Source organism: Streptomyces sp. NPDC033178 (genome assembly GCF_055577685.1).
In genome coordinates this window covers 675,130-732,180 of record NZ_JBVIPT010000002.1, presented here as the reverse complement: position 1 = coordinate 732,180, position 57,051 = coordinate 675,130, and the positions used below count along the sequence as shown (strand labels likewise).

Here is a 57,051-nt window from a genome sequence, read left to right as displayed (position 1 = left end):
CTCGGCCTCGTCGTACTCGCCGTCCTTGGCGGTGAGCATCAGGATCGGCACGTCGTGTCCCGCGGCGCGCAGGGCGCCGCACACGCGGTAGCCGTTCATGCCGGGCAGCATGATGTCGAGGATGACGAGGTCGTACGAGCCCTCGCCGGCCATGTGCAGCCCCTCCAGGCCGTCGTGGACCACGTCCACGGCGTATCCCTCGGCCGTCAGGCCCTTGGCGAGCGACAGGGCGAGCCGCTTTTCGTCCTCCACGATCAAGAATCGAAAGGGGCGACGCGAAGCGTCTCGGGTAGGGCGGTGGTGGGAGACGGGCGGGTGCATGCGTCCAGCTTGGCAAACCGAACCTGAAGACAGCTTCAGGAGGCTTCAGGTCGGCTTCAGCGTCGGTCGCCCACATTGGTTCCTGTCGAACAGCAGACGAGGCGGACAAGCCAGCTGCAACCGGCGACACCATCCGTTACTGGTTGCAACCAGTCGCATTCTGGAGGAACCCCATGAAGCGCAACATCGTCATCGCCACCATCGCGACCGCAGCCCTGATCGGCGGCGGCACCGCGACCGCCCTCGCGGTCTCGGGTGACGAAGAGGCGCCGACGAAGAAGTCCGACGTGCAGGTGTCGAACGACGACACCGGCCGTGACGACGACGCCAATGTGAACGACACGGACGACAACGACGCGGACGACAGGGCGGACGACAAGACCGACGCGGCCGAGGACAAGGCCGCGAAGGACAACGGCGAGGACGCCGAGGACAAGGCCGAGAACGCCGCCGACGCCAAGGTCGCGCGGGTCGATGCCGCCGACGCGATCAAGGCGGCGCTGAAGAACACGGACGGCACGGCCGTCTCGGCCGACCTGGACGACGAGGGCACGAAGCACGTGTGGGACGTGGACATCCTCACCAACGGCGGCGCCTGGCACAGCGTCCAGGTCGACCCCGCCACCGGCAAGGTCCTCGGCTCCCACGTCGACCGGGACGACGACGGTGACGACGCCGCCGAGACCGCGCAGATCCGTGCCGTCCTGAAGGGCAGCTCCGTCACCGCCGCCGAGGCCGCGGAGGCCGGCGCCGCCAAGGGCACGGTGACCTCCGTCGACCTCGACGAGGAGAGCACGGACAAGGCCTGGGAGGTCGACACCACCGCCGCGAACGGCACCGGGAGCGACTGGAGGGTCGACCCCGACTCCGGCAAGATCACGGCGGACCGCTCGAACGACTGACGTTTTCTCCTCCTCAGGGACCACAGGTAAGGGCACCCGGCAACGGGTGCCCTTACCGGCGTCAGCGGGCTTGTTCCGCCGCGCCGGCTTCCTGCTCCCGCTCCTGCCCCTGCTCCCGCTCCCGCTCTTGCCCCTGCTCCTGCTCCTGCTCCAGTGCGACGCGGGGGTAGCGGGTCCCCACTCCGACGGCGGCGGCCGCGAGCAGTGCCGCCCCTCCGGCCAGGGCGAACCCCGCTCCCACGGGCAGGCGGCCCACCAGCAGTCCCGCGGCCGCCGCGCCCGTCGAGATACCCGCGTTCACCGCGGTGTTGACCCAGGCACCGGCCTGGACCCGGGCTCCCGGCGCGGCGGACTCGTCGGCCACCAGATACGCGGTGGTCAGGGCCGGGGCGACGAAGAACCCGGCACACACGACGGCGGCGGTGAGCGTGACGAGGCCCGGGGCGAGCCCGGCGACGGCCAGGGTGAGGCCGACGCCCGCCGTCAGCGCCGGCAGTCGCGTCCGGGCTCCGGCGCGCCATTCGACCGCGCCGTACAGCAGCCCGCCCACGGCGCTCCCGGCCGACAGCGCGGCGAAGATCCACGCCACGGCGTCGTCCCCGTGGCCCTGCTGCTCGGCGAAGGCCAGCACCAGCAGGTCGACGGCGCCGAGCGAGAGCCCGACGCCCGCGGCCACGACGACGGGCTGGACGAGCCCGCCCCCGATGCGCATCCGCATCCGCATCCGCATCCGATTCCGCATCTGCGTCCGCGCCCGTACGCGTGAGGCTTGTACGTCGCTGCTCCTCACCACGGGTGAGGTGACGAACGCCAGGGTGCCGATACCCACCAGCAGGCCGCTGACGGCGACCCCGGCGGCAGGGGGCGCGAACTGCACGACCACTCCCACCAGCAGCGGCCCCGAGACGAACAGTAGTTCCTCGGCGACCCCGTCCAGGCTGTACGCGCGCTGCAACAGCCGCCGGTCGGTGACGAGTTCGCCCCATACGGCCCGCATGGTGGGGCCGAGGGGCGGGGTGCAGGCGCCCGCCGCGACGGCGACCGATCCGAGTACGGCTGCGGGTACGCCGGGGCGCCAGGTCGCCGCGGCGAGTGTGCCGAGCAGGCCCGCGTACAGCGCGGCCATCGGCAGCAGTGCGCGGTGCGGGCCGTGGCGGTCGACGAGGGCCGCCCTCAGGGGTGACAGAAACACGCTCGCGGCGCCGAAGAGCGCCATGACGGTTCCTGCGACGGCGTACGAGCCGGTGGCGCGGCTCACCGCGAGCAGCACCGCCAGCGAGACCATGCCGTACGACAGCCTGCCCAGCAGGGCGGCAGTGAAGGTTCGGGTGGCGTGGGGCATGCGCAGTACCGCGGCATACGAAGGCCGCGTTGAAGACGCAGACAATGCGAAGGGTTCCTCAGAAAGAGGGCGCCGCCTGTGGCGGGCGCCCGGGCGACGGGGACGCCTGTGCTCCGCGACGACGGCGCCTACCGCGCTGCCGATCGCGGGCCGGGACGGGCCCTATGCCAAGAGGAGGAACACGCACATGAAGCTACCAGCGCCCCTCGGCCACCAACAGGCCTTTTCTCGCCCCCGCCGCCCCTACCCATTCCCGTCCCTGACTCGGGGGCTCCGCCCCCGAACCCCCGCTCCTCAAACGCCGGAGGGGCTGAAGATTTCGCGGCCCGGGCCGACACCTTCAGCCCGTCCGGCGTTTGAGGACGAGGCCGTTCAGGCCGATCCCCCACCCACCCATCTCTTAGCCCGTCCGGCGTTTGAGGACGAGCGCGGCAGCGCGATGCGGGGGTCTGGGGGCGGAGCCCCCAGGGATGGGACGGGTAGGGGCGGCGGGGGCGGGGAAAAGCCCGGGGTCAGGCCTCTGTCAGGACTCTGTCAGGCCCTCCACCAGGGAGTCCGCCGCCCGGTAGGGGTCCAGGTCGCCCGCGACGATGCGTTCGGCGAGGGCGCTGAGGCGCCGGTCACCGTGGAGGTCGGCGATCCGTTCACGCAGAGCCGTGACGGCGATCGTCTCGACCTCGCGAGAGGCCCGAGCGAGACGCCGCTCCACGAGCACCCCCCGCTCCTCCATCCACGCCCGGTGCTTCTCAAGCGCCTCGACGACCTCGTCGATCCCTTCCTCCCGCGCCGCGACCGTCTTCACGATCGGCGGCCGCCAGTCCCCGGGCCCCCGGGACTCCCCGAGCCCCAGCATGTGGTTCAGCTCACGGGCGGTGGCGTCCGCCCCGTCCCGGTCGGCCTTGTTGACGACGTACACGTCACCGATCTCCAGGATCCCCGCCTTGGCGGCCTGGATGCCGTCGCCCATGCCGGGAGCCAGCAGCACCACACTCGTGTCGGCCTGCGAGGCGATCTCGACCTCGGACTGGCCGACCCCCACGGTCTCCACGAGGACCACGTCGCACCCCGCCGCGTCCAGCACCCGGATCGCCTGCGGGGCGGCCCAGGCGAGCCCGCCGAGGTGCCCCCGCGTCGCCATGGAGCGGATGTAGACACCGGGGTCGGACGCGTGGTCCGACATCCGCACCCGGTCCCCCAGGAGCGCGCCGCCCGAGAAGGGCGACGACGGGTCCACGGCCAGCACCCCGACCCGCCTGCCCAGTCGCCGGTAGGCCGTCACGAGCGCCGACGTGCACGTCGACTTGCCGACACCGGGCGAGCCCGTGAGCCCCACGACGTACGCGTTGCCCGCGAGCGGCGCCAGTGCGGCCATGACCTCGCGGAGCTGCGGGGACGCCCCCTCCACCAGGGAGATCAGCCGGGCCACGGCCCGTGGCCGGCCTTCCCTGGCCTGGGTCACCAGCGAGGCGACGTCCTGCATCACAGCTCCGTTCACGAAACGAGAAAACGCGTCAGGCCCTGGGTACCCGCACGATCAGTGCATCACCCTGCCCGCCGCCACCGCACAGCGCCGCCGCGCCCACTCCGCCGCCCCGCCGCTTCAGTTCGAGGGCGAGGTGCAGTACGAGCCGGGCGCCGGACATGCCGATCGGGTGACCGAGGGCGATGGCGCCGCCGTTGACGTTCACCTTTTCCGTGGACACCCCGAGGTCCTTCATTGACTGGACCGCGACGGCGGCGAAGGCTTCGTTGATCTCGATCAGGTCAAGATCCTCGACGCCGATGCCCTCCTTCTTGAGCGCGTGCTGGATCGCGTTCGACGGCTGCGACTGCAAAGAGTTGTCGGGTCCCGCGACGTTTCCGTGGGCGCCGATCTCCGCGATCCACTCCAGTCCGAGCTCCAGCGCCTTGGCCTTGCTCATGACGACGACGGCGGCCGCCCCGTCGGAGATCTGCGAGGCCGAGCCAGCCGTGATGGTGCCGTCCTTGGTGAACGCCGGCCGCAGCCTGCCCAGCGATTCGGCGGTCGTCTCGCCGCGGATGCCCTCGTCCTTGCTGAAGACGACGGGCTCGCCTTTGCGCTGCGGAATCTCCACCGGAGTGATCTCGGCCTCGAAGAGGCCGTTCTTCTGCGCGGCGGCGGCCCGCTGGTGCGAGAGAGCCGAGAAGTCGTCCTGCTCGGGCCGCAGGATGCCCAGGCGTGTGTTGTGCTTCTCGGTCGACTCGCCCATGGCGATGTTCTCGAAGGCGTCGGTCAGCCCGTCGTACGCCATGGCGTCGAGCATCTCGATCGCGCCGTACTTGTAGCCCTCCCGGGACTTCGGCAGCAGGTGGGGAGCGTTGGTCATCGACTCCTGGCCGCCCGCCACGATCACGTCGAACTCGCCGGCGCGGATCAGCTGGTCGGCGAGCGCGACGGCGTCGAGGCCCGAGAGACAGACCTTGTTGATCGTGAGCGCCGGGACGCTCATCGGGATGCCCGCCTTGACCGCGGCCTGGCGTGCCGGGATCTGCCCTGCCCCGGCCTGGAGCACCTGGCCCATGATCACGTACTGCACCTGGTCGCCGCCGATGCCCGCACGGTCGAGGGCGGCCTTGATCGCGAAACCACCGAGGTCGGCTCCGGAGAAGGACTTCAGAGAGCCCAGCAGCCGTCCCATCGGGGTGCGGGCACCCGCGACGATGACGGAGGTGGTGCTGTTCGTTCCAGACATGAGGAGCGATCCCCTTCCAGCTTGCACAGCTGAGGAGTGAACGAGGGTTTACTCAAAATGTACTGAGCGGTACGTCCCCCGTCATCCGGCGCGGTGTGTGATCGCGCGCACGTTGCGTAACCGCCTCAGGAGCGCTGCACTGACACCATGCTGACGCGAATCGACCACATCGGGATCGCCTGTTTCGACCTCGACAGGACTGTCGAGTTCTACCGTGCCACGTACGGCTTCGAGGTCTTCCACACCGAGGTCAACGAGGAGCAGGGCGTGCGCGAGGCCATGCTCAAGATCAATGAGACGTCCGACGGTGGCGCCTCCTATCTCCAGCTCCTGGAACCCACCCGCGAGGACTCCGCCGTCGGGAAGTGGCTGGCCAAGAACGGTGAGGGCGTGCACCACATCGCTTTCGGTACGGCGGATGTGGACGCGGACGCGGCCGCCATCGGCGACAAGGGCGTACGCGTGCTGTACGACGAGCCGCGCAGGGGTTCGATGGGGTCGCGCATCACCTTTCTGCACCCAAAGGATTGCCATGGCGTCCTGACAGAACTGGTCACATCGGCGCCTGTTGAGTCACCTGAGCACTGACCCGCGTACATAAGGGCCGGTAGGGTTGGGGACGGCCGCCGCTTCTACGGGGCGGTCCGGGTCCTCATCGTCAGGATCCGAGGGCCGGGGTCCAGGTTTCGGGGGCGAGTGGCGGAGCAGCAGCGTGTGCTCCGCCGTTGATCTGACACCATTCCCCGGGGGCCCCGTTCGGCGGATGGACGGTGCTCGTTTGGAGAGACTTGCGACCAGGGGACGGATGGGACCGCGCAGTGCGGGGCTACGAACGCCAGGAGCGAGAGCCGGCGGCTGACGTCGACCACCTCTCTCGGTTCGAGGCCGAGATGGAGCGGCTGAAGACCGAGCGGGAGAAGGCCGTCCAGCACGCCGAGGACCTCGGCTATCAGGTCGAGGTGCTGCGCGCCAAGCTGCACGAGGCGCGCCGCAGTCTGGCGACCCGGCCTGCCTACGACAGCGCCGACATCGGCTATCAGGCCGAGCAGATGCTCCGTAATGCGCAGATCCAGGCCGACCAGCTGCGCCAGGACGCCGAGCGGGAGCTGAGTCAGGCCCGCGCGCAGACGCAGCGGATCCTCCAGGAGCACGCCGAGCAGGCCGCCCGTCTCCAGGCGGAGCTGCACCAGGAGGCGGTCACCCGTCGCCAGCAGCTCGACCAGGAGCTCTCGGAGCGCCGGCAGAGCGTCGAGTCACACGTCAACGAGAACGTGGCGTGGGCCGAGCAGCTGCGCGCCCGCAGCGAGCAGCAGGCCCGCCGGCTGGTCGACGAGTCCCGTGGCGAGGCCGAGCAGGCCCTGGCCGCCGCCCGCGCGGAGGCCGAGCGGGTCACCGCGGAGGCCCGTCAGCGGCTGCAGAGCGACGCGGAGCAGGCGCGCGCGGAGGCCGAGGCGCTGCTGCGCCGGGCCCGCACCGACGCCGAGCGGCTGCTGAACGCGGCGTCGACGCAGGCCCAGGAGGCCACCGACCACGCCGAGCAGCTGCGCAGTTCGACCGCCACCGAGTCGGACAGCGCGCGCCGTCAGGCCGGCGAGCTGAGCCGGGCCGCCGAGCAGCGCATCAGCGAGGCCGAGGCGGCGCTGCGCGAGGCGCGGGCCGAGGCGGAGAAGGTCCTCGCCGAGGCGAAGGAGGCCGCGGCCAAGGCGCTCGCCGGCGCGGAGTCGGCGAACGAGCAGCGCACGCGTACGGCGAAGGAGCAGGTCGCCCGGCTGGTCAGCGAGGCCACCAAGGAGGCCGAGGCCACCAAGGCCGAGGCCGAGCAGGTCGTCGCGGACGCCAAGACCGCCGCCGAGAAGATCGTCGCGGAGGCCGAGGAGAACGCGCGCAGTCTCACCGCCGAGGAGACCGCCTCCCAGCTCGCCAAGGCGGCCCGTACGGCCGAGGACGTCCTGAACAAGGCGTCCGAGGAAGCCAAGTCGACCACCAAGGCCGCCTCCGAGGAGGCCGAGCGGATCCGCGCCGGTGCCGAGGCCGAGGCGGACCGGCTGCGTGCCGAGGCGCACGACATCGCCGAGCAGCTCAAGGGCACGGCGAAGGACGACACCAAGGAGTACCGCGCCAAGACGGTCGAGCTGCAGGAGGAGGCGCGCAGGCTGCGCGGCGACGCCGAGCAGCTGCGCGCGGACGCCAACGCCGAGGGCGAGCGGATCCGTTCCGAGGCCCGGCGCGAGGCCGTCCAGCAGATCGAGGAGGCGGCCAAGACCGCCGAGGAGCTGCTCGCCAAGGCGAAGGCCGACGCGGACGACCAGCGGTCGAACGCGACGACGGAGAGCCAGCGGGTCCGCACCGAGGCCATCGAGCGCGCCACGACGCTGCGCCGGCAGGCCGAGGAGACCCTGGAGCGCACCCGCGCGGAGGCCGAGCGGCACCGGGCGGAGGCCGTCGAGCGGGCCGAGGCCATCACCGCGGAGGCCGAGCGTGCCGCACGCGAACTGCACGAGGACACCGAGCGGGCCATAGCGGCCCGCCAGGCCGAGGCCGCCGAGGGGCTGACCCGGCTGCACACGGAGGCCGAGGAGCGCCTCGCCTCCGCCGAGCAGGCGCTGACCGACGCGCGCGCCGAGGGCGAGCGGATCCGCCGTGAGGCCGCCGAGGAGATCGACCGGCTGCGCGGCGAGGCCGCCGAGCGGATCCGTACGCTCCAGGCACAGGCCGAGGCGGAGGCCGAGCGGCTGCGCGACGAGGCCGCCTCCGACGCGTCCGCTTCGCGTGCCGAGGGCGAGACCATCGCCGTACGGCTGCGTTCGGAGGCCGCGGCGGAGGCCGAGCGGCTCAAGTCGGAGGCACAGGACACCGCGGACCGCGTACGGACGGAGGCGCAGGCCGCCGCCGAGCGGCTCGCCACGGAGGCCGCCGAGGCGCTGTCCGCCGCCCAGGAGGAGGCCGCCAGGCGCCGCCGCGAGGCCGAGGAGCTCCTCGGCGCCGCCCGGCAGGAGGCCGACCAGGAGCGGGAGCGGGCTCGCGAGCAGAGCGAGGAGCTGCTGGCCTCGGCGCGCAACCGCGTGGAGGAGGCCCAGACCGAGGCCGTACGGCTGGTCGAGGAGGCGGACCGCCGGGCGACCGAGATGGTGTCGGCCGCCGAGCAGACCGCGCAGCAGGTCCGGGACTCCGTCGCCGGGCTGCACGAGCAGGCCCAGGAGGAGATCACGGGCCTGCGCAGCGCCGCCGAGCACGCGGCGGAGCGCACCCGCACCGAAGCACAGCAGGAGGCCGACCGGGTCCGCGCCGACGCGTACGCGGAGCGGGAGCGGGCCGCCGAGGACGGCAACCGCGTCCGGCGCGAGGCCCACGAGGAGGCGGAGGCCGCCAAGTCCCTTGCGGAGCGCACGGTTTCGGAGGCGATCACCGAGTCCGAGCGGCTGCGCTCGGACGCCTCGGAGTTCGTCCAGCGGGCCCGTACGGAGGCGTCGGACACCGTCGCGTCGGCCGAGCAGGACGCCTCACGGGCCCGGGCCGAGGCCCGCGAGGACGCCAACCGCATCCGGTCGGACGCGGCGACGCAGGCCGACACCCTCATCACCGAGGTGACGTCGGAGGCGGAGCGGCTCACGGCGGAGACCAACGCGGAGGCGGAGCGGGTCCGTTCCGAGTCCGTGGCGAAGGCGGGGAAGCTGATCTCGGACGCGACGGGCGACGCGGAGCGGCTGCGCGCCGAGGCCGCCGAGACGGTCGGTTCCGCGCAGCAGCACGCAGAGCGGATCAGGTCGGAGGCGGAGCGCGTCAGGAACGAGGCGGCCGCCGAGGCCGACCGGCTCATGTCGAACGCACGCGACGAGGCCGACGACACCCTGGACAAGGCGCGCAAGGAGGCCAACAAGCGGCGCTCCGAGGCGGCCGAGCAGGTCGACACGCTGATCACGGAGACGGCCGCCGAGGCCGACAAGCTGATCACGGAGGCCCAGCAGACGGCGCACAAGACCACCGCGGACGCCGAGAGTCATGCCGACACGATGGTCGGCGCCGCCCGCAACGAGGCGGAGCGGCTGGTCTCCGAGGCGACCGTCGAGGGCAACTCGCTGGTGGAGCGGGCTCGGACGGACGCGGACGAGCTGCTGGTCGGTGCGCGCCGGGACGCGACCGCCATAAGAGAGCGGGCGGAGGAGCTTCGTGACCGGATCACCGGCGAGATCGAGGATCTGCACGACCGGGCGCGCCGGGAGTCCGCGGAGACGATGAAGGCGGCGGGCGACCGCTGCGACGCGCTCATCAAGGCCGCCGAGGACCAGCTGAGGGAAGCCGAGGCGAAGGCCAAGGACCTGGTGTCGGAGGCCAACTCCGAGGCGGGCAAGGTCCGGATCGCCGCCGTGAAGAAGGCGGAGGGGCTTCTCAAGGAGGCCGAGCAGAAGAAGGCCGCGCTCATCTCCGAGGCCGAGGCGATCAGATCCGAGGCGGTGCGCGAGGCGCGGGCCGCGGTCGAGGAGGGCAAGCGCGAGCTGGAGGTGCTGGTCCGGCGCCGCGAGGACATCAATGCCGAGATCTCCCGTGTCCAGGACGTCCTTGAGGCGTTGGAGTCGTTTGAGGCCCCGTCGAGTGGCAAGGACGGTGGCGTCAAGGCTGCCGCTGCGGCCGGTGCGACTCGTTCGGGTGGCAAGCCGTCGGAGGGCTAGCCAAATGGCCAACTTCCGTGCTTGCCAGAGGCCTTCGGCATCGTCTCTGGCAAGCGGTCCGGCAGTTAGCCACCAAAAAGGGTGTCATTCTCCATATCAATCGGGCTACTGCTCGATGACACACCGTCTTGACCCCTAGGATTCCACCTATCACCTCACCGGTCTCATTCGACAGGAACCCCATGAGCGACACTTCCCCCTACGGCTTCGAGCTTGTGCGGCGTGGGTACGACCGCGCTCAGGTGGACGAACGCATCTCGAAGCTCGTCTCCGACCGTGACAGCGCTCTGGCCCGTATCACTGCTCTGGAAAAGCGCATCGAGGAGCTCCATCTCGAAACGCAGAACGCCCAGGCCCAGGTCAGCGACGCAGAGCCGTCGTACGCGGGTCTCGGCGCGCGCGTCGAGAAGATCCTCCGCCTCGCCGAGGAGGAGGCGAAGGACCTGCGCGAAGAGGCCCGTCGCGCGGCGGAACAGCACCGTGAGCTCGCCGAGTCGGCGGCTCAGCAGGTGCGTAACGACGCAGAATCGTTCGCTGCGGACCGCAAGGCCAAGGCGGAGGACGAGGGCGTCCGGATCGTCGAGAAGGCCAAGTCCGACGCTTCTCAGCTGCGTACCGAGGCTCAGAAGGACGCGCAGTCCAAGCGTGAGGAGGCGGACGCCCTCTTCGAGGAGACCCGTGCGAAGGCTGCTCAGGCCGCCGCCGACTTCGAGACGAACCTCGCCAAGCGCCGCGAACAGTCCGAGCGTGACCTGGCCTCGCGTCAGGCCAAGGCGGAGAAGCGTCTCGCGGAGATCGAGCACCGCGCGGAGCAGCTCCGCCTGGAGGCCGAGAAGCTGCGTACGGACGCGGAGCGTCGCGCCCGTCAGACGGTGGAGACGGCTCAGCGCCAGGCCGAGGACATCGTGGCCGACGCGAACGCCAAGGCGGACCGGATCCGTTCGGAATCCGAGCGCGAGCTGGCGGCTCTCACGAACCGTCGCGACTCGATCAACGCTCAGCTGACGAACGTCCGCGAGATGCTCGCGACGCTGACCGGTGCGGCTGTGGCTGCCGCCGGTTCGCCGGCCGAGGACGAGCCGATCTCTCGTGGGGTTCCGGCGCAGCAGTCCCGGTAAGTACGGGTCGTCCACGTACGGGTCGTCGGGATCTGCGGGTCCGTTTGGACTGGTCGCGCAGTTCCCCGCGCCCCTTCGGGGCACACCTCGAAGCCCCCTGCCTTTGAGTGGCAGGGGGCTTTGTCGCGTTTTAGCGTGGGTCCATGATCGAGCTCGAAGGGCTTACCAAGCGGTACGGCGAAAAAATGGCGGTGAACCATCTGACGTTCACCGTGCGGCCTGGGATCGTGACCGGATTTCTGGGGCCGAACGGGGCCGGAAAGTCCACGACGATGCGAATGCTGCTCGGGCTCGACCGGCCGACCGCGGGTGATGTGCGGATCGACGGACAGCACTACGACCGTCTCAAGGATCCGCTGAAGTACATCGGGGCCCTGCTCGACGCCAAGGCGATGCACGGCGGCCGCAGCGCCTTCAACCACCTCCTGTGCCTCGCGCAGAGCAACGGGATTCCGAGGGCGCGGGTGCACGAGGTCCTCGACACGGTGGGCCTCACGGCGGTGGCGAAGAAGAAGGCGAAGGGCTTCTCGCTCGGTATGGGGCAGCGGCTCGGTATCGCGGGCGCGCTGCTCGGCGACCCGCGGATCCTGATGTTCGACGAGCCGGTCAACGGGCTCGACCCCGAGGGCATCCACTGGATCCGCAACCTGATGAAGTCCCTGGCCACCCAGGGCCGTACGGTCTTCGTCTCCTCGCATCTGATGAGCGAGATGGCGCTGACCGCCGACCACCTCGTCGTGATCGGCCAGGGCCGGCTGCTCGCCGACACCTCCATGGCCGACTTCATCCGGCAGAACTCACGGTCGTACGTGCGGATCAGGTCGCCCCAGCGGGAGCGGCTGCTCGACGTGCTGCACGGGGCCGGGATCACCGTCGTCGAGTCCGGCGGCGAGGCACTCGAAGTGGACGGCGCGAAGTCGGAGCACATCGGGGAGCTCGCGGCTCAGCACCAGCTCGTGCTGCATGAGCTGAGCCCCCAACAGGCATCGCTGGAAGAGGCGTTCATGCAGCTGACGGCTGAGTCGGTGGAGTACCACGCGCACGCGGACCCGGGACTCGCCGGCATCGTGCCCGACGTTCCGCCTGCCGGGCAGCAGCAGGCACCCCAGTGGGGCAACGACTGGAAGAAGGGCTGAACACATGGCCGCGACCCAGGTCGTCCGGTCCGAGTGGACCAAGATCCGGTCGGTGGCGTCCACGGTGTGGACGCTCAGTCTCGCCGCGGTGGTCACCGTCGCGCTCGGCGTGCTGATCTCGCTGCTGTCCAAGAACGAGTTCGACGACATGAGCACGAAGGACCAACTCTCCTTCGACCCGACGTTCATCAGCTTCGCGGGGATGAGCCTCGGTCAGCTGGCGATGATCGTGTTCGGCGTGCTGGTGGTCTCCAACGAGTACAGCACCGGCATGATCCGCACCTCGCTCGCCGCGGTACCGCAGCGCGGCACGTTCCTCTTCAGCAAGATCGCGGTGGCGACCGGACTCGCCTTCCTCGTCGCCCTCGCCACCAGTTTCGTCGCCTTCTTCCTCGGCCAGGCGATGCTGGGCTCGCACCGGGCGTCGATCGGCGACCCGGGTGTGCTGCGCGCGGTCATCGGCGGCGGCCTCTACATGACCCTCATCGCCCTCTTCTCGATGGGCGTCGCCACGATGCTGCGCAGCCCGATGCTCTCCCTCGGCATCCTGATGCCCTTCTTCTTCCTGATCTCCGCCATCCTCGGCAACGTCGACGCCACCAAGAAGGTCGGCCAGTACCTCCCGGACCAGGCGGGCAGCAAAATCATGCAGGTCGTCACCCCGGTCGACGACGACGTGCCGTACGGCCCCTGGGGCGGCCTGGGAATCATGGTCCTGTGGGTCGTGGTGGCGGTGGCGGGCGGATACGTGCTGCTGAAGAAGAGGGACGCCTAGGGTTCACGATTTTGCTCAGCTTTGGGGGGAACCGTCAGCGCCCGGCTATCCTCCTAAGCCTTACGGGGGCGTGCGCCCCGACGTCCTGAACCTTTCGATGGGTGCGGAGAATGATCGAGGCAGTCGGCCTGACGAAGCGCTACGGCGACAAGACAGCCGTGTACAACCTTTCCTTCCAGGTAAGGCCGGGTTCCGTCACCGGCTTCCTCGGGCCCAACGGGTCGGGCAAGTCGACGACCATGCGCATGATCCTCGGGCTCGACAACCCCAGCTCCGGTCAGGTCACGATCGGCGGCTACCCCTACCGCAAGCTGCCCAACGCCCCCCGCCAGGTCGGCGCGCTCCTCGACGCCAAGGCCGTGCACGGTGGCCGGCACGCCCGCAACCACCTCCTGTGCCTCGCCCAGCTGTCCGGCATCCCGGCCCGCCGCGTGGACGAGGTGCTGGGCGTCGTCGGCCTCCAGGACGTGGCGAAGAAGCGCTCCAAGGGCTTCTCGCTCGGCATGGGCCAGCGGCTCGGCATCGCCGCCGCGCTCCTCGGCGACCCCCAGGTGCTGCTCTTCGACGAGCCGGTCAACGGCCTCGACCCCGAGGGCATCCTCTGGGTGCGGAACCTGATGAAGTCGCTGGCCGCGGAGGGCCGGACCGTCTTCGTCTCCTCCCACCTCATGAGCGAGATGGCACTCACCGCCGACCACCTCATCGTGATCGGCCGCGGTCAGCTGCTCGCCGACATGAGCGTCCGCGACTTCATCTCGCACAACTCCGCCGACTTCGCGCGCGTACGCACGCCCGACACCGAGCCCCAGCAGCGCGAGAAGCTGACGGCGGCGCTGACCGAAGCGGGCGGCCAGGTGCTGCCCGAGCAGGACGGCGCTCTGCGTGTCATGGGCCTGCCGCTCCCCCGCATCAGCGAACTCGCGCACAGCTCCGACGTACGCCTGTGGGAGCTCTCCCCGCACCAGGCCTCGCTGGAGGAGGCGTACATGCGGATGACGCAGGGTTCCGTCGACTACCGCTCCACCGTCGACCAGCGCGCGGGCCTGCAGCAGGAGCTCCCGCCGGGCGCGATGCCGCCGCCGCAGATGCCGGTGCCGGGGCAGGGCCAGCCGGGCTGGTACGCCCCGCCGCCGCCCCAGCAGGGCGGTCAGCCGTTCGCGATGCCGCAGGCGCAGGCGCAGCCGCCCGTCGGGGTGCCCCCGGGCCCGTACGGCGCTCCGGCCGCGCCCGGAGCCGGAGAGCCCAACCCCTACGCCCAGCCCGCCGGCACCACGCCCGCGGCCGCCGCTCCCGCACAGCCCGCCCCCGCGCAGCCCTCCTCCGCCGCGCCCGACCTGACCAAGCCCGAGGACGCCCGATGAGCACGCCCCAGCACCAGATGCAGCAGCAGGCCGCCCCTGCCCCGAACTGGCAGGGCGCGCCCGGGACTTCGTACACCTCGCCGATTCCGATCACGCGCACGCACCTCGGTCACGCGCTCGCCTCAGAGTGGACGAAGATCAAGTCGGTGCGCTCCACGATGTGGACGCTCGGTGTCTTCGTGCTGCTGGTCGTCGGCATCGGCTTCCTGGTCGCCGCCCAGACCACCAACGAGGACTTCACTGACGTCCCGTACACGATCCCCGCCTTCTTCGGCCTGATCCTCGGCCAGATCTGCCTGATCACGCTGGGCGTGCTGGTGGTCTCGTCGGAGTACGGCACGGGCATGATCCGTACGACGTTCACGGCGTCGCCCCAGCGCTACCGGGTGCTCACGGCCAAGCTGATGATCTTCTTCGTCGTCGCGTTCGTCGTGTCGGCCCTCTCCATCGGCGTGGTCGGCCTGATCACGTCGGGCATGCACGGCGGGGCGTCGGACAACGAGTGGGGCGGGACCGTCCTGATGGGCGCGCTGTACGTGTCGCTGCTCGGCGTGCTCGCGCTCGCGGTGGGCTCGATGCTGCGGCACTCCGCCGGCGCGATCACCACGATGCTCGGCGTGGTGCTGGTGCCCGCGATCCTGCCCGCGTTCCTGCTGATGTCCGAGAGCATGCGCACGATCGGCGAGAAGATGATGGAGTACAACGCTCCGAACGCGCTCGCCCGGATCTTCCAGCTCGACTCCGAGAACGGGAACGGCAGTTCCCAGCTCGCCCTCCTCGCGGGTGTCACCGCGGCGGCGATCGCCGGTGCCTACGCGCTGCTGGAGAAGCGGGATGTCTAGGACATAGCCGACGTACGCAAAATCGTTCGAAGGTCTAGAACCTCGGGGCGTTCCGGGACCGCTGCACCCGCGTGGTGCGGCGGTCCTTCGCGTTCCAGCACGACCTGTGCCAGTGCCGCCGCTCGTCCACACCGGAGTGCTCGGGCCAGGCCACCACGTGCGGGACGCCGGAGGGAATCTGCTGGTCGCAGCCGGGACAGCGATACGTCTTGCCCTGGGCACTCGCGCCCGCCACGTGCCGCACGCTCCACGCCTCGCCCCGCCAGCTCTCCGTCGACTGCCAGCCGCCGTAACGGTCGGACGGGTCCGAACCGTCCGGGGACTGGCTCCGGCCGGAGTCACCGGCACCCTTGGGACGGTTGCGACGCGGGGACACAGGACACCTCACGGAGCTATACAGGGAGCACGGGCTGTGTCCAGCCTACGCGGAGCACCCAGGGGTACGCGTACGTCACCAACCCCCACAGATCCCCCGCACGGCCGGCTCATTCTGCAGACAATCCGCCAATCTCCCCGCCAAGCCGTGTCCTTGGCACGTGTCAGACGGTTATGCGAGGTGGGGGAGCCGCGTCGGCACAAGGAGGCAGGAGTGCGATGCGCGTAGGAAGTTTTGTACTGGCGGCCCAGTTCCCGGGCCAGGGCCAGGGGGAGGCACTGCACCGCGCGGTGCGGTCCGCCGAGGTCGCCGAGGAGGCGGGGCTCGACGCCGTATGGCTGGCCGAGCACCACTTCGTGCCGTACGGGACGTGCCCGTCGGCCATCACGCTCGCCGCGTTACTGCTCGGCCGCACCCGTCGGATCCGCGTCGGCACGGCGGTCAGCGTGCTGCCCACCGTGCACCCCGTGGCGCTCGGCGAGCAGGCCGCGCTGCTGCACGTGACGTCCGGCGGGCGCTTCTCGCTCGGGCTGGGGCGCGGCGGACCGTGGGTGGACCTGGAGGTCTTCGGGACGGGCCTCGACGCGTACGAGAAGGGGTTCCCGGAATCACTCGATCTGCTGGTGCGGTGGCTGCGTGAGCCGTCCGTCGCGGGCGGTTCGGAGCGTTTCGGTTTCCGTGAAGTCCCTGTCGTGCCAAGGCCGTCGGAGGCCCTGACGGGCGGCGAGAGCCCCGAGGTCGTCGTCGCCTGCACCTCACCGGCGAGCGTCCGGCTGGCCGCCGAGCGCGGGCTGCCGATGCTCCTCGGGATGCATGTCGGGGACGAGGAGAAGGCGGAGATGGTCGCGCTCTGGCGCACACACGCGCGCGACGCGGGGTACTCGCCGGACGAGATCGCGGACGCGGCCCATGTCTCGGCCGGTATCGCCCAGGTCGCGGACCGGCGCACGGACGCGGTCGAGATGCTCCTGAAGGCCATGCCGGGCTGGCTGAAGCAGGGTCTCGACGCGCATGTGACCGTGGACGGCCGGGCGCGCTCCATGCGGGATCCGGTGGCCTACACCGAACTGCTCTGCGGTCTGCACCCGGTGGGCACGCCCCGCCTGTGCGCCGACCGCCTCGCGGCGACGTCCGAGCGCACGGGGATCACGCGCTTCGCGCTTCTCACGGAGGGCTCGGGCGACCTGGCGGCGACCGAGGAGAACGTACGGCGGCTGGGGGACGAGGTGCTGCCGCGGCTGCGGTGAGCGGGGCCCCACCCGGGCCGAGCCGAAGAAAACCGCGTCCCGGCCGAGCCGGGATGCGACCGGGTCGAGCCTGGAGGCGTCCGAGCGGAACCGGGGCGCGACCGGGCCGAGCCGACGTGCGACCGGGCCGAACTGCGGTACGCCCGGACGGAATCGGAGCGGTTCCGGATCGAACCGGAGTGGGTCCGGGCCGAACCGGGGTGCGACCGCACGGAATCGGAGCGGTTCCGGATCGAACCGGAGTGGGTCCGGGCCGAACCGGGGTGCGACCGCACGGAATCGGAGCGGTTCCGGATCGAACCGGGGTGCGACCGCACGGAATCGGAGCGGTTCCGGGCCGAACCGGCGTGGGTCCGGGCCGAGCCCGAGTGCGTCCGGGCCGGACTGGCGTACGCCTGACGGGGGTTGGGCCGCGTTCGGTCGCAACGGGCCCGTATCCGACCGGAACAGATCCCTGTCCGGGCCGGACGGACGCCTGTCCGGGCCCAACCGGTGTGCGCCGCGGGGAGCTTGCCGCCCCAGTACAAAAGCACCTCCCGCGTACGGAGCGGCAAGCCGTGCGGCATCACCGCCTCAGCAGTCCCGGAACTCCGGCGACTGGTTCAGCAGCTGACTGCGCACCGAGGTGAAACGGGTCAAGGTGTCGTCCACCGAGCCGTCCAGCGGGAACACCGCCACACGGTGGCAGTTCTGGAAGGCCAGGCGCACCCCGAAGTGCCGCTGCAGCGCACCGCGTATCGCGTCACTCGCGAGCGCACGCAGCAGCTGGCCGCGCGCCTGCTCGTCCGGCGGAGGCGTCTGGTTGTCGGCGAAGTTGCCGCCGTCCACCTTCAGCTGAGCCACCAGGGAGCTGATCATCTCCCATGCGTAGGGCAGGGAAATCCGGACGCAGTCGACGAATTCCGCTTCGTCGACCTCGCCTCGCTCGGCCTTTTCGAGTAGGGCCGGTGAGACGTCCAGCGACATGGGTTCTCCTCTCGCACCCCCTCGGCAGAGGGGGTTGACGGACAGGGAAGGAGACCGCGACGCCGAACACGCTGAGTACACGCGTCGCGACCTCCCGTTTACACGGTAGGCAACTGTTCGTGGCCGCACCAGGACATTGAGAAACCGAGGGAGACTCAACCTGCTCACAACCGGCCACTTTCGAACAGGGCTTATCCGGGGAAACAGGGGCGACAGGAATGGCTCCGGTCAAGCGGGCCCATGGGCGGATCGCGCCGACCCGTGCCGGTCGAGTAGCGTTGCGGACCATGCGTCTCGTCATTGCCCGCTGCTCCGTCGACTACGCGGGCCGGCTCACCGCCCATCTCCCGTCGGCCCCCCGTCTGATCCTTGTGAAGGCCGACGGCAGTGTCTCGATCCATGCGGACGACCGGGCCTACAAGCCCCTCAACTGGATGTCGCCGCCCTGCACTCTGAAGGAGGGTTCGGGGGACGACGAGGGTGTCTGGACCGTCATCAACAAGGCGGGCGAGAAGCTCATCATCACGATGGAGGAGATCCTCCACGACTCCTCGCACGAACTCGGCGTGGACCCCGGCCTGATCAAGGACGGCGTGGAGGCGCACCTCCAGGAACTCCTCGCCGACCGCATCGACACCCTCGGCGAGGGCTACTCGCTGATCCGCCGCGAGTACATGACGGCCATCGGCCCGGTCGACATCCTGTGCCGTGACGGCGAGGGCCGGACCGTCGCCGTGGAGATCAAGCGGCGCGGCGAGATCGACGGCGTGGAGCAACTCACGCGCTATCTGGAGCTGTTGAACCGCGACCCGCACCTCGCGCCGGTCCGCGGCATCTTCGCGGCCCAGGAGATCAAGCCCCAGGCCCGCGTCCTCGCCACCGACCGGGGCATCGGCTGCGCGGTCCTCGACTACAACGCGCTGCGCGGCATCGAGGACGACAAGCTGCGGCTGTTCTGACGGCCACGGGGTTCTCTCATACGCCGTGTTCGTACGGCATGACGGTGGGCCGGGTCCTGTGTGGAGGACCCGGCCCACTGTCATGCGGTGCCCGTATGCGGGTGTCGTACCCCGGGTGTCAGATCGTCGGCGAGCCGCTGTCCGCCGGGCTGCTCGCGGCGCTGCTGCTCTCGGCCGGGCTGGAGGCCGGGCCGCTGGCCGAGTCGGAGGTCTCCGGTGTGGTCGGCGGAGTCTCGCTCGGCTCACCGGTCGGATCGGTCGGTGTCGGGGTCGGAGTCGGCGTGGGTGTCGGCGTCGGGCTGGTCGGCTTCGGCGAAGTCGGCGGCCTGGTCGAGGACGGCGGCTTCGTCGTGGGCTTGTTCGTGCTCGGGTCCTTCGTCCCGGTCGGATCGTCCGAGGGCTCCGTGCTCGAAGAGGGCGCCGGGTCGTCCGAGGTCCCGATGATCCCGTCGTCACCCGGGTCGGTGGGGCGGCTCGTCGAGTCCGCGGCGCCGCTGTCCTTCTGCGGCCGGTCCGCGCCGAGTCCGTCGCCCTCGTCGCCGGCGCTGGCCGACGGGTTGGGGCCGACCCGCTCCGAGGGGATGTTGTCGTCGGGGTTGGAGGTCGCGCCGAGCGTCACCACCGTGCCGAGCACGGCCGCGAGGAGCGCGCCCGCGCCCGCCGCCGCGAGGTTGCGCCGGGTGCCGTTGACCAGGCCCTTGACGCGGCCCGGCTTCGCCGCGGAGGCGGCACCGCCGCGGGTGATCACCGTCGCGGGCTCGCCCGGCTGCTGGAGCGAGGGGACCGGAGTGAATCCGGACGGTACGCCACCGGGCGGCGACGCCGACTCCTCGTACCGTGCGTCGGGCACCTCCTCGCCCGCCGTCGAACCGATGCCGGCCGGCGGTGTGGTGCCGGTGCGGTCCGCGACCAGCGCCAGTGCGCGGCGGCCGGCGACGGTGCCGCGCTTCTCGGCGAGGGCGCCGCGCAGCCCGATGGACGCCTCCAACTCGGCGCGGGCCCGGTCGAACTGCCCGGCGCAGAGCGCAAGGATGCCCAGCTCGTGGTGGAAATAGGCCTGATCCGAGACCTCGCCGGACAGCCGGGCCGCCTCGGCGCCCGAGCGCAACGCACGCTCCCAGGCGCTCCAGTGCAGCCCCGCGGCGAACGCGGGCGCGGCCGTGCGCGCCAGCCGTACGGCGGTGGCGCTCTCCTCGTCCTCGGCCGGGCGCTCCGTGACGGGCGCCAGGACGGTCAGCGCGGCGAGCACGGCGTCCGCCTCGGCGGCGACCCGCTCCGGGGTGACCGACGGATGCCCCGCCCACCAGGCGTAGTGCTCGGCGGCGGCGCGCGCCTTCTCCTCGGCGTCGGAGGCGTACCCGACGGCCTCCAGCTGGGTCTGTACGCCGGCCGCGAGCCGGTAGTGCGAGCCGACCGGTGTGACGAGCGCGCAGCCGACGAGCTCGGCGAGCGCGGCGTCCGCGTGCGTGTCCCCCACCAGGGCGGGCAGATGCGCCTGGTGCGGCACCTCGCCGCCCAGCGCGACGGCGAAGCGCAGCGTGGCGCGCGCCGACTCGCTGAGCCGGGTGGCGAGCAGCGCGGCCGGGGCGGCGCCCTCGGCGAGCGACGGCAGCGGTACGTCGTGGCCGTCCTCGGCGTCGAAGGGCGCGTCCACGGGCGCGTCCTCGTAGTAGCCGAACTCGTCGAAGGCGTTCGGGTCGGCGCGCAGCTGGTCGCGCTGCCGCAGCAGCGCACCGGCCTGCACGAAGCGCAGCGGCAGCCCCTCGGACTCGAACCAGAGGTCGCCCGCCCAGTTCGCCTCGTCCTCGGTCAGGACGCGGCCGACGGCACGCTCCAGCAGTTCGAGACCGCCGCCGCGGCCGAGGCCGCCGAGGAAGACCTCTTCGAGGAGCGAGTCGGTCGACGGCGCGGGCACGTCGGGTGTCGCGGAGATCAGGAAGGCGCACTCGGGGGTCGCGTCGAGCAGTTCGTCGAGCGCGGTACCGCCGAACTCCACGTCGTCCAGAACGACGACCGCGCCGATCTCGTGGACGAGTGCGAGCAGTTCCTCCCGCTCCGGCCGGTGCAGCGGAGCGTCGAAGACGGCGGCGAAGAGGTCGTGCAGCAGATCGTCCGGGGTACGGCGGTGGCCGCTGAGGCGCACCACTCCGTCCGGAGCGAGGTCCGCGCAGTCGTCCGCGACGGCGTCCAGGAGCACGGTGCGGCCCGAACCGGAGGGCCCGGTGAGCCGCACGGAGCGCCCGCGCGCGAGCAGGCGCACAAGCCGCTCACGCTCCTCCTGCCGCTCCAGGAGCGGCAGTCTGGGCAGCGAGGCCCCGGGCGGTACGGGAGGTCGTGCCGAGCGGGCCAGCTCGGCCCGGTCGGCTGCGCTGAACTTCGTGGGCCGCGGCGGTCGCTCGCCCGGTGGGCAGAGCTCGATCTCGCTGCCGTCGACGGGATTGACGGTGAGCAGATGGTCGCCCGACACGAGTTGGACGGTGCGGGCCAGTGCTGGCGTGTGCTGACCGAAGTCGGACGTCAGAGGATCGCGCGGCGGGCGCTGTCGTGGCGCCGAGCCGTCGTCGTCGTGGCCGTACTCTTCGGGTCCCCGGTTCATCGGGTCCATAGGTCCAAGCCCCCCAAAAGCGTGGTGTGCCGAGCCCCTCCCGGCCTTGCTGCACACTGCGCTGTCGCTTCTGGTCCGGTGCCCGCTCACGGGTTCGTCAAGACGCGGGCAGCCGAACCCTAAACCTTCGCACAGTATCTACGAACACACGGGGTACCGCGCCGTCCGAGACGTCACAGCTTCGTGAGGATTGTTCGCGACATACGTTTCGTACGATCGCTTCCTACCCGATCTTCGCCGTTTGCGACAGTGACGCCGAGTCACATCCAGGAGCGGCACCGGGTCACGTCCAGGGGCGGCGGAGGGTCACGTCCGGGAGTGGCGCGGGGTCACACCCGGGGCAGCGACTCGACGCCGATGCCGCCCTCGATCGCCAGGATCCGGTGGAGCCGGGTGGCCACCAGCAGTCGCTGCATCTGCGGCGGGACGCCGCGCAGCACAAGCCTCCGGCCGCACCGCCCCGCCCGCCGGTGGGCCCCCATGATGACACCGAGTCCGGTGGCGTCCCAGGAGTCCAGCTCTGACAGGTCGAGCACCAGGTCGCCGACGCCGTCGTCGACTGCCGAGTGCAGGACCGTACGGGCGTCCGCCGCGCTGCGGACGTCGAGGCGGCCCCCGACGACCAGCTCGGCGTGGTCGCCCCTGATGTACATATGCGCTCCCCGAGAGTGCGTTTCGTACGCTGCGTCTTCGTCGTGTCCTGTGTTGCCAGGACTGACTGCCGTACCGGGGCAGAAGTTGCCCTCTGTAAGCGAACCGATACCGAATTCACTCCGAGGAGTGACCGGTCGAAGATCGCCGCAGAGTCAGTACGTGTATCAGTACGTGTAGAAGCCTTGCCCGCTCTTACGGCCGATGTCACCGGCGTCAACCATCCGGCGCATCAGCTCCGGCGGGGCGAACTTCTCGTCCTGGGACTCGGTGTAGATGTTGCTGGTCGCGTGCAGAAGGATGTCGACGCCCGTGAGGTCGGCGGTGGCGAGAGGACCCATCGCGTGACCGAAGCCCAGCTTGCAGGCGAGGTCGATGTCCTCGGCGGTCGCCACGCCCGACTCGTACAGCTTGGCCGCCTCGACGACGAGCGCCGAGATGAGCCGGGTGGTCACGAAGCCGGCCACGTCACGGTTGACGACGATGCAGGTCTTGCCGACCGACTCGGCGAACTCCCGCGCGGCGGCGAGCGTTTCGTCGCTCGTCTTGTAGCCGCGGACGAGCTCGCAGAGCTGCATCATCGGGACCGGCGAGAAGAAGTGGACGCCGACGACCCGCTCCGGGCGCTCGGTGGCCGCCGCGATCTTGGTGATCGGGATGGCGGAGGTGTTGGAGGCGAGTACGGTCTCGTCCTTCACCAGCTTGTCGAGCGTACGGAAGATCTCGTGCTTGACTTCCAGCTTCTCGAAGACGGCCTCGACGACGATGTCGGCGTCGGCGACCGCGTCCAGATCAGTGGTCGTGGTGATGCGCCCCAGCGCCGCCCCGGCCGCGTCGGCGTCCAGCTTCCCCTTGCTCACGAACCTGTCGTACGAGGCCTTGATGCCGTCGGTGCCACGGGTCAACGCCTCGTCGGTGACATCGCGCAGGACGACGTCCCAGCCGGCCTGTGCGGAGACCTGGGCGATACCTGAACCCATGAGTCCGGCCCCGATGACGGCGAGCTTGCGTGCCACTGTCCGACTCCCCTGCTGCGTTTTCCCGGCGGCGTTGACCATCGCGAGACAACCCGGGGTAACACGCTGTCGGGTTGCCTCTTCGGCGGACCCTAGCGGTCGTGAGGCGCTGTGTGACCGGTAAGTAACGCGCGTCACGTCTCATAGGACGGACATCACACCGAGCGGCTCATTCCGCCGCCCGTACGGCGTAGTTGAGGACCTTCTCGCTCAAAAGGTCCTCCATGCCGTCGAGCAGTGCCAGCACTTCGCGGGACACCTCGGACGGATCGCGGCACGCCATCATCTCGCGGCCGACCGTGCTCATCACCGTCTGGTGGAGCCAGCCGATCTGCCCGGCCATCAGACCCGGCGTCGGATCGTCCGGGTCCGCGCCCGTCTCCTCGCGCAGGGTCGCCTCCAGGTCGTCGTGGACCTCCTGCTGAAGGCTCCACAGCCGGGACCGGAGGGCGGGCGCGTCATGGATGACGCGCATGAAGCGGTCGTACCCCGCCATCAGTCCGACCCGGGGCGAGACCGCCTCGACCTCCTCGCGCAGCTCGCGCAGGACGGCGACGGCGGCCGACTCGCCGACGCGGCGGGCGCGCACCCAGCGCGAGAGCCGGTCGACGACGCCCTTGCTGCGGTCGAAGAAGAGGTCTTCCTTGGCCGGGAAGTAGTTGTAGACGGTGTTCACGGAGACGTCGGCCGCGTCCGCGACCTCGGCCATGGTCACCGTCACGAAGCCGTGCTCCAGGAACAGTCCGGTGGCGATGTCCGAGATGCGCTGCCTGGTCTCGCGCTTCTTCCGCTCCCTGAGCCCCTCTGCCATGGCTTCATCGTAGGCCGGACCGATGATTTCTGGACTCTCTGAAATTTTGGTGGCATTGCAAAATTTAAGTCGCTCTGTTTTTCTTGGCGCATGCCCATCATCAGCACGGCCGGCCTCGCCCGGACCTTCCAGACCAAACGCGGCCCCGTCGAGGCGGTCCGCGGCATCGATCTCACCGTCCGGGCGGGCGAGATCCTCGGCTTCCTCGGCCCGAACGGAGCGGGCAAGACGACCACGCTCCGGATGCTCACGACCCTGCTGGCCCCGACGGGCGGCGCCGCCACCGTCGCCGGCCACGACCTGGCCACCGACCCGGAGGGCGTCCGCCGCGCGTGCGGATACGTGGCGCAGTCGGGCGGGGTCGACCCCCAGATCTCCGTACGCGAGGAACTGGTCACCCAGGGACGGCTCTACCGCCTGACCAAGGATCAGGCGGTGGAGCGGGCCGAGGAGTTGGCCCGCGACCTGGACCTGACCGACCTCCTCGACCGGAAGACCTCGGCGCTCTCCGGCGGCCAGCGCCGACGTCTCGACATCGCCCTCGGCCTCACCCACCGCCCGAAGGTGCTGTTCCTCGACGAACCGACCACCGGCCTCGACCCGGCGAGCCGCGCGGACCTCTGGGACCTGGTCCGACGCCTGCGCGACGACCACGGCACGACCGTCTTCCTCACCACGCACTACCTCGACGAGGCGGACGCGCTCGCCGACCGGCTCGTGATCGTCGACCAGGGCGTCGTGGTGGCGGAGGGCACGCCGAGCGCGCTGAAGCTCCGGTACGGCGGGTCGATCGACGCGACGCTCCAGGACACGTTCCTCGCCATCACGGGCCGCGGCCCCGCACCGGCGGACGCCACCCCCGTAGCCGTCTAGTCATCAACAGTCGAGGAAGTGACCGACATGCTTGTCCAGGACACCGCGCTGATCTTCGGGCGCTACATGCGCCAGACCCTGCGCTCCAGGTTCGCGATGCTCTTCGGCGTGCTGATGCCGCTGCTGTACCTGCTCTTCTTCGGCCCGCTGCTCACCGATCTGCCGCTGGGCGGCGGTGGGAGTTCCTGGCAGGTCCTGGTCCCCGGACTGCTGCTCCAACTCGGTCTGTTCGGAGCCGCGTTCGCCGGGTTCATGATCATCGTCGAGAAGAGCCACGGGGTCGTGGAGCGGATGCGCGTCACCCCGGTCAGCCGGCTCGCGCTCCTGCTCGGCCGGGTGCTGCGCGACGCGGCGGTCTTCGTCTTCCAGGCGGTCCTGCTGGTCCTTGCCGCCCTGGTGATGGGCCTGCGCGCACCGGTCGCGGGCATCCTGATCGGCTTCGCGTTCGTCGCACTCCTGACCGTCTCGCTGGCCTCGTTGTCGTACGCGCTGGCCATGCGCCTCAGCTCGGCCCACACGTTCGGCCCGACGATCAACGCGCTGACCATGCCGTCCATGCTCCTGTCCGGCCTGATGCTCCCCATGTCACTGGCGCCCGGCTGGCTGGACGCCCTCTCGCACGTCATGCCGTTCCGCTATCTGGTGGACGCCATGCGGGACGCGTACGTCGGCTCGTACGCGACCGCCTCCATGGCGTACGGCGTCCTGGTGGCCGTCGGCCTCACGGGAATCGCCGTGACGGTGGGCACACGAGTGTTCCGGGAGGCCGGAGCGTAACTACGCTGGCCGCATGGTCAATCTGACGCGCATCTACACCAGGACCGGCGACCGGGGCACGACGAACCTGGGCGACATGAGCCGGGTCGCCAAGACCGACCCGCGGATCTCCGCGTACGCCGACGCCAACGAGGCGAACGCGGCCATCGGCACGGCGATCGCCCTCGGTGCCCTCGACGAGGAGATCGTCAAGGTCCTCACCCGCGTCCAGAACGACCTCTTCGACGTGGGCGCGGACCTCTCCACGCCGGTCGCCGAGAACCCCGAGTTTCCTCCCCTGCGGGTCGAACAGTTCTACATCGACAAGCTGGAGGCGGACTGCGACCACTTCAACGAACAACTGGAGAAGCTCCGCTCCTTCATCCTCCCCGGCGGCACCCCGGGCGCGGCCCTCCTCCACCAGGCGTGCACGGTGGTCCGGAGGGCGGAACGCTCGACATGGGCGGCCCTGGAGGTGCACGAAGAGGTGATGAACCCCCTCACGGCGACCTACCTGAACCGCCTCTCCGACCTCCTCTTCATCCTGGCAAGGGCGGCGAACAAGGAGACGGGCGACGTTCTCTGGGTTCCGGGCGGCGAACGCTGAGGACGCCTCCGGGGGCAGGGCAGCACGCCCCACCCTCACCCCCGGCGGAGCCTCACCTCTTGGTGAGGCTCCGCGGTACCTCCTCGTCCACCCCGGCCGGGGCCTTCTTGGGCCAGATCAGATACGTCAACGCGATCACCCCGTGAATCCCGGCCGCCCGCCAGGCCACATACCGCCAGCTCTCCAACGACCCCGTACGGCCCGAATCCCCGACGTACCAGATGGCGACCTGCAACAGCACGGTCGCGACCCCCGCCGCCACCACGGACCCGAGCCACACCCTGCCCTCGTGCCGGGCCCGGGCCATCCCGTACCGCGGCGGCCCGACGGGCCGGTCCGCACCCGCGAGACGATGGGCCGCATGCCCGTCGAGCCACTTCACCGTCCGGTGGCCGTGCCCCACGGTGTACCCGATGTACAGCGCGGCCAGCCCGTGCTTCCAGCTCGGCTCCGCCCCGTCCTTGAGGTCCAGCGCGGTGACGACCAGCAGCACGACCTCCAGCAGCGGCTCGCACAACAGCAGGGCCAGGCCCGTACGAGGCATCTTGAGCAGGTAGCGGAAGGCGAGGCCCGCAGCCAGCAGCACCCAGAAGCCGACCTCGCATACGACGATCAGCGTGACGATCACGACTCGCTCCTCTCGGTCACCCTTCCAGGCTCCCGGCGCCCCGCGCCCCGATCGTCGTCACCAGTGACGAAACGGCACTGCATCCTTCGATGTAGCCAAGGACCGTCCCCGGGGGATCAGGCGTCGGCAGCGCACTCCGTGTTGGATGGAGTCATGGCCGCACGACTCCCCCGCCCCCACCGAGACGACGTGCGGATCGCGGCCGCGGGACTGCTCGGCGGGCTGTTCCTGTACGCGGTCGGTCTTGGCACCCGGCCGGCCGGCGAGCCGATCGTCCTGTGGTCCGACAGCCGGGCACTGCTGATCCCGCTGGTCGTGATGACGGGCTGCGAGCTGCTGCGCCGGACCATGCCGCGCACGGCCCTGCTCGTCGGCACGGTCGCGGTGGTCGCGGACCTGTTCACGCGGGGCAGCCTGGCCACCCTCGTGATGTTCACCGACCTCGTGTACGCGGCGGTGCTGTACGGGCCGCCCGCCTCCGCCCGGCGCATCCCGTGGATCACCGGGCTGCTCACGGTGGCCGGAACGATCGCGCCCGTCGCGATCTGGCGTCAGCCGGAGGCCCTGCTCATCGGCGTCGGCGTCGGCGTGGTGGCGCTGGCGCCCGCCGCCACCGGCTGGATCGTCCGCGACCACCGCGACGCAGCCGAAGCCGCAAGACTCCGCGCCGAACAGACCGCCCTGCTCGCCGAGATGGACCGCACTCAGGCCGTCACCGCCGAACGCGCCCGCATGGCACGGGAGTTGCACGACATGGTCGCCAACCACCTCTCCGCGATCGCCATCCACTCCACGGCCGCGCTCTCGCTCGACGACCCCGACACCTCGAAGCAGGCCCTCGGCGTCATCCGCGAGAACAGCGTCGAGGGCCTCGCCGAGATGCGCCGTCTCATCGGCATCCTGCGCGACAGCAGCGGCGACACGGAGGCGGTCGCCGCGCCCACCCTCGACGGACTCGGCGCACTGGTGGACCAGGCCCGCGCCAACGGCCTCGACGTGGACCTGGACTGCACACACACGGCGCTCCCCGCCCCGGTCGAACTGGCCGCCTACCGCATCGTGCAGGAGTGCCTGACCAACGCCCTCAAGCACGCCTCCCCCGGCCGCGTCACCGTCACCCTCGCCCAGCGCGACCACTCCCTCGACGTGCGGGTGACCAGCCCGTACGGCGGCGCCCGGGACGACGGTCCGCGCGCCCCCGGCTCGGGCGCCGGCCTGATAGGGATGCGCGAGCGGGCCGCCCTGCTGCACGGCACGTTCGAGGCGGGACCCGTCGGGGACCCTGCCTCCGCCGACGGCAAGACCTGGACCGTACGCTCCACCCTCCCGATCACCGAAGGAGAATCCGAATGATCCGTGTGCTCGTCGCCGAGGACCAGTCCGCCGTACGCGCCGGTCTCGTCCTCATCCTGCGCAGCGCCCCCGACATCGAGGTGGTCGGCGAGGCGGCGGACGGCGAGCAGGCGGTGGCCCTGGCCCGGGAACTGAGGCCCGACCTCGTCCTGATGGACATTCAGATGCCCCGTCTCGACGGCGTTTCCGCCACCCGCCAGGTCGTCGCCGAGCGCCTCGCCGACGTGCTCGTACTGACCACGTTCGACCTGGACGAGTACGTCTTCGGCGCGCTGCGCGCGGGCGCCGCCGGCTTTCTGCTGAAGAACACCGAGGCACGTCAACTGCTGGACGCGGTACGGACGGTGGCGCGCGGTGAGGGTCTGATCGCGCCCGCGGTGACCCGCCGGCTGATCTCCGAGTTCGCGGCGAGGCCCGTACGCGAACCGTCGGCCGATCCGTCCGTCCTCGACTCGCTGACGCGTCGGGAGCGGGAGGTGCTGTCCTGCCTCGGGGAGGGACTGTCCAACGCGGAGATCGGCGTACGTCTCGACATGGCGGAGGCGACCGTGAAGACGCACGTCAGCCGCCTGCTGGGCAAGCTCGAACTGCGCAGCCGGGTCCAAGCGGCGGTGCTGGCACAGGAGTTGGGCGTGTAGCGGGCGGAGCATTACGAGTGGCGGCGTACGTCGGCCGGCGCTTGTAACAAGTAGCCGCCCGGCACCCCCGCAGTGGTCTGGACCTATTGACCTATGGTCCAGACCTTTCTATTGTCCTGCGCACCTCATCAAACTCCCCATAGGAGACGCGGATGCGCCTCAGACACAGACTCGGACAGAGAGCCGTGGCAGGGCTCACCACCCTGTTGTTGCCGTTCGCCGCCCTGGTCGGGCTCGCGAGCCCCGCCTCCGCCGCCACGTCGGCGACCGCCACCTACGCCAAGACCCAGGACTGGGGATCCGGCTTCGAAGGCAAGTGGACCGTCAAGAACACCGGCACCACGACCATCAGTTCCTGGAACGTCGAGTGGGACTTCCCCTCGGGCACCTCGGTCACCTCCGCCTGGGACGCCGACGTCACGAACTCCGGCACCCACTGGACCGCCAAGAACAAGTCCTGGAACGGCAGCCTCGCCCCCGGCGCCTCCGTCTCCTTCGGCTTCAACGGCTCCGGCACCGGCTCCCCCGCCAACTGCAAACTGAACGGCGGCAGTTGTGACGGCGGCAGTGTGCCAGGCGACTCCGCCCCCTCGGCGCCCGGCACCCCCACCGCCTCCGACATCACCAACACCTCGGTGAAGCTGTCCTGGAGCGCGGCCACGGACGACAAGGGCATCAAGAACTACGACGTCCTGCGCGACGGTGCGAAGGTCGCCACCGTTACGACCACCTCGTACACGAACACCGGTCTGACCGCCGGCACCGACTACTCGTACACCGTCCAGGCCCGTGACACCGCCGACCAGACCGGCCCGGCCAGCGGAGCGGTCGCCGTGCGCACCACCGGCGGCACCACCGAGCCGCCCACCGGCGACAAGGTCAAGCTCGGCTACTTCACCGAGTGGGGCGTCTACGGCCGCAACTACCACGTCAAGAACCTGGTGACCTCCGGCTCCGCGTCGAAGATCACCCACATCAACTACGCGTTCGGCAACGTCAAGGACGGCAAGTGCGTCGTCGACGACACCTACGCCGCCTACGACAAGGCGTACACCGCCGACCAGTCCGTCAGCGGCACCGCCGACACCTGGGACCAGCCGCTGCGCGGCAACTTCAACCAGCTCCGCCAGCTGAAGGCCAAGTACCCGCACATCAAGGTGCTGTACTCCTTCGGCGGCTGGACCTACTCCGGCGGCTTCACGCAGGCCGCCGCCAACCCGGCCGCCTTCGCCGCCTCCTGCAAGGCGGTTGTCGAGGACCCGCGCTGGGCCGACGTCTTCGACGGCATCGACATCGACTGGGAGTACCCGAACGCCTGTGGCCTGACCTGCGACACGTCCGGCTTCAGCTCGTTCAAGACACTCAGCCAGGCGCTGCGCACCGAGTTCGGCTCCAACTACCTGGTCACAGCGGCCATCACCGCCGACGGCTCCTCCGGCGGCAAGATCGACGCGGCCGACTACGGCGGCGCCTCGGCGTCGCTCGACTGGTACAACGTGATGACGTACGACTACTTCGGCGCCTTCGACGCGGACGGCCCGACCGCTCCGCACTCCCCGCTGACCTCGTACCCGGGCATCCCGGCGGCCGGCTTCAACTCGGCCGACGCGATCGCCAAGCTCAAGGCCAAGGGCGTACCCGCGAAGAAGCTGCTGCTCGGCATTGGGTTCTACGGGCGCGGCTGGACCGGCGTGACGCAGTCCACTCCCGGCGGCTCGGCGACCGGCGCGGCACCCGGCACGTACGAGGCGGGCATCGAGGACTACAAGGTCCTCAAGAACTCCTGCCCGGCCACCGGCACCATCGCCGGCACGGCCTACGCCTACTGCGGCAACAACTGGTGGAGCTACGACACCCCGGCCACCATCGGCTCGAAGATGACCTGGGCCAAGAACCAGGGCCTGGGCGGCGCGTTCTTCTGGGAGTTCAGCGGCGACACCAGCAACGGTGAGCTGGTGAGCGCGATCAACGGCGGCCTGAACTAGGGACCGTCAGCACCAACAGATAGCTCAGGCGACATTGACGCGCTGGCCGGGCGGGGCTGCTTCAAGCCACGCGAGAAACCCGGTCAGCGCGTCCTCGCTCATGGCCAGCTCAAGGCGCGTACCGCGATGGACGCAGGCGAGGATGATCTGGTCGGCGAGCAGCGCAAGCTCCTCCTCGCCGTCCGGGGTGCGGCGGCCGGCCACCTCGATCGCCGAGCGCTCAAGGACACGGCGGGGGCGGGGAGCGTACGAGAAGATGCGGAACCACTCGATGCGGTCGCCGTTGTAGCGGGCGATGCCGTAGCCCCAGCCTTTTCCGCTGGTGTCGCTCTTCTCCGGGGCGTCCCAGCGGAGGCTGCAGTCGAACGTACCGCCGGAGCGCTGGATCAGTCGGCGGCGCAGATGGAACACGAAGAGTGCCACCGCCACCAGCACGACTACCAACCCGCACACAGTCAGAGCGAGGACCATCGACACCGACCTCCTCGTCTCCTAGGTAACGGAAAGGAAAAAAGCACCCGCATCGCCTCAGCCGCGACCCGGTCCGGAGCAAGCTCCGGTCCTGGCCGCGGCTGAGTCACATCTCGTCGCGCGCTGGTTTCAGTGCGTCGACGCCGCTCGCAGACGGACGTCCGCGCGACGCTCGGCGGAGGCATCGCCCTCCGCCTTCGCGCGCTCGAGCTCCCGCTCCGCGCGCTGGACATCGATCTCGTCCGACAGCTCGGCGATCTCGGCCAGCAGCGACAGCTTGTTGTCCGCGAACGAGATGAAACCGCCGTGCACCGCGGCGACGACAGTTCCACCATCACTCGTACGGATGGTCACCGGGCCCGACTCCAGCACACCGAGCAGCGGCTGGTGGCCGGGCATGACGCCGATGTCGCCGGACGCGGTACGCGCGACGACCAGGGTGGCCTCGCCGGACCAGACACTGCGGTCCGCGGCGACGAGCTCGACGTGCAGCTCAGCAGCCAAGGTGGGCTCCTCGGGTCACCACCCGGCTTTCGCTGCCGGGTGTTGGGTCAAAGTCTAGTGGGCGTAGTGAGGGGGACGGGACGCACCCCGCGAGGCACGACCCCGCCCCCCCCTCACCGAGAACACGAGGTTCAGGAGACGCCGAGCTCCTTGGCCTTGGCCTTGAGGTCCTCCAGGCCACCGCACATGAAGAACGCCTGCTCCGGGAAGTGGTCGTACTCGCCGTCGCAGATCGAGTTGAAGGCCGCGATCGACTCCTCCAGCGGAACGTCCGAACCGTCCACGCCGGTGAACTGCTTGGCGGCGTGGGTGTTCTGGGACAGGAAGCGCTCCACGCGACGGGCACGGTGGACGACGAGCTTGTCCTCCTCGCCCAGCTCGTCGATACCGAGGATCGCGATGATGTCCTGGAGGTCCTTGTTCTTCTGCAGGATCGTCTTGACGCGCATGGCGGCGTCGTAGTGGTCCTGCGCGATGTACCGCGGGTCCAGGATGCGGGACGTGGAGTCCAGCGGGTCCACGGCCGGGTAGATGCCCTTCTCGGAGATCGGACGGGACAGAACCGTCGTCGCGTCGAGGTGGGCGAACGTGGTGGCCGGGGCCGGGTCGGTCAGGTCGTCCGCGGGGACGTAGATCGCCTGCATCGAGGTGATCGAGTGACCACGGGTCGAGGTGATGCGCTCCTGGAGGAGACCCATCTCGTCGGCCAGGGTCGGCTGGTAACCCACCGCGGAGGGCATACGGCCGAGCAGGGTCGAGACCTCGGAACCGGCCTGGGTGAAGCGGAAGATGTTGTCGATGAAGAACAGCACGTCCTGCTTCTGCACATCGCGGAAGTACTCCGCCATGGTCAGACCGGCGAGGGCCACGCGCAGACGGGTGCCCGGGGGCTCGTCCATCTGACCGAAGACAAGGGCGGTCTTGTCGAGAACGCCGCTCTCTTCCATCTCCGCGATGAGGTCGTTGCCCTCACGGGTGCGCTCACCGACGCCCGCGAAGACGGAGACGCCCTCGTGGAGGTTGGCGACACGCATGATCATTTCCTGGATCAGCACGGTCTTGCCGACACCGGCACCACCGAACAGACCGATCTTGCCGCCCTTGACGTACGGGGTGAGAAGGTCGACGACCTTCAGGCCCGTCTCGAACATCTCGGTCTTCGACTCGAGCTGGTCGAACGCGGGGGCCTTGCGGTGGATGGTCCAGCGCTCGCCCTCGTACTGCTCGTCGGTGTTCAGTACCTCACCGAGGGTGTTGAACACCTTGCCCTTGGTGAAGTCACCGACCGGGACGCTGATGCCCGAGCCCGTGTCGGTCACCGCGGCCTGGCGGACCAGACCGTCGGTGGGCTGCATCGAGATGGTGCGGACCAGGCCGTCACCCAGGTGCTGGGCGACCTCCAGGGTCAGAATCTTCTTCTCGCCGGCGTTGGCCGGGTCGGCCACCTCGACGTGAAGGGCGTTGTAGATCTCCGGCATGGCGTCGACGGGGAATTCCACGTCGACGACCGGGCCGATGACCCGGGCGACGCGGCCCGTGGCAACGGCCGTCTCAACTGTCGTCGTCATTTACCTGTCACTCCCCGCGGTCGCGTCGGCCAGGGCTGCGGTGCCACCGACGATCTCGCTGATTTCCTGGGTGATTTCGGCCTGGCGGGCCGCGTTGGCAAGTCGGGAGAGTGAAGTGATCAGGTCTCCCGCGTTGTCGGTCGCCGACTTCATCGCGCGGCGGGTGGCCGCGTGCTTGGAGGCGGCCGACTGGAGCAGCGCGTTGTAGATACGGCTCTCGACGTACCGGGGCAGAAGGGCGTCGAGGACGTCCTCCGCCGACGGCTCGAAGTCGTACAGCGGAAGGATCTCGCCCTTGGACGTGGACTCCTCCGCGACCTCTTCGAGGCTGAGCGGCAGCAGTCGGCTGTCGACCGCCGTCTGCGTCATCATCGAGACGAACTCGGTGTAGACGATGTGGAGTTCGTCCACGCCGCCGTCCGCCGTCTCCTTCTCGATGGCCTCGATGAGCGGAACGGCAACCTTCTTGGCGTCCGCGTACGTGGGCTCGTCGGTGAAGCCCGACCACGACTCCGAGACCTTGCGCTCACGGAAGTTGTAGTGGGCCAGACCGCGGCGGCCGACGATGTACGTGTCGACCTCCTTGCCCTCCGCCTCAAGACGCGCGGTCAGCTGCTCCGCCGCTTTGATGGCGTTCGAGTTGAACGCGCCGGCGAGGCCGCGGTCGCTCGACAGGAGCAGCACGGCGGAACGCGTCGGCGCCTCGGCCTCGGTGGTCAGCGGGTGCTGCGTGTTCGAGCCCGTGCCGACCGCCGTGACCGCCCGGGTGAGCTCGGTCGCGTACGGCGTGGAGGCCGCCACCTTGCGCTGCGCCTTGACGACACGCGAGGCGGCGATCATCTCCATCGCCTTGGTGATCTTCTTGGTCGCGGTGACGGATTTGATGCGACGCTTGTAGACCCGGAGCTGGGCTCCCATGAGTCAGGTCCCTTCCGTCGTCACTTGCCCGCAGCGGCAGGGGTGTCCTCGCCGAGCAGCTTGCCGTCCGACGTCTCGAACTGCTTCTTGAAGTCCGCGATCGCGTCGGCGATGGCCTGCAGGGTGTCGTCCGACATCTTGCCGCCCTCCTTGATGGAGGTCATGAGGCCCTGCTCCTTGCGGTGCAGGTACTCCAGGAGCTCCTTCTCGAAGCGGCGGACGTCGTTCACCGGCACCTCGTCCATCTTGCCGGTGGTGCCGGCCCAGATGGAGACGACCTGGTCCTCGGTGGCCATCGGCTGGTACTGAGCCTGCTTGAGCAGCTCGACCATCCGCTGACCGCGCTCCAGCTGCGACTTCGACGCGGCGTCCAGGTCGGAACCGAAGGCGGCGAACGCCTCCAGCTCACGGAACTGGGCGAGGTCCACGCGCAGTCGGCCGGACACCTGGCGCATCGCCTTGTGCTGTGCGGAACCACCGACTCGGGAGACGGAGATACCGACGTTCAGCGCGGGGCGCTGACCGGCGTTGAACAGGTCCGACTCCAGGAAGCACTGGCCGTCGGTGATGGAGATGACGTTGGTCGGGATGAACGCCGAGACGTCGTTGGCCTTCGTCTCGACGATCGGCAGACCGGTCATCGAGCCCGCGCCCATCTCGTCGGAGAGCTTCGCGCAGCGCTCCAGCAGACGGGAGTGCAGGTAGAAGACGTCACCGGGGTAGGCCTCACGCCCCGGCGGACGACGGAGCAGCAGGGACACGGCGCGGTAGGCGTCGGCCTGCTTCGAGAGGTCGTCGAAGATGATGAGGACGTGCTTGCCCTCGTACATCCACTGCTGGCCGATGGCCGAACCGGTGTACGGCGCAAGGTACTTGAAGCCGGCCGGGTCGGACGCCGGGGCGGCGACGATGGTCGTGTACTCCAGCGCGCCGGCCTCTTCGAGGGCGCCACGCACGGAGGCGATGGTCGAGCCCTTCTGGCCGATGGCGACGTACACGCAGCGGACCTGCTTGTTCGGGTCGCCGGTGCGCCAGTTGTCGCGCTGGTTGATGATCGTGTCGACGGCCAGGGCGGTCTTGCCCGTCTGGCGGTCACCGATGATCAGCTGACGCTGGCCACGGCCGATCGGGGTCATCGCGTCGACGGCCTTGTAGCCGGTCTCCATCGGCTCGTGCACCGACTTACGGGCCATGACGCCCGGGGCCTGCAGCTCGAGGGCGCGGCGGCCGGACGTCTCGATCTCGCCGAGACCGTCGATCGGGGTGCCGAGCGGGTCGACAACGCGGCCGAGGTAGCCCTCGCCGACGGCCACGGACAGGACCTCGCCGGTACGGGTGACCGGCTGCCCCTCCTCGATGCCGCTGAACTCACCGAGGACGATGGCGCCGATCTCGCGCTCTTCCAGGTTGAGCGCGAGGCCGAGGGTGCCGTCCTCGAACTTCAGCAGTTCGTTGGCCATGGCCGAGGGAAGGCCCTCGACCTTCGCGATGCCGTCGCCGGCAAGGGTGACCGTACCGACCTCCTCGCGCGAGGCCGCGTCCGGCTTGTACGACTGGACAAAGTTCTCCAGCGCATCCCGGATCTCCTCCGGCCGGATCGTGAGCTCCGCCATCTGGGTTCCCTGCTCTCCTTGTTGGGCCCGAAGTTTTCTTGGGGGGTCTGGGGTCAGCCCCCAGGAATCCTCTGCACGGCCCAACCAGGGCCGTATTACTGCGTGTAACTGTTTATGTACGTGTATTGAGTTGCTGTCGCTAGCTCGCCATGCGGCGGCCGACGTCCTCCAGCCGGTCCGCGATGGAACCGTTGATGACCTCGTCGCCGACCTGCACCCGGATCCCGCCGAGGACCTCGGGGTCCACGTCGAGGTTGAGGTGCATCTGGCGGCCGTAGAGCTTCGCGAGGGCGGCACCCAGGCGCTGCTTCTGCGGGTCGCTCAGCGGAACCGCCGAGGTGACGACGGCGACCATGCGGCTACGACGCTCGGCGGCGAGCTTGGACAGGGACTCGAGTCCCGACTCCAGGCTACGTCCCCGGGGCGCGGTCACAAGGCGCGTGACCAGACGCTCGGTCGTCGCCTTCGCCCGGCCGCCGAGCAGGCTGCGCAGCAGCTCGCTCTTGGCCGCGGTCGAGGCGCCGCGGTCGGTCAGTGCGGCACGCAGCCCGGTGTTCGAAGAGACGATCCGGCCGAACCGGAACAGCTCGTCCTCGACCTCGTCGAGCGTGCCCGCCTGCTGTGCCGCCGTGAGGTCGGCGGTGTCGGCCAGCTCCTCGATGGAGTCGACCAGGTCACGCGACCGCGACCAGCGGGAGCGCACCAGACCGGCCACCAGATCGGCGGTCGTGCCGCCGACCTGGCCGCCGAGCAGACGCCCGGCCAGTTCGGCCTTCGCCTCTCCGGCCTGCGCCGGGTCGGTGAGGACCCGACGCAGTGACACCTCGCGGTCGAGCAGCGCGGTGACGGCGGCCAGCTCGTCGGCGAGCAGCGTCGCGTCCACGGACGTGTTGTCCGTCAGCGCGTCGAGACGCTCTCGTGCGGCGGCCAGGGCCTCGCGGCTCGCTCCGTTCATCGCGACGCCTCGGCCTTCGAAGCGGACTCGTCGAGACCGTCGAGGAACCGGTCGATCGTGCGGCTCTGCCGGGCGTGGTCCTCAAGGGACTCGCCGACGAGCTTGCCGGCCAGTTCGGTGGCCAGCTGGCCCACGTCCTGGCGCAGCGCCGACGACGCGGCCTTGCGGTCGGCCGCGATCTGCGAGTGACCGGCGGCGATGATTTCCTCGCGCTGCCGCTGGCCTTCCGCACGCATCTCGGCGATGAGCGTGGCGCCCTGCTCCTGCGCCTCCTGGCGCAGACGCGCGGCCTCGTGCCGGGCCTCGGCGAGCTGAGCCTTGTACTGCTCCAGCACGCTCTGGGCCTCGACCTTCATGGCGTCGGCCTCTTCGATACCGCCTTCGATCGCCGCGCGGCGCTCTTCCAGAACCTTGTTGATGTTCGGGAGGAGCTTCTTCCAGAAGAAGAAGAACACGATGGCGAAGGCGATGGTGCCGACGAGCAGCTCGGGGCCCGGCGGGACAAGCGGGTTCTGCTTCTCCTCGGCCGCCAGCTGTACCAGGTTGGCGATCACATCAGTGCCTTTCCTTGAAAGGTTTCGATCGTCGATGCGTTGGTCTAGTAGACGAACGGCATGACGATGCCGATGAGGGCGAGCGCCTCACAGAACGCGAAACCGAGGATCTGGTTGGCACGGATCAGGCCGGCCGCTTCGGGCTGGCGGGCCAGCGCCTGGGTGCCGTTGCCGAAGATGATGCCGACGCCGACGCCGGGGCCGATGGCGGCGAGGCCGTAACCGATGGAACCGATGTTGCCTTCGACAGCGGCGAGGGTCTCAAGGGCAGCCATGCTGATTCTTCCTTCTCTTTCATGGACCGGCGGGGGTTGGCCACCGGACGTTCTGGGGCTGAGGGGAGGGGCGGCTCAGTGGTGCTCTGCGAGAGCGCCCTGAACGTAAGTGCAGGCCAGCAGCACGAACACGTACGCCTGAACGGCCTGGACGAAGAGCTCGAAGCCGACCATGGCCACGGCCATCACGAAGGACACACCGGCGGCCGGAACCATCCAGCTGTTGAGCAGGTACCAGGAGGCGACCGTGAACATGACCAGCATCAGGTGACCGGCGAACATGTTGGCGAACAGTCGCACCGCGTGCGTGAACGGGCGGACCAGCAGGTTCGAGAAGAACTCGATGACCATGACCAGCGGCAGGACCGGGCCGAGCGACTTGTCGTAGCCGGTGACGTTCTTGAAGAAGCCCACGAAACCGTGCTTCTTGAAGGTCAGCGAGACCCACACCACGTAGACGATGGCGGCCAGCACCATCGGGTAGGCGATGACCGAGGACACCGGGAACTGTGCCAGCGGGATCACGGACCAGATGTTCATGATCCAGATGAAGAAGAACAGCGAGACCATGAAGGGGACGAACTTCTCCCCCTCCTTCTTGCCGATGGTCTCGTAGACGATTCCGCGGCGTACGAAGTCGTAGCCCGCCTCGCCGATCATCTGCAGCTTGCCCGGGACCACCTTCGCCTTGCCGAAGGCAAGCGTGAAGAAGGTGACGACCAGGAGCGTGGTGATGAGCGCGAGCAGCATCACCTTGTTGAACTCGAACCCACCGACCGTGACGATCGGCTTGAACAGGAACGAGTGCAGGCCCGGTGCCGGGAAGCCGCAGCCGTTGTCGGACATGATCCGACAGTTCCACTCAAAGGCGAGCTGGGTCTGGTCAGCACTCACCACGGGCTCCTTCGGCGTGACGCATGGGTACGGCAACCTCGTTGTGTCGGCGCGGCGCGCAGCCGCGGTTCGGCACTGGACTGGTGTTACGGATGTGGGGGCGGCTGGAGGGCATCGAGCCTCGCGCTGGGGCAGGCGTCAGCTCACATGCCCGCGCCCGCGATGCCGCAGTTGGCACCGGACGATAGCAGGATCTCCCACCCGCACTTATCCCGGCCCTACCCCTCACGACGAGTGCCCCGTCTTTTCGGGCTTGTCGCCCTTCGAGGAGTCGGGTTCGACATAGAGGATCTTGGCCTTCATATGGGCACGCGCCTGGGCGCCGATCCACGCGAGAGTGGCGGCGACCAGCGTGATCGCGAAAGCCTTGGGGTTGAACAGCGTCGTGTTCTTGAAGGCGGCGACGAAGATGAACAGCAGCAGAATCTGTGCCGTATAGAGCATCAGACCCATCGCCTGGAAAAGGTGCGGAAGCGATTTGGCGGTGCGCTGCAGGACGTACAGCCCGATGCCCATGAAGAGGATCACGACCAGCGTCGCGAAGCCCGCCCCGATCGCTCCCTTGCCACCGGCGACCACACCACTGACGACGGCGGCGATCGCGCCGACGGCAGCTGTGGGCACAGCGGCCTGGAGAAGGATCCGGACGTCATTGGACGGCATGGCGGCAACTCCGCTTGCTCAAGGGGGCAGGTGTCGTCATGGACGAGCGTAGTCCCGGACAGAGAGAGAACCTCACCGCCAATGGACCGTCGCACTGCGGTCCTTCGGCTCTGTCCCGGGTTCTCGTGAACCGTATCACAAACTATTTGATGAGGTCTTTACCTGGTTGGTGTGCTCGGCGTCACACATGAGAGTGAAACTGCACGTCTGTGCACTCAGGCGACCAACTTGTCTGGTATTGGGGCAGTTTACGGGCGCCGTCGTCTCGGTGGTTCTTGCACGATTCTTACCTCGCGTCAGCGCGACGTTCCGGCCTCGCGCCCGTCCAGGAGGCGCGAACGGGGCCAACAGCCGTCGCCCCGTTGACTCCTGAGACGCCGGCGACAACCGGAGTGCGGCGTTCCTCACGCTCGTCGTCGCCCTCGACGTCGTCGTCAGCGCCGTCGCCGACACCGGTGCCGTCGCCGCCGGCTCCGACGGGCGTCCCGTCGTGCGTGCCGTCGTGCGTCCCGTCACCCTCGGCGTACGCGACCGCGGTCGCGGCCTCCGCCGACACCTTCGCGGCCCTGCGCCTGCGGTAGCGCGGCGGCAGGAAGTTCTCGGCCCAGCGCGGGGCGCGGGGCGTGAAGCGCGGCAGCAGGAGCAGGACCAGGCCCACCGCGCTGAGCGCCATGATGCCGAGCACGATCCACATGGCCCCGGAGTTCACCGAGTAGGCCAGGGCCCCGAAGGCGATCAGCGCCGACCAGAAGTACATGATGAGCACGGCCCGGCTGTGCGAGTGCCCGATCTCAAGGAGACGGTGGTGCAGGTGGCCGCGGTCGGCGGCGAACGGGGACTGGCCGCGCCAGGTGCGCCGCACGATGGCGAGCACCAGGTCGGCCGCCGGGACGGCGATGATCGTCAGCGGCAGCAGAAGCGGGATGTAGACCGGCACCGTCTGGTGCACGGCCTCCTTCTCGGACCCGGCGAAGAGGTTCATCGCGTCCGGGTCGACCTGCCCGGTGATGGAGATGGCACCGGCCGCCAGCACCAGGCCGATGAGCATCGAGCCCGAGTCGCCCATGAAGATCCGCGCAGGGTGCATGTTGTGCGGCAGGAAGCCGAGGCACATGCCCATGAGGAGCGCGGAGAAGAGGGTGGCGGGGGCGGCGGACTCCAGCCCGTAGCCGTACCAGATGCGGTAGCCGTACATGAAGAACGCGGCGGACGCGATGCACACCATGCCGGCCGCGAGGCCGTCGAGGCCGTCGGCGAAGTTCACGGCGTTGATGGTGATCACGACGAGCGCGACGGTCAGCAGCGTGCCCTGCCACTGGGTCAGGGAGACCGAGCCGACACCGGGGATCGGCAGCCACAGGATCGTCAGACCCTGCATGACCATGACGCCCGCGGCGATCATCTGGCCGCCGAGCTTGATGAGGGCGTCGATCTCGAACTTGTCGTCCAGGACGCCGATCAGCCAGATCAGGGCCGCGCCGGAGAGCAGGGCCCGCGGCTCGTTGGAGTTCTCGAAGACCACGCTGAGGTTCGTCAGGTGGTCGGCGACCAGCAGGCCGGCACACAGTCCGAAGAACATCGCGATCCCGCCGAGGCGCGGTGTGGGTTCCCGGTGCACGTCACGTGCCCGGATCTCCGGCATCGCTCCGGCCACGATCGCGAACTTCCGCACCGGCCCGGTCAGCAGGTACGTCACCGCGGCCGTGATGCAGAGCGTCAGGAGGTATTCACGCACAGGCTTCCCCACAGATCTCGCTGGCCATCTCAGCCCCACACCCTAGCTTCGTGCGCATACGGTTGGGGACTTCCGGGTAGAGCCGATGGTTGCACGAGTGGCTGTGCACGATTGATCGTCCACCCCTCACTGGGCGGGATAGGGCGGAAATCTTCCGGTCAGATCCCGCACTTCTTCACGCACCCCACGCCCGGCGGACTCGTCCCGCAGGGCCGTCGCGAACAGCACCGCGATACGTGCGGTCTCGGCCTCGCCCATTCCCTGGGTGGTGAGGGCGGCCGTGCCCAGACGCAGTCCTCGCACGTCGGGATGGGGCAGGGCACAGGTGTCGAGGACCATTCCGGCGGCGGCGAGACGCCCGCGGGCGGTGCGGCCGTCCACCCCGAGCAGTGCCGGGTCGACGGTGAGCAGGTGGGTGTCGGTGCCGCCTGTGGTGACCGCGAGCCCCTCGGCGGCCAGGCCCTGCGCGAGCACCCGCGCATTCGCCACCACCTGATGGGCGTACGCGGTGAACGCCGGTGTTGCCGCCTCGCCGAACGCGACGGCCTTGGCGGCGATGGTGTGCATCTGCGCGCCGCCCTGTGTGAAGGGGAACACAGCCCGGTCCACCCGCTCGGCCAGTTCGCTCCCGCACAGCAGCATGCCGCCGCGCGGGCCCCGCAGCACCTTGTGCGTGGTGGCGCACACCACATCGGCGTACGGGACCGGACTGGGCGCCGCTCCCCCGGCGACGAGCCCGATGGGATGGGCGGCGTCCGCGATGAGATAGGCGCCGACCTCGTCCGCGACCTCGCGGAAGGCGGCGTAGTCGATGTGGCGGGGATACGAGATCGACCCGCACACGATGGCCTTCGGCCGGTGCGTACGGGCCAGGGTGCGCACCTGCTCGTGGTCGATGAGCCCGCTCTCGGGGTCCACGCCGTACCCGACGAAGTCGAACCACCGGCCGGAGAAGTTCGCCGGCGACCCGTGCGTGAGGTGGCCGCCGTGCGGCAGACCCATCGCGAGGACGGTGTCTCCCGGACGCAGCAGGGCGGCGTACGCGGCCAGCACGGCCGAACTCCCGGAGTGTGACTGCACGTTGGCGTGATCGGCGCCGAACAGGGCCTTGGCGCGCTCCACGGCGATGCGCTCGGCCACGTCGACGATCTCGCAGCCGCCGTGGTGCCGGGCGCCGGGATATCCCTCGGCGTACTTGTTCGCGAGCGGCGAGCCCAGCGCCGCCAGCACGGCCGGCGAGGTGAAGTTCTCGGCGGCGATGAGCTGCAGCGTCGTCGACTGCCGCGTCAGCTCCCCGAGCAGGATCTCGGCCAGCTCCGGATCCTGCCGGCCGAGCACGTCGACCGACAGCGGGCCTTCAAGCGTGTGTGCGACCGGCATGGCTGACTCCGGACCTCGACAGGGGAACGCTAAGTCCAATGTAGAACCGTGACCCCTGCTGCGCCCGGTGTTACGCCCGAGCGGGGCACACCTGTACGCGCCCCAAAGGGGCGCGGGGAACTGCGCGACCAGCCACGACGCACCCGCAGACGAAGTACCGGACTTCCTGCGGAGCGGTCAGGTGCGCGCGGGCACACCGGTCAGCGCCGTGACCACAGGATCCAGTGCCTGGTTGATCTCGTCGCCCACCGAGCGGAAGAACGGCAGCGGGGCGCCGTACGGGTCGTACACCTCGTCAGCCTCTGCTGTCGGGGCCAGGAGCCACCCGCGTAGAGCTGCCGCGGCGCGGACCAGGGCCCGTGCGCGTTCGACCATGCCGTCTTCCAGGGGAGGGAGGGTGGCGGGGTCTATGGCGCGGACCAGGCGGGTGAACTCCTTCAGGGTGAAGGTGCGCAGGCCCGCCGAGTGGCCCATGGAGATGACCTGGGCGCGGTGGTCGCGGGTGGCCGTGAGGACGAGGTCGGCCCTGATGACGTGCTCGTCCAGGAGTTCACGGCCGACGAAGCCGGAGGCGTCCGCGCCGAAGTCCGCGAGGACCGCCTCCGCGTTGGCCTCCATGGGCGCGCCCTCGTGGCCCCAGGTACCGGCGCTCTCCACGATCAGACCGCCCCACAGGGGGTCGCCGAGCCGGTCCGCCAGGGCATGACGGGTCAGCCGCTCGGTGATCGGCGAGCGGCACACATTGCCGGTGCTGACGTGGAGGATGCGAAAAGAGGAGTCCCCCGAGGCCCCGTCGCCGTAAGCCCCCGTGTACCCCGTCCCCGTACCTATGCCACGCCCCGCGTCAGGGGCTGTCAATTCGCCACCTCGAGGTCGGGGACGACCTTTCGCAGCTCCTCCGCGGACAGGGCCCCCGCCCGCAGGAGCACCGGCACCTTGCCCGTGACGTCGACGATCGACGACGGGACGTTGCCGGGGGTCGGCCCGCCGTCCAGGTACACGGAGACGGAGTCGCCGAGCATCTCCTGCGCGGCGTCACAGTCCTCGGGGGACGGGTGGCCGGTCAGGTTCGCGGAGGAGACCGCCATCGGGCCGACCTCGGTCAGCAGCTCGATGGCGACCGGGTGCAGCGGCATACGCACGGCGACGGTCCCGCGGGTGTCCCCCAGGTCCCACTGGAGGGACGGCTGGTGCTTGGCGACCAGCGTGAGCGCGCCCGGCCAGAACGCGTCGACGAGCTCCCACGCCATCTCGGAGAAGTCGGTGACCAGGCCGTGCAGCGTGTTCGGGGAGCCGATGAGGACGGGCGTGGGCATGTTCCGGCCGCGGCCCTTGGCCTCCAGCAGGTCGGTCACGGCCTCCGAGCTGAACGCGTCGGCGCCGATCCCGTACACGGTGTCGGTCGGCAGCACCACGAGCTCGCCGCGGCGGACGGCGGACGCGGCCTCGCGCAGACCCGTCGAGCGGTCGGTCGCGTCGTTGGTGTCGTATCGCCGTGCCATATCAGCAAGCCTCCTCGAACACGCGGGCCCCGTTGGCCGCGCATCTAACGATTTCCACGTCGTCCACGCAAGAAGTCGCCGCTGTCATGGCGTCGCCCTGCGGGCGGTCGCGAACCGCGGCCGGTTGTTGAGGTCGGGGTGGTCCGCGGCATCGGCCCAGCCCCGCTCCTCGGTGAAGATCCACGGCACCTGCCCGCCCTGGGTGTCGGCGTGCTCGATGACGACGACACCGCCGGGCCGCAGCAGCCGGTGCGCGGTGCGCTCCAGACCGCGGATGAGGTCGAGGCCGTCCTCCCCCGAGAACAGGGCGAGTTCGGGGTCGTGGTCCCGGGCCTCCGGAGCGACGTACTCCCATTCGGTCAGCGGGATGTACGGCGGGTTGGAGATGACGAGGTCGACCTGGCCGTCGAGGTCGCGGAACGCGTCCAGGGCGTTGCCCTGGCGCAGGTCGACCCTGGATCCCTCGACGTTCTTACGGGTCCACCGCAGGGCGTCCTCGGACAGTTCGACGGCGTGGACGCGCGAGCGCGGCACCTCCTGCGCGAGGGCGAGCGCGATCGCGCCCGAGCCGGTGCACAGGTCGACGATCAGCGGCTCGACGACGTCCATCGCGCGTACGGCGTCTATGGCCCAGCCGACCACGGACTCCGTCTCGGGCCGGGGCACGAACACGCCCGGCCCGACCTGGAGTTCCAGATAGCGGAAGTAGGCCCGCCCGGTGATGTGCTGGAGCGGCTCGCGGGCCTCGCGGCGCGCGATCACCTCCCAGTACCGGGCGTCGAAGTCCGCGTCCTTGACGGTGTGCAGCTCGCCCCGCTTCACGCCGTGCACGAACGCGGCGAGTTCCTCGGCGTCGTTGCGCGGCGAGGGCACGCCGGCGTCGGCCAGCCGCTGGGTGGCCTGGGCCACTTCCGCGAGCAGCACGCCGCGGGGGTTTGGGGGTCGCCCCCCAAGATGTTGCTGCACGCTGGTCCTCCGGGAGCTGTGCTGTTGTCCGTCGAGCGGATGTGTACTGCGCTGTGTACTTGTACGTGCCTTACGCCGCGGCGAGCTTGGCGGCCGAGTCGGCGTCGACGCACGCCTGGATCACCGCGTCGAGATCGCCGTCGAGCACCTGGTCCAAGTTGTACGCCTTGAAGCCGACGCGGTGGTCCGAGATGCGGTTCTCCGGGAAGTTGTACGTACGGATCTTCTCGGAGCGGTCGACGGTACGGACCTGGCTGCGGCGGGCGTCCGCGGCCTTGCTCTCCGCTTCCTCCTGCGCCGCGGCGAGCAGCCTGGAGCGCAGGATACGCATCGCCTGCTCCTTGTTCTGCAGCTGGCTCTTCTCGTTCTGGCAGGAAGCGACGACTCCGGTGGGAATGTGCGTGATGCGCACGGCGGAGTCGGTCGTGTTGACGGACTGGCCGCCGGGCCCGGAGGAGCGGTAGACGTCGATCCGCAGGTCGTTCGCGAGGATCTCGACGTCGACCTCCTCGGCCTCGGGCGTGACGAGGACACCGGCTGCGGAGGTGTGGATCCGGCCCTGCGACTCGGTCGAGGGCACCCGCTGCACACGGTGCACCCCGCCCTCGTACTTCATCCGGGCCCAGACGCCCTGGCCGGGCTCGGTGGCACCCTGGCCGCCCTTGGTCTTCACGGCGACCTGGACGTCCTTGTAGCCGCCCAGCTCGGACTCGGTGGAGTCGATGATCTCGGTCTTCCAGCCGACGCGCTCGGCGTACCGGAGATACATGCGCAGCAGGTCACCGGCGAACAGGGCCGACTCGTCGCCGCCCGCTCCCGCCTTGATCTCCAGGATGACGTCCTTGTCGTCGCTGGGGTCGCGCGGAACGAGGAGCAGCCGCAGCTTCTCCGTCAGTTCCTCGCGCTGCTTCTCCAGCTCCTTGACCTCGGCCGCGAAGTCCGGGTCGTCGGCGACGAACTCCTTCGCCGTCTCGATGTCGTCCCCGGTCTGCTTCCAGGAGCGGTACGTCGCGACGATCGGGGTGAGCTCGGCGTAGCGCTTGTTGAGCTTGCGCGCGTTGGCCTGGTCGGCGTGGACCGACGGGTCAGCGAGCTTCTTCTCCAGATCGGCGTGCTCGCCGATCAGTTCCTCGACCGCCTCGAACATCTCCGGCTCCAATGGGCTGTCCCCCGCTCCATTACGGGCGCGGGGACGTAGGTACTACGACGAATAGGGGCTGCACCGCAAAGCGCCGGTCCCAGCGCCCCCTGGACGGAGGCACCGAAGACCGGCGCTGTGGGCTCGCTACTTGTTGTCAGCGGCAGCCTTGGCCTTGCCGAAGCGGGCCTCGAAGCGGGCCACGCGGCCACCGGTGTCGAGGATCTTCTGCTTGCCCGTGTAGAACGGGTGGCACTCGGAGCAGACCTCGGCGCGGACGGTGCCGCTGGAGATCGTGCTGCGGGTGGTGAACGACGCGCCACAGGTGCAGCTGACCTGCGTCTCGACGTACTCGGGGTGGATGTCGCGCTTCAAGGTGTCTCCTAGTTTCGGGAGGGCGCCGGGTCGCTGCCGCGGGATGCGGAGCGTGAACCGGGGCCGACGTACCAGTCTGCCAGGACTGGGGCCATCCCCCAAAACCGGGGGTTCGCGTCAGGTATTCCCTGCGGGTCGTCCGGGGCTTGTCGCGCAGTTCCCACCGGGCCCGCAGACAACGAACCGCCCCCGGCGGAGCGCCTAGCTCACGACACCCTTCGCCGCACCCGTAGCCGCACCCTTGGTCGCCGACTTCGGGATCGGGCGGTCGTTCTTCAGGGCGTCCCAGACCAGCTGGGACTTGGCCTTGAGAACGAGGACGCGGTTGCCGTCGGCAGGGTCGTACTGGACCGGCATCGTCACCATGTTCATGTTGGACGGGCTGATGCCCTTGAGGCCGTTGGCGAACGAGGCCAGGTCCTTGACCGAGTCGAGGTCGGTGTCGGTGGTGACGGTCTTCGTCGCGGTGTCCGCGAGGTCGAACAGCTTCTTCGGGCTGGTCAGTACGCCGATGTCCTTGACCTGCTCGACCAGGGCCTTGATGAACGCCTGCTGGAGCTGGATCCGGCCGAGGTCGGAGCCGTCGCCGACGCCGTGCCGGGTGCGGACCAGACCGAGTGCCTGCTTGCCGGTGAGCTGGTGCGTGCCGGCCTTCAGATTGAGGTGGCTCTCCTCGTCCCGGATGCTCTTGGTCGTGGTGACCTTGACGCCGCCGAGTTCGTCGATGAGCTTCTGGAAGCCGCTGAAGTCGACCTCGACGTAGTGGTCCATGCGGATGCCGGTCATCGACTCGACGGTCTTCACGGCGCAGGCGGCGCCGCCGGTCGAGTACGCGGAGTTGAACATCACCTGGGACCCGGCGTCGTGCTCGACGCCCTTGCTGTCGGTGCACTCGGGCCGGTCCACGAGGGTGTCGCGGGGTATGGAGACCACGCTGGCCTTCTTGTGGCCCTCGTAGACGTGCACGATCATCGCGGTGTCCGAGCGGGCACTGCCGTCGTCGACGCCGCCGCCGAGCTTCTTGTTGCCGCCGGAGCGGGTGTCGGAGCCGAGTACGAGGATGTCCTGCGAGCCATTGTCAACGTCCAGGGGCCGGTCGGTGCCGAGTGCCTGGTTGATGTCGACGCTCTTGATGTTGTCGTTGAGCTTGAAGTACATGAACCCGAGGCCGGTACCGCCCAGCACGACGACGCCCGCGGCGGCCCAGGCCGTGATGACCAGCGCCTTGTGGCGCGTGCTCCGCGGCTTGCGGCGGCGGCCCTTGGCGCGGTTGCGCGGGGCGCTGGAACCGGAATCCTCCGGTGTACCGGGTTCCGGCATGCTCTCGGCAGACATGTGCTCCTCAGTCCTCGTACGTTCGGTTACCCCCTGCAGTCAGGGTCAGGCCTGGTCATCTGCCCGCGACGTCTCTGTCAGGACCCGTCAGGTCAGACGTTGAAACCGAAAAAAGGGTTGCACGACGCGCTGTGACCGCACTGTGGATCAACGGACACACTGTGTGAGGGGCGAGGCGGACTGTCGAGCGCTCACCTGGGCTTTCGATGGCGGACGGCGTGCTTCCGCGAGCACGTGGCGCTCTTCACATCTGTGGCGAAGGTCTCTCCACCACCCATTTCACCGGGGCTCCGGCAACGCGAAGGGCCACCCCGTTGCGTACGGAGGTGGCCCTTCGCGTAACCGGCCCGGCCGGCTGTGGATCCGTCAGTCGTTGCCGTTGCCCGGCATCGGCGTCGTCTTCTGGATCTGCAGCAGGAACTCGGCGTTCGACTTCGTCTGCTTCATCTTGTCGAGCAGCAGCTCGATCGCCTGCTGCTGGTCGAGCGCGTGCAGCACGCGACGCAGCTTCCAGGTGATGGCGAGCTCGTCGCTGCCGAGCAGGAGCTCTTCCTTACGGGTACCGGACGCGTCCACGTCCACCGCCGGGAAGACGCGCTTGTCGGCGAGCTTGCGGTCGAGCTTGAGCTCCGCGTTGCCGGTGCCCTTGAACTCCTCGAAGATGACCTCGTCCATGCGCGAGCCGGTGTCGACCAGCGCGGTGGCCAGGATCGTCAGCGAGCCGCCGTCCTCGATGTTGCGCGCGGCACCGAAGAAGCGCTTCGGCGGGTACAGCGCGGTCGAGTCGACACCACCGGACAGGATGCGGCCGGAGGCCGGGGCTGCCAGGTTGTACGCACGGCCCAGACGCGTGATCGAGTCGAGCAGCACGACGACGTCGTGACCCAGCTCTACCAGGCGCTTGGCGCGCTCGATGGCGAGCTCGGCGACCGTGGTGTGGTCCTCGGCCGGACGGTCGAAGGTCGAGGAGATGACCTCGCCCTTCACCGACCGCTGCATGTCGGTGACCTCTTCCGGACGCTCGTCGACCAGGACGACCATCAGGTGGCACTCGGGGTTGTTGTGCGTGATCGCGTTGGCGATCGCCTGCATGATCATGGTCTTGCCGGTCTTCGGCGGGGCCACGATCAGACCGCGCTGGCCCTTACCGATCGGCGCGACGAGGTCGATGATGCGGGTGGTCAGCACGCCCGGGTCGGTCTCCAGACGGAGCCGGTCCTGCGGGTAAAGAGGCGTCAGCTTGTTGAACTCCGGGCGGCCGCGGCCGGATTCGGCAGCCATGCCGTTCGCGGAGTCGAGGCGGACCAGCGCGTTGAACTTCTCGCGGCGCTCGCCGTCCTTGGGCTGACGGACCGCGCCGGTGACGTGGTCACCCTTGCGCAGACCGTTCTTGCGGACCTGGGCGAGGGAGACGTACACGTCGTTCGGGCCGGGCAGGTAGCCCGACGTACGAATGAACGCGTAGTTGTCGAGGATGTCCAGGATGCCCGCGACGGGAATCAGGACGTCGTCGTCGGCGACCTGCGGCTCGTTGGGGCCGAACTCGTCGCGGCCGCGCCGGCCACGGCGGTCCCGGTAACGACCGCGGCGGCCGCGGCGGCCACCCTCGAAGTCGTCGTCGTCCTGGGGCCCGTTGTCACGCTGGCGGTCCTGGCGGTCCTGACGACCGCCGCCCTGCTGCTGGCCGCCCTGACGGTCCTGGCGCTGCTGGTTGCCACCGCCCTGACCGCCCTGACCACCCTGGCCGCCCTGCTGCTCGTCGCCCTTGCCACGGCGGTCGCGGTCGCCGCGGCCTCCGCGGTCACGGTCGCCGCGCTCGCCACGGTCACGGCGGTCGCGGCGGCCCTGACGGCCCTCGCCACCGTCACCGGCGTCGCCCTTGGCCTCGCCCTGGGACTGGGCGGGCGTCTCGGCCTTCGGCTCGCTCTTCGCCTCGGCGGTGACCGTCTCGGGGCTGCCGGCCTCGGAGGTCGCGCGGCGCCGGCGGCGCTCGGCCGGGGCGTCGTCTCCCCCACGCTCGGCTTCGCTCGCGCGGGAGGGGCCCCCGTCGGGCTGGCCGGGGATCTCGATCTGCTGCTGTGCCACGGCCTTCTCGGCCTTGGCCTCCGCCTTCTTGTCGGCGGGAGCGGCGTCGTCGCCCGTACGGGCCTTCGAGGTGGCCCGGCGCTTCGGCTTGGTCTCAGTGGCGTCCGCGGCGGCGGAGGACGCGGCCTTGGCCGGGGCTCCCCCGCCCGCCTGCGCCTCCTTGATGACCTCGATCAGCTGGCTCTTGCGCATCCGCGCGGTGCCCCTGATGCCGAGGCCGGATGCGACCTGCTGCAGCTCGGCCAGCACCATGCCCTCAAGGCCGGTACCGCGGCGCCGACGGGAGCCGGCACCGGTGGCAGGCGCGGAGGCGTCCGTGGCGGGCGCGGCAGCGGTCTCCTCGACACGTGCGCCCATCAGATCGGTGGTGTCGCTCACGAAGGGTCCTTCCCTGGAGCGGACGTCGGCCTGTCTGGCTCGGCGACCGGTTGTGCTGTCCGACAGTGGTCCTTGCTGTGTGGACCGTGCCGGGGCGGTGGTCCGCCAAAAGGCGGAGGGAATTTCTGGGATGGCGATTCCCGGGGCCGGGGCACTGAGGTTCCGTGTCCATCGGCTCGGTCACGCCGGTTCCGGAGCGTGCTCAGCACCGCTCAGCGCGTAGCACCCAATGCATGGCACAAAGCGATTTGGGGGGCTCCCGGAAGAATGGTTGTCCCGGACGGGGACGTGAAGCACCTCGCCATGGTGGGGTCGGGTGCAGACTTGAGGTTAACACTACCGGATCCAACAAACATTCCCCCTCTCGAAATCCGGCGACCGTGTGTCACGGAGCAAGCGGCAGCACGCTCGCCCCCGTGGCGTCGAGGCCCAGCCGGTTGGCCGCCCAGCCCTCTCCCGCCAGTCGTGCGACCTTGTCGGCCGCGGTGTCGGCGGCGAGCGCGAGCACGGTGGGCCCGGCGCCGGAGATCACCGCGGGAATCCCGTCGGCCCGCAGCCGCTCCACCAGCGCCGCGCTCTCCGGCATCGCCGGGGCGCGGTACTCCTGGTGCAGTCGGTCCTCGGTGGCGGGCAGCAGCAGCTCGGGGCGCCTGGTCAGGGCCTCGACAAGCAGTGCGGCGCGGCCCGCGTTGGCGGCGGCGTCGACGTGTGGAACGGAGCGCGGGAGCAGTCCTCGGGCGGTCTCCGTCAGGACCGGCTTCGCCGGTACGAAAACCACCGGAACGATGGAATCGGCGGGTTCCATCCTGATGGCGCGCGCTGATCCGCCCTCCATCCAGGACAGCGTGAAACCGCCGAGCAGACACGCCGCGACGTTGTCGGGGTGGCCCTCGATCTCCGTCGCGAGCTCAAGGAGCGCCTCGTCGTCGAGCTTGCTGTCGCCACCTATGGTCACAGCGCGTGCGGCCACGATGCCGGCACAGATGGCCGCCGACGAGGAGCCGAGGCCCCGGCCGTGCGGGATGCGGTTGGCGCAGACGATCTCAAGACCGCGCGGCTGTCCGCCGAGCAGATCGAAGGCGGTGCGCAGGGAACGTACGAGCAGGTGGCTCTCGTCGCGTGGGAGCGTCTCGCTGCCCTCGCCTGCGATGTCGATGTTCAGTCCGGAGTCGGCCACCCGGACGACCACGTCGTCGTACAGCCCCAGTGACAGACCGAAGGCGTCGAAGCCCGGGCCGAGGTTGGCACTGGTGGCGGGGACGCGCACCCGGACGGCGGCGGCGCGGAACGCTGGACCGGCCATCGCTCGATGACTCTCCTTGAGCTTGAGCTGCGAGATTGTCGAAATCCTGCGAGACATACGGAAAATGCGGAAGACCCGGAGGCCGCAGGGACGGCGCGGCACCGCGGCATATGCGGCGGGCGGGTTCGGTACAGCCTATCGAAGGAAGGTTCTGTGGCGACATAGGGCGCACAGGAGGCGCACGATGCGTGTCGTAAGCCCCTTGTGCACCCCCTGTCGGGCGGTACTGGGTGTACGCCGGATTCGCCACGGTTTCACGGCGGGTCCGGGGGCGGAACCGCCGCGGGGCGCCCCGGCGTTCGTGTCGGATTACGCCAGGCCGAGGCGCTCGGCGGCCGTTGCCGCGTCGACCGGGACCGTGACCGGCTGCGGTGCGCCCGCGACGGCCCAGTCGGGGTCCTTGAGGCCGTTTCCGGTCACCGTGCAGACGATGCGCTGGCCCGGGTCGACCTTGCCCTGCTCGGCGGCCTTGAGCAGACCGGCGACCGAGGCCGCGGAGGCGGGCTCGACGAAGACGCCCTCCTGAGCGGCCAACAGGCGGTAGGCGCGCAGGATCTCACGGTCCGTCACCTCGTCGATGAAGCCGCCCGACTCGTCTCGCGCGGCCAGCGCGAACTTCCACGAGGCCGGGTTGCCGATGCGGATCGCGGTGGCGATCGTCGAGGGGTCCTTGACGACCTCGCCGCGCACGATGGGCGCGGAACCGGACGCCTGGAAGCCCCACATGCGCGGGGTCTGCCCGGCGATCCCGTCGGCGGCGTACTCGGTGTACCCCTTCCAGTACGCGGTGATGTTGCCCGCGTTGCCCACCGGAAGGACGTGGATGTCGGGGGCGTCGCCCAGCATGTCCACGATCTCGAAGGCGGCGGTCTTCTGTCCCTCGATACGCACCGGGTTCACCGAATTGACCAGCGCCACCGGGTAGTTGTCGGAGAGGCTGCGCGCCAGCGTGAGGCAGTCGTCGAAGTTGCCGTCGACCTGGAGGATCTTCGCGCCGTGCACGAGCGCCTGACCCATCTTGCCGAGCGCGATCTTGCCCTGCGGGACAAGAACGGCACAGACCATTCCGGCCCGTACGGCATACGCGGCGGCGGAGGCAGACGTGTTGCCCGTCGAGGCGCAGATGACGGCCTTCGCGCCCTCCTCCTTGGCCCGTGTGATGGCCATGGTCATGCCGCGGTCCTTGAAGGACCCGGTGGGGTTGGCACCCTCGACCTTGAGGTGGACCTCGCAGCCCGTGCCCTCGGAGAGCACCTGCGCCGGCACGAGCGGCGTACCGCCCTCGCGCAGCGTCACGACCGGCGTGGTGTCGGATACCGGCAGCCGGTCCCGGTACTCCTCGATGATTCCGCGCCACTGGTGGGTCATTGCTCGTTACTCTCCTTCAACCCGCATGATGCTGGCGACACCCCGCACGGTGTCGAGGTTGCGCAACGCCTCGACGGTCCCGTTGAGGGACGCGTCGGACGCGCGGTGCGTGACGACGACGAGAGAGGCCTCGCCGCCTCCGTCCTGTCGGCCTTGCTGCCGAACGGTATCGATCGAGACACCGTGCTCGGCGAAAACGGTCGCAACCTGGGCGAGAACACCCGGTTTGTCCGCCACATCGAGGCTGATGTGATAGCGGGTCACGACCTCGCCCATGGGACTCACGGGCAGCTGGGTGTACGCCGAGTCGCCGGGCCCGGTCGCACCGCTGAGCTTGTTGCGGCAGACGGCGACGAGGTCGCCGAGGACGGCGGAGGCCGTCGGTGCGCCACCGGCGCCCGGCCCGTAGAACATGAGCTGCCCGGCGGCGTCCGACTCGACGAACACGGCGTTGTACGCGCCGCGCACGGAGGCGAGGGGGTGGCTCAGCGGAATCATGGCGGGGTGCACGCGCGCGGTGACCGATCCCCCGTCGGCGGCCCGCTCACAGATGGCGAGCAGCTTGATGGTGCAGCCCATCCGCGTCGCCGAGGCGAAGTCGGCGGCGGTGACCTCGGTCATGCCCTCGCGGTAGACGTCGTCGAGACGCACGCGCGTGTGGAAGGCGATCCCGGCGAGGATGGCTGCCTTGGCGGCGGCGTCGAACCCCTCGACGTCGGCGGTCGGGTCGGCTTCGGCGTACCCCAGGGCGGTGGCCTCGTCGAGGGCCTCCTGGTAGCCGGCCCCCGTGGAGTCCATCTTGTCGAGGATGAAGTTGGTGGTGCCGTTGACGATGCCCAGTACCCGGTTGACCTTGTCGCCGGCGAGGGACTCGCGCAGCGGGCGGATCAGCGGGATGGCACCGGCGACGGCGGCCTCGTAGTAGAGGTCCCTGCCCTGCTCCTCGGCGAGGGCGTGCAGCGCGGCACCGTCCTGGGCGAGGAGCGCCTTGTTCGCGGAGACGACGGACGCGCCGTGCTCGAAGGCGGTGGTGATGAGCGTACGGGCGGGCTCGATACCGCCGATGACCTCGACGACGACGTCGATGTCCCCGCCCTTGACGAGCGCGGTGGCGTCGGTGGTGACGAGGGCGGGGTCGATACCTTCGCGCACCTTGGAGGGCCGGCGCACGGCCACACCCGCCAGCTCGACGGGGGCACCGATGCGCGCGGCGAGATCGTCGGCGTGCGTCGTCATGATGCGCGCCACCTCTGAGCCGACAACCCCACAGCCCAGCAGCGCCACCTTCAGCGGACGCGTACGCATCATCCGACCTCGTTTCCTCATACCGTCACGGTGGGACCAGTCTCACTCACCGGACGGGGGTTTCTATCCCTCGTCCGGATCGTGAGATGTCTATTTCATTTGCGCGAGGGCGACAGACAGGAGATCTTCCGCCCCGCTCAGCATTGTGCCGTCATTCCTGTCAGCCGACGTCGAGACGCAGGAGGTCCTCCTCCGTCTCACGGCGGACGATCACGCGCGCCTCGCCGTCGCGGACCGCGACGACCGGCGGGCGCAGGGCGTGGTTGTAGTTGCTCGCCATCGAGCGGCAGTACGCACCGGTGGCCGGCACCGCGATGAGGTCGCCGGGCGCGAGGTCGGAGGGCAGGAAGGCGTCCTTCACGACGATGTCGCCGCTCTCGCAGTGCTTGCCGACGACGCGTACGAGCATGGGTTCGGCGTCGCTCGCACGGGAGACGAGCGCGACGCTGTACTCGGCGTCGTACAGCGCGGTGCGGATGTTGTCGGACATGCCGCCGTCGACGGACACGTACGTACGCAGTCCTTCGAGGGGCTTGATGGTGCCGACCTCGTAGAGGGTGAAGGCGGTGGGCCCGACGATGGCGCGCCCGGGCTCGACCGAGATGCGAGGCGTCCTCAACTTCGCGGCCTCGCACTCGCGCGTGACGATCTCGCCGAGCGCCTTGGCGATCTCGTGCGGCTCACGCGGGTCGTCGTCGCTGGTGTAGGCGATGCCGAGGCCGCCACCGAGGTCGATCTCGGGAAGCTCGACGCCGTGCTCGTCACGGACGGCGGCGAGGAGTGCCACGACACGACGGGCGGCCACCTCGAACCCCGCCATGTCGAAGATCTGCGACCCGATGTGGGAGTGGATGCCGATCAGTTCGAGCCCGTCGAGGGTCAGCGCGCGCCGTACGGCCTCGGCGGCCTGCCCGTCCGCGAGCGCGATGCCGAACTTCTGGTCCTCGTGCGCGGTGGCGATGAACTCGTGGGTGTGGGCCTCGACGCCGACGGTGACGCGGATCTGCACACGCTGCCGCGTGCCGAGCGACTGCGCGATGTGGGCAACGCGCACAATCTCCTGGAAGGAGTCGAGAACGATCCGCCCGACACCGGCCTCTATGGCCTGAGTGATCTCGTCCGTCGACTTGTTGTTGCCGTGGAAGGCGATCCGGTCGGCGGGCATCCCGGCAGAGAGGGCGGTGGTCAGCTCGCCGCCGGAGCAGACGTCGAGGTTGAGCCCCTCCTCGTGCAGCCAGCGCACGATGGCGCGGGAGAGGAACGCCTTCCCCGCGTAGAAGACGTCGGCGTCGTGCCCGAAGGCGGTACGCCAGGCACGCGCCCGCGCCCGGAAGTCGGTCTCGTCGACGAAGTAGGCGGGCGTGCCGAACTCCTCGGCGAGCGCGGCGACGCCGATCCCCCCGACGCCGACCTCACCGGTGTCCGTACGCGTGACGGTCTGGGCCCAGACCTTCGGGTCGAGGGCGTTCAGGTCGGCGGGCGGGGCGGAGTAGTGGCCCTCGGGCCAGACATCGGCGTGACGGGGCCCGGCGGGGTGTGCGGAACGGCTCATGGCTGTATGGGCTTTCTCAGAGATTCTGGAGACATCTAGAGATGTTCTGGGGCGTCGATGCCGAGCAGGGACAAGCCGCCGGCCAGCACCGTCCCGGCGGCTTCGGCAAGCGCGAGCCGGGCGCGGTGGGCGGCCGAGGGTTTCTCGTCACCCAGCGGAAGCACGGTGTGCTGGATGCCGAGCATCGCGTCGGCGGTGGTGACGAGGTGCCGGGCGAGACGGTCGGGAGCACGGTTGCGGGCCGCGGTGGCGAGGGCGTGGGGGTGGGCGGCGAGGGCGTCGACGAGTGGCGTCGCGTTGTCCTGTACGTCGCCGGGGGCGCTGCTGAAGCCGAGGGCGGCGGCGTTGCGGCTGAGGGCCCGGCTACGGGCGTGGGCGTACCGGACCCTGAAGAGGGGGTTGGTCTCGCGCTGGACGAGGTGGTCCGCGGTGATGCGGGGGCCGTCGTGCGACGCGGGGTGCAGCAGCGCCCAGCGGGCGGCGTCGCGGCCGAGGGGGGTGGGGTCCTGGACGGCCGGTACGGGCCGGACGTTGACCTTGAGAGGCGCCGGCGCACCGGGCCTGCCGTGGGCGTCGACGCTGACACCGAGAACGGCTGCCCAGGCCGGGGCGGGCTCGCCCTCACAGGACGTACGGACGAGGGCGCCCTGGGAGCGAAGGATCCGGGCGACGGCCTGAGCGGTGACGGCGGCCCGCACTTCACGGGGATGGTGAAGCTGTACGAGGTCCCCGGTGGGCTCGTCGACGAACCCGTACCGCGCACCGCGCCGCAGAACCTCGGCGACGAGGGCCTGCCCCCCGCCGCCGTCGAGGGTGATGTTGAGGAAGCCGGGCCCGGTGATGTCGACACCGGCCACGCCTTCCGCGCCCGCGAGGTGCGACCGCAGGATCTCGGCGACCTCCTGCGGCGGGCGTCCGGCGGGGCGGGCCAGTTGCAGGGCGACGTTCGTGGCGTAGTCCCCACGGCCGCCGGGACCCGGGGGCGCAACCTGGGCCCGCTCCGGCACCGGCGCGACAAGCTCACCCGCGTCCACCGCGCAGCGCACTGCACGCAGGACGGTACGGGAGAGCTCGACGGGGGTCACGGGACAAGCGTAGGGGAGGAGGGGGGTGGGTAGGCGAACTGGTTTGGGGGAGGGTCCGGGATGTGGACGGTGGGGTTGGGACGGGCACGGGGGCGGGGCGGGCCGGTGGCCGGTGGGCTGGTGCGGGCCGGTGGGGGTTGCCGCGCCGGGTCGTCGAGTCGCCGGAGTGGGGTCGGGGCGGGGGAGTGGAGTCGGGGCGGCGGCGACATGTCCGTCCTCGGTCTGGCGCGATGAAGTGGGTGAAGTGAGTGACGTGAGTGAAGTGGGATCGCATGGCAGGGAACCCGGCGGGGACGCGCCATCAGCTGCGGGCGGCCACGTCGCCACGCCCCCTGTGGCCGTCGGCTGACGGCTGAGGGCTGAGGGCTGACGACCTCGGTTGTCGGCTGACGGCTGACGGCTGACGGCTGACGGCTGACGGCTGACGGCTGACGGCTGACGGCTGACGGCTGACGGCTGACGGCTGACGGCTGACGGCTG

51 protein-coding genes (1 of these 51 only partly in view) are annotated in these 57,051 nt (G+C 69.9%); 16 read left to right on the top strand and 35 right to left on the bottom strand.

Translation table 11 applies throughout. The features are described from left to right. Positions 1–321 carry the 5' portion of a response regulator transcription factor gene (locus ACZ5VQ_RS07180; RefSeq protein WP_469104015.1) on the bottom strand. 402 nt of this gene lie to the left of the window's left edge, so 321 of the gene's 723 nt are visible here — the first part of the coding sequence; the start codon lies at positions 319–321; the stop codon falls past the left edge of the window. 173 nt (positions 322–494) lie between these two features. On the opposite strand from ACZ5VQ_RS07180, the gene ACZ5VQ_RS07175 reads away from it, so the two are divergent. Then, positions 495–1,223 carry a PepSY domain-containing protein gene (locus ACZ5VQ_RS07175; protein ID WP_469104014.1) on the top strand — a complete coding sequence of 243 codons (729 nt, stop codon included), beginning with the start codon at positions 495–497 and terminating at the stop codon, positions 1,221–1,223. Positions 1,224–1,284: 61 nt separating this feature from the next. On the opposite strand, the gene ACZ5VQ_RS07170 is transcribed toward ACZ5VQ_RS07175, so the two are convergent. From ACZ5VQ_RS07170 to ACZ5VQ_RS07160, 3 genes are all read right to left on the bottom strand, one after another. Then, the gene (locus tag ACZ5VQ_RS07170; RefSeq protein WP_469104013.1) at positions 1,285–2,565 is read right to left on the bottom strand and encodes an MFS transporter; all 1,281 of its coding nucleotides are present in this window, start codon (positions 2,563–2,565) and stop codon (positions 1,285–1,287) included. Between the two features lie 523 nt (positions 2,566–3,088). Continuing rightward, on the bottom strand, positions 3,089–4,045 hold the full coding sequence (meaB, locus tag ACZ5VQ_RS07165; RefSeq protein ID WP_469104012.1) for a methylmalonyl Co-A mutase-associated GTPase MeaB: 957 nt from the start codon (positions 4,043–4,045) through the stop codon (positions 3,089–3,091). A gap of 31 nt (positions 4,046–4,076) precedes the next feature. Then, complete coding sequence (locus ACZ5VQ_RS07160; RefSeq protein ID WP_469104011.1) at positions 4,077–5,279, bottom strand: acetyl-CoA C-acetyltransferase; 1,203 nt, start codon at positions 5,277–5,279, stop codon at positions 4,077–4,079. A 147-nt stretch (positions 5,280–5,426) separates the two neighbouring features. Between ACZ5VQ_RS07160 and mce the strand changes: the two genes are divergently transcribed. The 7 genes from mce to ACZ5VQ_RS07125 all read left to right on the top strand — a co-directional run bounded on the left by mce (position 5,427) and on the right by ACZ5VQ_RS07125 (position 15,178). Beyond that, a complete protein-coding gene (mce, locus tag ACZ5VQ_RS07155) occupies positions 5,427–5,867 on the top strand; it encodes a methylmalonyl-CoA epimerase (protein WP_398894547.1) in 441 nt (146 codons plus the stop codon). A gap of 230 nt (positions 5,868–6,097) precedes the next feature. After that, positions 6,098–9,946 (top strand): polarized growth protein Scy, encoded by a 3,849-nt coding sequence (gene scy / locus ACZ5VQ_RS07150; RefSeq protein ID WP_469104010.1) that lies wholly within the window; start codon positions 6,098–6,100, stop codon positions 9,944–9,946. Positions 9,947–10,128: 182 nt separating this feature from the next. Next, a complete protein-coding gene (locus tag ACZ5VQ_RS07145; protein WP_055617802.1) occupies positions 10,129–11,064 on the top strand; it encodes a coiled-coil domain-containing protein in 936 nt (311 codons plus the stop codon). A gap of 143 nt (positions 11,065–11,207) precedes the next feature. Next, positions 11,208–12,200: an ABC transporter ATP-binding protein gene (locus tag ACZ5VQ_RS07140; protein ID WP_469104009.1), complete on the top strand. Its 993-nt coding sequence runs from the start codon at positions 11,208–11,210 to the stop codon at positions 12,198–12,200. 4 nt (positions 12,201–12,204) lie between these two features. Beyond that, the gene (locus tag ACZ5VQ_RS07135; protein WP_469104008.1) at positions 12,205–12,975 is read left to right on the top strand and encodes an ABC transporter permease; all 771 of its coding nucleotides are present in this window, start codon (positions 12,205–12,207) and stop codon (positions 12,973–12,975) included. Positions 12,976–13,085: 110 nt separating this feature from the next. Beyond that, a complete protein-coding gene (locus ACZ5VQ_RS07130) occupies positions 13,086–14,336 on the top strand; it encodes an ABC transporter ATP-binding protein (RefSeq protein ID WP_469104007.1) in 1,251 nt (416 codons plus the stop codon). Further along, positions 14,333–15,178 carry an ABC transporter permease gene (locus ACZ5VQ_RS07125; protein ID WP_469104006.1) on the top strand — a complete coding sequence of 282 codons (846 nt, stop codon included), beginning with the start codon at positions 14,333–14,335 and terminating at the stop codon, positions 15,176–15,178. The genes ACZ5VQ_RS07130 and ACZ5VQ_RS07125 overlap by 4 nt, the downstream gene beginning before the upstream one ends. A 34-nt stretch (positions 15,179–15,212) precedes the next feature. On the opposite strand, the gene ACZ5VQ_RS07120 is transcribed toward ACZ5VQ_RS07125, so the two are convergent. Continuing rightward, positions 15,213–15,554 (bottom strand): ATP/GTP-binding protein, encoded by a 342-nt coding sequence (locus ACZ5VQ_RS07120; protein WP_469104005.1) that lies wholly within the window; start codon positions 15,552–15,554, stop codon positions 15,213–15,215. A gap of 218 nt (positions 15,555–15,772) precedes the next feature. On the opposite strand from ACZ5VQ_RS07120, the gene ACZ5VQ_RS07115 reads away from it, so the two are divergent. Further along, positions 15,773–16,801: an LLM class flavin-dependent oxidoreductase gene (locus ACZ5VQ_RS07115; protein WP_469104004.1), complete on the top strand. Its 1,029-nt coding sequence runs from the start codon at positions 15,773–15,775 to the stop codon at positions 16,799–16,801. Between the two features lie 573 nt (positions 16,802–17,374). Here ACZ5VQ_RS07115 and ACZ5VQ_RS07110 read toward each other — a convergent pair. Continuing rightward, positions 17,375–17,767, bottom strand: a complete 393-nt coding sequence (locus ACZ5VQ_RS07110; RefSeq protein ID WP_055617795.1) for an SCO5389 family protein — start codon at positions 17,765–17,767, stop codon at positions 17,375–17,377. Positions 17,768–18,054: 287 nt separating this feature from the next. On the opposite strand from ACZ5VQ_RS07110, the gene nucS reads away from it, so the two are divergent. Then, positions 18,055–18,726: an endonuclease NucS gene (gene nucS / locus ACZ5VQ_RS07105; RefSeq protein ID WP_306937898.1), complete on the top strand. Its 672-nt coding sequence runs from the start codon at positions 18,055–18,057 to the stop codon at positions 18,724–18,726. Positions 18,727–18,844: 118 nt separating this feature from the next. Here nucS and ACZ5VQ_RS07100 read toward each other — a convergent pair whose 3' ends face one another. The 4 genes from ACZ5VQ_RS07100 to ACZ5VQ_RS07085 form a co-directional block, all read right to left on the bottom strand. Further along, positions 18,845–21,331 (bottom strand): ATP-binding protein, encoded by a 2,487-nt coding sequence (locus tag ACZ5VQ_RS07100; RefSeq protein ID WP_469104003.1) that lies wholly within the window; start codon positions 21,329–21,331, stop codon positions 18,845–18,847. 329 nt (positions 21,332–21,660) lie between these two features. Further along, the gene (locus ACZ5VQ_RS07095; RefSeq protein ID WP_030672301.1) at positions 21,661–21,984 is read right to left on the bottom strand and encodes an STAS domain-containing protein; all 324 of its coding nucleotides are present in this window, start codon (positions 21,982–21,984) and stop codon (positions 21,661–21,663) included. A gap of 165 nt (positions 21,985–22,149) precedes the next feature. Next, on the bottom strand, positions 22,150–22,998 hold the full coding sequence (locus ACZ5VQ_RS07090) for a 3-hydroxyacyl-CoA dehydrogenase family protein (RefSeq protein WP_469104002.1): 849 nt from the start codon (positions 22,996–22,998) through the stop codon (positions 22,150–22,152). Positions 22,999–23,167: 169 nt separating this feature from the next. After that, the gene (locus ACZ5VQ_RS07085; protein ID WP_362078046.1) at positions 23,168–23,809 is read right to left on the bottom strand and encodes a TetR/AcrR family transcriptional regulator; all 642 of its coding nucleotides are present in this window, start codon (positions 23,807–23,809) and stop codon (positions 23,168–23,170) included. Positions 23,810–23,899: 90 nt separating this feature from the next. Here ACZ5VQ_RS07085 and ACZ5VQ_RS07080 point away from each other — a divergent pair, with 90 nt between their 5' ends. Genes ACZ5VQ_RS07080 through ACZ5VQ_RS07070 form a run of 3 tightly spaced genes read left to right on the top strand, consistent with a single transcriptional unit; the run spans position 23,900 to position 26,045 of the window. Beyond that, positions 23,900–24,682: an ABC transporter ATP-binding protein gene (locus ACZ5VQ_RS07080; RefSeq protein ID WP_469104001.1), complete on the top strand. Its 783-nt coding sequence runs from the start codon at positions 23,900–23,902 to the stop codon at positions 24,680–24,682. A 27-nt stretch (positions 24,683–24,709) separates the two neighbouring features. Then, positions 24,710–25,459 carry an ABC transporter permease gene (locus tag ACZ5VQ_RS07075; protein ID WP_469104082.1) on the top strand — a complete coding sequence of 250 codons (750 nt, stop codon included), beginning with the start codon at positions 24,710–24,712 and terminating at the stop codon, positions 25,457–25,459. A gap of 13 nt (positions 25,460–25,472) precedes the next feature. Then, positions 25,473–26,045, top strand: coding sequence for a cob(I)yrinic acid a,c-diamide adenosyltransferase (locus ACZ5VQ_RS07070; protein ID WP_469104000.1), 573 nt, complete (start codon positions 25,473–25,475; stop codon positions 26,043–26,045). 52 nt (positions 26,046–26,097) lie between these two features. Here ACZ5VQ_RS07070 and ACZ5VQ_RS07065 read toward each other — a convergent pair whose 3' ends face one another. Then, complete coding sequence (locus tag ACZ5VQ_RS07065; RefSeq protein WP_469103999.1) at positions 26,098–26,673, bottom strand: hypothetical protein; 576 nt, start codon at positions 26,671–26,673, stop codon at positions 26,098–26,100. Between the two features lie 153 nt (positions 26,674–26,826). Here ACZ5VQ_RS07065 and ACZ5VQ_RS07060 point away from each other — a divergent pair, with 153 nt between their 5' ends. The 3 genes from ACZ5VQ_RS07060 (at position 26,827) to ACZ5VQ_RS07050 (ending at position 30,649) form a co-directional block, all read left to right on the top strand. Continuing rightward, a complete protein-coding gene (locus ACZ5VQ_RS07060) occupies positions 26,827–28,026 on the top strand; it encodes a sensor histidine kinase (RefSeq protein WP_469103998.1) in 1,200 nt (399 codons plus the stop codon). Continuing rightward, entirely contained in the window at positions 28,023–28,664 is a 642-nt protein-coding gene (locus ACZ5VQ_RS07055) for a response regulator (RefSeq protein WP_469103997.1), read from the top strand. Before ACZ5VQ_RS07060 ends, ACZ5VQ_RS07055 begins: the two co-directional genes overlap by 4 nt. Positions 28,665–28,816: 152 nt before the next feature. Next, complete coding sequence (locus ACZ5VQ_RS07050) at positions 28,817–30,649, top strand: glycosyl hydrolase family 18 protein (RefSeq protein ID WP_469103996.1); 1,833 nt, start codon at positions 28,817–28,819, stop codon at positions 30,647–30,649. A gap of 24 nt (positions 30,650–30,673) precedes the next feature. Here ACZ5VQ_RS07050 and ACZ5VQ_RS07045 read toward each other — a convergent pair whose 3' ends face one another. From ACZ5VQ_RS07045 to nrtL, 24 genes are all read right to left on the bottom strand, one after another. Next, the gene (locus tag ACZ5VQ_RS07045; RefSeq protein ID WP_055614422.1) at positions 30,674–31,120 is read right to left on the bottom strand and encodes a DUF2550 domain-containing protein; all 447 of its coding nucleotides are present in this window, start codon (positions 31,118–31,120) and stop codon (positions 30,674–30,676) included. Between the two features lie 129 nt (positions 31,121–31,249). Continuing rightward, a complete protein-coding gene (locus ACZ5VQ_RS07040) occupies positions 31,250–31,624 on the bottom strand; it encodes a F0F1 ATP synthase subunit epsilon (RefSeq protein WP_190232148.1) in 375 nt (124 codons plus the stop codon). A gap of 131 nt (positions 31,625–31,755) precedes the next feature. Then, positions 31,756–33,192 carry a F0F1 ATP synthase subunit beta gene (gene atpD, locus ACZ5VQ_RS07035; RefSeq protein WP_454354790.1) on the bottom strand — a complete coding sequence of 479 codons (1,437 nt, stop codon included), beginning with the start codon at positions 33,190–33,192 and terminating at the stop codon, positions 31,756–31,758. Further along, the gene (locus tag ACZ5VQ_RS07030) at positions 33,193–34,110 is read right to left on the bottom strand and encodes a F0F1 ATP synthase subunit gamma (RefSeq protein ID WP_200395839.1); all 918 of its coding nucleotides are present in this window, start codon (positions 34,108–34,110) and stop codon (positions 33,193–33,195) included. A 20-nt stretch (positions 34,111–34,130) separates the two neighbouring features. Continuing rightward, complete coding sequence (gene atpA / locus ACZ5VQ_RS07025) at positions 34,131–35,723, bottom strand: F0F1 ATP synthase subunit alpha (RefSeq protein ID WP_269648740.1); 1,593 nt, start codon at positions 35,721–35,723, stop codon at positions 34,131–34,133. Between the two features lie 139 nt (positions 35,724–35,862). Further along, the gene (locus ACZ5VQ_RS07020) at positions 35,863–36,678 is read right to left on the bottom strand and encodes a F0F1 ATP synthase subunit delta (RefSeq protein WP_469103995.1); all 816 of its coding nucleotides are present in this window, start codon (positions 36,676–36,678) and stop codon (positions 35,863–35,865) included. Beyond that, complete coding sequence (locus ACZ5VQ_RS07015) at positions 36,675–37,232, bottom strand: F0F1 ATP synthase subunit B (protein ID WP_189837658.1); 558 nt, start codon at positions 37,230–37,232, stop codon at positions 36,675–36,677. The genes ACZ5VQ_RS07020 and ACZ5VQ_RS07015 overlap by 4 nt, the downstream gene beginning before the upstream one ends. Positions 37,233–37,276: 44 nt before the next feature. Further along, positions 37,277–37,507: an ATP synthase F0 subunit C gene (gene atpE, locus ACZ5VQ_RS07010; protein ID WP_105970730.1), complete on the bottom strand. Its 231-nt coding sequence runs from the start codon at positions 37,505–37,507 to the stop codon at positions 37,277–37,279. A gap of 75 nt (positions 37,508–37,582) precedes the next feature. Further along, the gene (gene atpB / locus ACZ5VQ_RS07005) at positions 37,583–38,353 is read right to left on the bottom strand and encodes a F0F1 ATP synthase subunit A (RefSeq protein WP_189838456.1); all 771 of its coding nucleotides are present in this window, start codon (positions 38,351–38,353) and stop codon (positions 37,583–37,585) included. A 273-nt stretch (positions 38,354–38,626) separates the two neighbouring features. Next, the gene (locus ACZ5VQ_RS07000; protein ID WP_200395843.1) at positions 38,627–39,064 is read right to left on the bottom strand and encodes a hypothetical protein; all 438 of its coding nucleotides are present in this window, start codon (positions 39,062–39,064) and stop codon (positions 38,627–38,629) included. Positions 39,065–39,350: 286 nt separating this feature from the next. Then, the gene (locus ACZ5VQ_RS06995) at positions 39,351–40,799 is read right to left on the bottom strand and encodes an MraY family glycosyltransferase (protein ID WP_469103994.1); all 1,449 of its coding nucleotides are present in this window, start codon (positions 40,797–40,799) and stop codon (positions 39,351–39,353) included. Between the two features lie 126 nt (positions 40,800–40,925). Then, entirely contained in the window at positions 40,926–42,179 is a 1,254-nt protein-coding gene (locus tag ACZ5VQ_RS06990) for a serine hydroxymethyltransferase (RefSeq protein WP_469103993.1), read from the bottom strand. 177 nt (positions 42,180–42,356) lie between these two features. After that, a complete protein-coding gene (locus ACZ5VQ_RS06985; protein WP_386667805.1) occupies positions 42,357–43,037 on the bottom strand; it encodes an arsenate reductase/protein-tyrosine-phosphatase family protein in 681 nt (226 codons plus the stop codon). Then, positions 43,034–43,681 carry an L-threonylcarbamoyladenylate synthase gene (locus tag ACZ5VQ_RS06980; RefSeq protein WP_469103992.1) on the bottom strand — a complete coding sequence of 216 codons (648 nt, stop codon included), beginning with the start codon at positions 43,679–43,681 and terminating at the stop codon, positions 43,034–43,036. Before ACZ5VQ_RS06980 ends, ACZ5VQ_RS06985 begins: the two co-directional genes overlap by 4 nt. A gap of 84 nt (positions 43,682–43,765) precedes the next feature. Further along, on the bottom strand, positions 43,766–44,605 hold the full coding sequence (gene prmC, locus ACZ5VQ_RS06975) for a peptide chain release factor N(5)-glutamine methyltransferase (protein ID WP_398894581.1): 840 nt from the start codon (positions 44,603–44,605) through the stop codon (positions 43,766–43,768). A 112-nt stretch (positions 44,606–44,717) separates the two neighbouring features. Next, complete coding sequence (prfA, locus tag ACZ5VQ_RS06970) at positions 44,718–45,794, bottom strand: peptide chain release factor 1 (RefSeq protein WP_143636225.1); 1,077 nt, start codon at positions 45,792–45,794, stop codon at positions 44,718–44,720. Positions 45,795–45,932: 138 nt separating this feature from the next. After that, on the bottom strand, positions 45,933–46,160 hold the full coding sequence (rpmE, locus tag ACZ5VQ_RS06965) for a 50S ribosomal protein L31 (protein ID WP_055614408.1): 228 nt from the start codon (positions 46,158–46,160) through the stop codon (positions 45,933–45,935). A gap of 201 nt (positions 46,161–46,361) precedes the next feature. Then, complete coding sequence (locus tag ACZ5VQ_RS06960) at positions 46,362–47,495, bottom strand: LCP family protein (RefSeq protein WP_469103991.1); 1,134 nt, start codon at positions 47,493–47,495, stop codon at positions 46,362–46,364. A gap of 366 nt (positions 47,496–47,861) precedes the next feature. Further along, positions 47,862–49,958 (bottom strand): transcription termination factor Rho, encoded by a 2,097-nt coding sequence (rho, locus tag ACZ5VQ_RS06955; protein ID WP_469103990.1) that lies wholly within the window; start codon positions 49,956–49,958, stop codon positions 47,862–47,864. 385 nt (positions 49,959–50,343) lie between these two features. Continuing rightward, positions 50,344–51,261, bottom strand: a complete 918-nt coding sequence (thrB, locus tag ACZ5VQ_RS06950; RefSeq protein WP_189837651.1) for a homoserine kinase — start codon at positions 51,259–51,261, stop codon at positions 50,344–50,346. Between the two features lie 309 nt (positions 51,262–51,570). Beyond that, positions 51,571–52,629, bottom strand: coding sequence for a threonine synthase (gene thrC, locus ACZ5VQ_RS06945; RefSeq protein WP_469103989.1), 1,059 nt, complete (start codon positions 52,627–52,629; stop codon positions 51,571–51,573). A gap of 6 nt (positions 52,630–52,635) precedes the next feature. Continuing rightward, complete coding sequence (locus tag ACZ5VQ_RS06940) at positions 52,636–53,934, bottom strand: homoserine dehydrogenase (RefSeq protein ID WP_388479948.1); 1,299 nt, start codon at positions 53,932–53,934, stop codon at positions 52,636–52,638. A 160-nt stretch (positions 53,935–54,094) separates the two neighbouring features. Further along, entirely contained in the window at positions 54,095–55,486 is a 1,392-nt protein-coding gene (gene lysA, locus ACZ5VQ_RS06935; RefSeq protein ID WP_469103988.1) for a diaminopimelate decarboxylase, read from the bottom strand. Positions 55,487–55,521: 35 nt separating this feature from the next. Continuing rightward, the gene (nrtL, locus tag ACZ5VQ_RS06930) at positions 55,522–56,571 is read right to left on the bottom strand and encodes an ArgS-related anticodon-binding protein NrtL (RefSeq protein ID WP_469103987.1); all 1,050 of its coding nucleotides are present in this window, start codon (positions 56,569–56,571) and stop codon (positions 55,522–55,524) included. Between the last annotated feature and the right edge of the window lie 480 nt (positions 56,572–57,051).

Bases quoted from the DNA above. Each gene is read 5' to 3' on its own strand.
- ACZ5VQ_RS07175 (WP_469104014.1), top strand. From the start codon at position 495: ATGAAGCGCAACATCGTCATCGCCACCATCGCGACCGCAGCCCTGATC.
- ACZ5VQ_RS07170 (WP_469104013.1), bottom strand. From the start codon at position 2,565: ATGCCCCACGCCACCCGAACCTTCACTGCCGCCCTGCTGGGCAGGCTG.
- meaB (WP_469104012.1), bottom strand. From the start codon at position 4,045: ATGCAGGACGTCGCCTCGCTGGTGACCCAGGCCAGGGAAGGCCGGCCA.
- ACZ5VQ_RS07160 (WP_469104011.1), bottom strand. From the start codon at position 5,279: ATGTCTGGAACGAACAGCACCACCTCCGTCATCGTCGCGGGTGCCCGC.
- mce (WP_398894547.1), top strand. From the start codon at position 5,427: ATGCTGACGCGAATCGACCACATCGGGATCGCCTGTTTCGACCTCGAC.
- ACZ5VQ_RS07145 (WP_055617802.1), top strand. From the start codon at position 10,129: ATGAGCGACACTTCCCCCTACGGCTTCGAGCTTGTGCGGCGTGGGTAC.
- ACZ5VQ_RS07140 (WP_469104009.1), top strand. From the start codon at position 11,208: ATGATCGAGCTCGAAGGGCTTACCAAGCGGTACGGCGAAAAAATGGCG.
- ACZ5VQ_RS07135 (WP_469104008.1), top strand. From the start codon at position 12,205: ATGGCCGCGACCCAGGTCGTCCGGTCCGAGTGGACCAAGATCCGGTCG.
- ACZ5VQ_RS07130 (WP_469104007.1), top strand. From the start codon at position 13,086: ATGATCGAGGCAGTCGGCCTGACGAAGCGCTACGGCGACAAGACAGCC.
- ACZ5VQ_RS07125 (WP_469104006.1), top strand. From the start codon at position 14,333: ATGAGCACGCCCCAGCACCAGATGCAGCAGCAGGCCGCCCCTGCCCCG.
- ACZ5VQ_RS07115 (WP_469104004.1), top strand. From the start codon at position 15,773: ATGCGCGTAGGAAGTTTTGTACTGGCGGCCCAGTTCCCGGGCCAGGGC.
- ACZ5VQ_RS07110 (WP_055617795.1), bottom strand. From the start codon at position 17,767: ATGTCGCTGGACGTCTCACCGGCCCTACTCGAAAAGGCCGAGCGAGGC.
- nucS (WP_306937898.1), top strand. From the start codon at position 18,055: ATGCGTCTCGTCATTGCCCGCTGCTCCGTCGACTACGCGGGCCGGCTC.
- ACZ5VQ_RS07100 (WP_469104003.1), bottom strand. From the start codon at position 21,331: ATGGACCCGATGAACCGGGGACCCGAAGAGTACGGCCACGACGACGAC.
- ACZ5VQ_RS07095 (WP_030672301.1), bottom strand. From the start codon at position 21,984: ATGTACATCAGGGGCGACCACGCCGAGCTGGTCGTCGGGGGCCGCCTC.
- ACZ5VQ_RS07085 (WP_362078046.1), bottom strand. From the start codon at position 23,809: ATGGCAGAGGGGCTCAGGGAGCGGAAGAAGCGCGAGACCAGGCAGCGC.
- ACZ5VQ_RS07080 (WP_469104001.1), top strand. From the start codon at position 23,900: ATGCCCATCATCAGCACGGCCGGCCTCGCCCGGACCTTCCAGACCAAA.
- ACZ5VQ_RS07075 (WP_469104082.1), top strand. From the start codon at position 24,710: ATGCTTGTCCAGGACACCGCGCTGATCTTCGGGCGCTACATGCGCCAG.
- ACZ5VQ_RS07070 (WP_469104000.1), top strand. From the start codon at position 25,473: ATGGTCAATCTGACGCGCATCTACACCAGGACCGGCGACCGGGGCACG.
- ACZ5VQ_RS07060 (WP_469103998.1), top strand. From the start codon at position 26,827: ATGGCCGCACGACTCCCCCGCCCCCACCGAGACGACGTGCGGATCGCG.
- ACZ5VQ_RS07055 (WP_469103997.1), top strand. From the start codon at position 28,023: ATGATCCGTGTGCTCGTCGCCGAGGACCAGTCCGCCGTACGCGCCGGT.
- ACZ5VQ_RS07050 (WP_469103996.1), top strand. From the start codon at position 28,817: ATGCGCCTCAGACACAGACTCGGACAGAGAGCCGTGGCAGGGCTCACC.
- ACZ5VQ_RS07045 (WP_055614422.1), bottom strand. From the start codon at position 31,120: ATGGTCCTCGCTCTGACTGTGTGCGGGTTGGTAGTCGTGCTGGTGGCG.
- atpD (WP_454354790.1), bottom strand. From the start codon at position 33,192: ATGACGACGACAGTTGAGACGGCCGTTGCCACGGGCCGCGTCGCCCGG.
- ACZ5VQ_RS07030 (WP_200395839.1), bottom strand. From the start codon at position 34,110: ATGGGAGCCCAGCTCCGGGTCTACAAGCGTCGCATCAAATCCGTCACC.
- atpA (WP_269648740.1), bottom strand. From the start codon at position 35,723: ATGGCGGAGCTCACGATCCGGCCGGAGGAGATCCGGGATGCGCTGGAG.
- ACZ5VQ_RS07020 (WP_469103995.1), bottom strand. From the start codon at position 36,678: ATGAACGGAGCGAGCCGCGAGGCCCTGGCCGCCGCACGAGAGCGTCTC.
- atpE (WP_105970730.1), bottom strand. From the start codon at position 37,507: ATGGCTGCCCTTGAGACCCTCGCCGCTGTCGAAGGCAACATCGGTTCC.
- atpB (WP_189838456.1), bottom strand. From the start codon at position 38,353: ATGTCCGACAACGGCTGCGGCTTCCCGGCACCGGGCCTGCACTCGTTC.
- ACZ5VQ_RS07000 (WP_200395843.1), bottom strand. From the start codon at position 39,064: ATGCCGTCCAATGACGTCCGGATCCTTCTCCAGGCCGCTGTGCCCACA.
- ACZ5VQ_RS06990 (WP_469103993.1), bottom strand. From the start codon at position 42,179: ATGCCGGTCGCACACACGCTTGAAGGCCCGCTGTCGGTCGACGTGCTC.
- ACZ5VQ_RS06980 (WP_469103992.1), bottom strand. From the start codon at position 43,681: ATGGCACGGCGATACGACACCAACGACGCGACCGACCGCTCGACGGGT.
- prfA (WP_143636225.1), bottom strand. From the start codon at position 45,794: ATGTTCGAGGCGGTCGAGGAACTGATCGGCGAGCACGCCGATCTGGAG.
- ACZ5VQ_RS06960 (WP_469103991.1), bottom strand. From the start codon at position 47,495: ATGTCTGCCGAGAGCATGCCGGAACCCGGTACACCGGAGGATTCCGGT.
- thrB (WP_189837651.1), bottom strand. From the start codon at position 51,261: ATGGCCGGTCCAGCGTTCCGCGCCGCCGCCGTCCGGGTGCGCGTCCCC.
- thrC (WP_469103989.1), bottom strand. From the start codon at position 52,629: ATGACCCACCAGTGGCGCGGAATCATCGAGGAGTACCGGGACCGGCTG.
- ACZ5VQ_RS06940 (WP_388479948.1), bottom strand. From the start codon at position 53,934: ATGCGTACGCGTCCGCTGAAGGTGGCGCTGCTGGGCTGTGGGGTTGTC.
- lysA (WP_469103988.1), bottom strand. From the start codon at position 55,486: ATGAGCCGTTCCGCACACCCCGCCGGGCCCCGTCACGCCGATGTCTGG.